The sequence below is a fragment of the Dulcicalothrix desertica PCC 7102 genome (genome assembly GCF_003991905.1).
In the GTDB taxonomy this organism is placed as follows: Bacteria; Cyanobacteriota; Cyanobacteriia; order Cyanobacteriales; family Nostocaceae; genus Dulcicalothrix; species Dulcicalothrix desertica.
Genome location: NZ_RSCL01000001.1, coordinates 461,373 through 519,043, shown reverse-complemented (window position 1 = coordinate 519,043; position 57,671 = coordinate 461,373). Strand labels below are relative to the sequence as shown.

General features: G+C 38.7%; 53 protein-coding genes, 2 pseudogenes and 1 CRISPR repeat array (2 of these 56 cut by a window edge). Of the genes and pseudogenes, 21 read left to right on the top strand and 34 right to left on the bottom strand.

The window, feature by feature from the left end:
• Positions 1–371, bottom strand: the start of a protein-coding gene (ychF, locus tag DSM106972_RS02280) for a redox-regulated ATPase YchF (protein ID WP_127078423.1). The gene continues 721 nt to the left of window position 1, outside the view; the window shows 371 of its 1,092 coding nt (coding positions 1–371); the start codon lies at positions 369–371; the stop codon falls past the left edge of the window.
• A gap of 282 nt (positions 372–653) precedes the next feature.
• Between ychF and DSM106972_RS02275 the strand changes: the two genes are divergently transcribed.
• On the top strand, positions 654–1,019 hold the full coding sequence (locus tag DSM106972_RS02275) for a hypothetical protein (RefSeq protein ID WP_127078421.1): 366 nt from the start codon (positions 654–656) through the stop codon (positions 1,017–1,019).
• Between the two features lie 66 nt (positions 1,020–1,085).
• Here the strand turns inward: DSM106972_RS02275 and DSM106972_RS02270 are convergent, their stop codons facing one another.
• Entirely contained in the window at positions 1,086–1,295 is a 210-nt protein-coding gene (locus tag DSM106972_RS02270) for a hypothetical protein (protein WP_127078419.1), read from the bottom strand.
• Between the two features lie 29 nt (positions 1,296–1,324).
• On the opposite strand from DSM106972_RS02270, the gene DSM106972_RS02265 reads away from it, so the two are divergent.
• Positions 1,325–2,812 (top strand): aminotransferase class I/II-fold pyridoxal phosphate-dependent enzyme, encoded by a 1,488-nt coding sequence (locus DSM106972_RS02265; RefSeq protein WP_127078417.1) that lies wholly within the window; start codon positions 1,325–1,327, stop codon positions 2,810–2,812.
• Between the two features lie 722 nt (positions 2,813–3,534).
• Here the strand turns inward: DSM106972_RS02265 and DSM106972_RS02260 are convergent.
• From DSM106972_RS02260 to DSM106972_RS02225, 9 genes and pseudogenes are all read right to left on the bottom strand, one after another.
• Positions 3,535–3,723, bottom strand: a complete 189-nt coding sequence (locus DSM106972_RS02260; protein ID WP_127078415.1) for a peptidoglycan-binding domain-containing protein — start codon at positions 3,721–3,723, stop codon at positions 3,535–3,537.
• Between the two features lie 2 nt (positions 3,724–3,725).
• Positions 3,726–3,827, bottom strand: a pseudogene (locus tag DSM106972_RS55635) (DUF2809 domain-containing protein); the annotation flags it as partial.
• Between the two features lie 10 nt (positions 3,828–3,837).
• A CRISPR array of direct repeats spans positions 3,838–4,530; the repeat unit is 37 nt; unit sequence GTTTCAATCCCTGATAGGGATTAATAATAATATCAAG.
• Positions 4,531–4,783: 253 nt separating this feature from the next.
• On the bottom strand, positions 4,784–5,524 hold the full coding sequence (locus DSM106972_RS02250; protein WP_127078413.1) for a carbonic anhydrase: 741 nt from the start codon (positions 5,522–5,524) through the stop codon (positions 4,784–4,786).
• 415 nt (positions 5,525–5,939) lie between these two features.
• Positions 5,940–6,560 carry a TenA family protein gene (locus DSM106972_RS02245; protein WP_127078411.1) on the bottom strand — a complete coding sequence of 207 codons (621 nt, stop codon included), beginning with the start codon at positions 6,558–6,560 and terminating at the stop codon, positions 5,940–5,942.
• Between the two features lie 66 nt (positions 6,561–6,626).
• Complete coding sequence (locus DSM106972_RS02240; RefSeq protein WP_127078409.1) at positions 6,627–7,397, bottom strand: pentapeptide repeat-containing protein; 771 nt, start codon at positions 7,395–7,397, stop codon at positions 6,627–6,629.
• A 77-nt stretch (positions 7,398–7,474) separates the two neighbouring features.
• Positions 7,475–7,633 (bottom strand): QAALIT motif small membrane protein, encoded by a 159-nt coding sequence (locus DSM106972_RS51115; RefSeq protein WP_158632750.1) that lies wholly within the window; start codon positions 7,631–7,633, stop codon positions 7,475–7,477.
• A 149-nt stretch (positions 7,634–7,782) separates the two neighbouring features.
• Positions 7,783–8,361: a pentapeptide repeat-containing protein gene (locus tag DSM106972_RS02235; RefSeq protein ID WP_127078407.1), complete on the bottom strand. Its 579-nt coding sequence runs from the start codon at positions 8,359–8,361 to the stop codon at positions 7,783–7,785.
• Positions 8,362–8,417: 56 nt separating this feature from the next.
• Positions 8,418–8,870 carry a YidH family protein gene (locus tag DSM106972_RS02230; protein ID WP_127078405.1) on the bottom strand — a complete coding sequence of 151 codons (453 nt, stop codon included), beginning with the start codon at positions 8,868–8,870 and terminating at the stop codon, positions 8,418–8,420.
• 46 nt (positions 8,871–8,916) lie between these two features.
• Complete coding sequence (locus tag DSM106972_RS02225; RefSeq protein ID WP_127078403.1) at positions 8,917–9,567, bottom strand: hypothetical protein; 651 nt, start codon at positions 9,565–9,567, stop codon at positions 8,917–8,919.
• Positions 9,568–9,820: 253 nt separating this feature from the next.
• On the opposite strand from DSM106972_RS02225, the gene DSM106972_RS02220 reads away from it, so the two are divergent.
• Entirely contained in the window at positions 9,821–10,063 is a 243-nt protein-coding gene (locus tag DSM106972_RS02220) for a CTB family bacteriocin (RefSeq protein WP_127079111.1), read from the top strand.
• A gap of 339 nt (positions 10,064–10,402) precedes the next feature.
• Here DSM106972_RS02220 and DSM106972_RS51110 read toward each other — a convergent pair whose 3' ends face one another.
• Together DSM106972_RS51110 and DSM106972_RS02215 are read right to left on the bottom strand one after the other, a co-directional pair.
• A complete protein-coding gene (locus tag DSM106972_RS51110; protein WP_158632749.1) occupies positions 10,403–10,567 on the bottom strand; it encodes a hypothetical protein in 165 nt (54 codons plus the stop codon).
• The gene (locus tag DSM106972_RS02215) at positions 10,564–10,908 is read right to left on the bottom strand and encodes a hypothetical protein (protein WP_127078401.1); all 345 of its coding nucleotides are present in this window, start codon (positions 10,906–10,908) and stop codon (positions 10,564–10,566) included. The genes DSM106972_RS51110 and DSM106972_RS02215 overlap by 4 nt, the downstream gene beginning before the upstream one ends.
• Positions 10,909–11,111: 203 nt before the next feature.
• Here DSM106972_RS02215 and DSM106972_RS02210 point away from each other — a divergent pair, with 203 nt between their 5' ends.
• Positions 11,112–11,312: a hypothetical protein gene (locus DSM106972_RS02210; RefSeq protein WP_127078399.1), complete on the top strand. Its 201-nt coding sequence runs from the start codon at positions 11,112–11,114 to the stop codon at positions 11,310–11,312.
• 239 nt (positions 11,313–11,551) lie between these two features.
• Here DSM106972_RS02210 and DSM106972_RS51105 read toward each other — a convergent pair whose 3' ends face one another.
• Positions 11,552–11,716, bottom strand: coding sequence for a hypothetical protein (locus tag DSM106972_RS51105; RefSeq protein WP_158632748.1), 165 nt, complete (start codon positions 11,714–11,716; stop codon positions 11,552–11,554).
• 274 nt (positions 11,717–11,990) lie between these two features.
• Entirely contained in the window at positions 11,991–15,155 is a 3,165-nt protein-coding gene (locus DSM106972_RS02205) for an MFS transporter (protein WP_127078397.1), read from the bottom strand.
• Positions 15,156–15,614: 459 nt separating this feature from the next.
• Between DSM106972_RS02205 and DSM106972_RS02200 the strand changes: the two genes are divergently transcribed.
• On the top strand, positions 15,615–16,931 hold the full coding sequence (locus DSM106972_RS02200) for a general stress protein (protein WP_127078395.1): 1,317 nt from the start codon (positions 15,615–15,617) through the stop codon (positions 16,929–16,931).
• Positions 16,932–17,020: 89 nt separating this feature from the next.
• Positions 17,021–17,485: a BON domain-containing protein gene (locus DSM106972_RS02195; RefSeq protein ID WP_127078393.1), complete on the top strand. Its 465-nt coding sequence runs from the start codon at positions 17,021–17,023 to the stop codon at positions 17,483–17,485.
• Positions 17,486–17,967: 482 nt separating this feature from the next.
• Here DSM106972_RS02195 and tnpA read toward each other — a convergent pair.
• Positions 17,968–18,384 (bottom strand): annotated as a pseudogene (gene tnpA / locus DSM106972_RS02190) (IS200/IS605 family transposase).
• 79 nt (positions 18,385–18,463) lie between these two features.
• Here tnpA and DSM106972_RS02185 point away from each other — a divergent pair.
• The 3 genes from DSM106972_RS02185 (at position 18,464) to DSM106972_RS02175 (ending at position 21,238) form a co-directional block, all read left to right on the top strand.
• Positions 18,464–19,996 (top strand): RNA-guided endonuclease InsQ/TnpB family protein, encoded by a 1,533-nt coding sequence (locus DSM106972_RS02185; RefSeq protein ID WP_201800664.1) that lies wholly within the window; start codon positions 18,464–18,466, stop codon positions 19,994–19,996.
• Between the two features lie 140 nt (positions 19,997–20,136).
• The gene (locus DSM106972_RS02180; RefSeq protein WP_127078391.1) at positions 20,137–20,598 is read left to right on the top strand and encodes a CAAD domain-containing protein; all 462 of its coding nucleotides are present in this window, start codon (positions 20,137–20,139) and stop codon (positions 20,596–20,598) included.
• A 238-nt stretch (positions 20,599–20,836) separates the two neighbouring features.
• The gene (locus DSM106972_RS02175; RefSeq protein ID WP_127078389.1) at positions 20,837–21,238 is read left to right on the top strand and encodes a hypothetical protein; all 402 of its coding nucleotides are present in this window, start codon (positions 20,837–20,839) and stop codon (positions 21,236–21,238) included.
• A 92-nt stretch (positions 21,239–21,330) separates the two neighbouring features.
• Here DSM106972_RS02175 and DSM106972_RS02170 read toward each other — a convergent pair whose 3' ends face one another.
• Positions 21,331–22,896, bottom strand: coding sequence for a metallophosphoesterase family protein (locus DSM106972_RS02170; RefSeq protein ID WP_127078387.1), 1,566 nt, complete (start codon positions 22,894–22,896; stop codon positions 21,331–21,333).
• Between the two features lie 73 nt (positions 22,897–22,969).
• Positions 22,970–23,926, bottom strand: coding sequence for a YegS/Rv2252/BmrU family lipid kinase (locus DSM106972_RS02165; protein ID WP_127078385.1), 957 nt, complete (start codon positions 23,924–23,926; stop codon positions 22,970–22,972).
• A gap of 493 nt (positions 23,927–24,419) precedes the next feature.
• Between DSM106972_RS02165 and hemC the strand changes: the two genes are divergently transcribed.
• A complete protein-coding gene (hemC, locus tag DSM106972_RS02160; protein WP_127078383.1) occupies positions 24,420–25,391 on the top strand; it encodes a hydroxymethylbilane synthase in 972 nt (323 codons plus the stop codon).
• 63 nt (positions 25,392–25,454) lie between these two features.
• Positions 25,455–26,906, top strand: a complete 1,452-nt coding sequence (glgA, locus tag DSM106972_RS02155) for a glycogen synthase GlgA (protein WP_127078381.1) — start codon at positions 25,455–25,457, stop codon at positions 26,904–26,906.
• A 67-nt stretch (positions 26,907–26,973) separates the two neighbouring features.
• Here glgA and DSM106972_RS02150 read toward each other — a convergent pair whose 3' ends face one another.
• Positions 26,974–29,427, bottom strand: coding sequence for a two-partner secretion domain-containing protein (locus DSM106972_RS02150; RefSeq protein WP_127078379.1), 2,454 nt, complete (start codon positions 29,425–29,427; stop codon positions 26,974–26,976).
• 227 nt (positions 29,428–29,654) lie between these two features.
• Here DSM106972_RS02150 and DSM106972_RS02145 point away from each other — a divergent pair, with 227 nt between their 5' ends.
• The 5 genes from DSM106972_RS02145 (at position 29,655) to DSM106972_RS02125 (ending at position 36,140) form a co-directional block, all read left to right on the top strand.
• Positions 29,655–30,110, top strand: a complete 456-nt coding sequence (locus tag DSM106972_RS02145) for a tellurite resistance TerB family protein (RefSeq protein WP_127078377.1) — start codon at positions 29,655–29,657, stop codon at positions 30,108–30,110.
• 134 nt (positions 30,111–30,244) lie between these two features.
• Positions 30,245–32,998 (top strand): hybrid sensor histidine kinase/response regulator, encoded by a 2,754-nt coding sequence (locus DSM106972_RS02140; RefSeq protein ID WP_127078374.1) that lies wholly within the window; start codon positions 30,245–30,247, stop codon positions 32,996–32,998.
• A gap of 90 nt (positions 32,999–33,088) precedes the next feature.
• Positions 33,089–34,369: a sensor histidine kinase gene (locus DSM106972_RS02135; protein WP_127078372.1), complete on the top strand. Its 1,281-nt coding sequence runs from the start codon at positions 33,089–33,091 to the stop codon at positions 34,367–34,369.
• A 171-nt stretch (positions 34,370–34,540) separates the two neighbouring features.
• Positions 34,541–35,308, top strand: a complete 768-nt coding sequence (locus DSM106972_RS02130; protein ID WP_186538591.1) for a M23 family metallopeptidase — start codon at positions 34,541–34,543, stop codon at positions 35,306–35,308.
• Between the two features lie 241 nt (positions 35,309–35,549).
• Positions 35,550–36,140: a peptidoglycan-binding protein gene (locus DSM106972_RS02125; RefSeq protein ID WP_127078370.1), complete on the top strand. Its 591-nt coding sequence runs from the start codon at positions 35,550–35,552 to the stop codon at positions 36,138–36,140.
• Between the two features lie 253 nt (positions 36,141–36,393).
• Here the strand turns inward: DSM106972_RS02125 and DSM106972_RS02115 are convergent, their stop codons facing one another.
• A complete protein-coding gene (locus DSM106972_RS02115) occupies positions 36,394–37,899 on the bottom strand; it encodes a flavin-containing monooxygenase (RefSeq protein ID WP_127078366.1) in 1,506 nt (501 codons plus the stop codon).
• 154 nt (positions 37,900–38,053) lie between these two features.
• Here DSM106972_RS02115 and DSM106972_RS02110 point away from each other — a divergent pair, with 154 nt between their 5' ends.
• Positions 38,054–39,052 carry a carbon-nitrogen hydrolase family protein gene (locus DSM106972_RS02110; RefSeq protein WP_127078364.1) on the top strand — a complete coding sequence of 333 codons (999 nt, stop codon included), beginning with the start codon at positions 38,054–38,056 and terminating at the stop codon, positions 39,050–39,052.
• A 160-nt stretch (positions 39,053–39,212) separates the two neighbouring features.
• Here the strand turns inward: DSM106972_RS02110 and DSM106972_RS02105 are convergent, their stop codons facing one another.
• From DSM106972_RS02105 to DSM106972_RS02080, 6 genes are all read right to left on the bottom strand, one after another.
• The gene (locus DSM106972_RS02105; protein ID WP_127078362.1) at positions 39,213–39,953 is read right to left on the bottom strand and encodes a hypothetical protein; all 741 of its coding nucleotides are present in this window, start codon (positions 39,951–39,953) and stop codon (positions 39,213–39,215) included.
• Positions 39,954–40,684: 731 nt separating this feature from the next.
• Positions 40,685–44,161: a PAS domain S-box protein gene (locus tag DSM106972_RS02100; RefSeq protein ID WP_127078360.1), complete on the bottom strand. Its 3,477-nt coding sequence runs from the start codon at positions 44,159–44,161 to the stop codon at positions 40,685–40,687.
• Positions 44,162–44,362: 201 nt separating this feature from the next.
• The gene (locus tag DSM106972_RS02095) at positions 44,363–44,560 is read right to left on the bottom strand and encodes a hypothetical protein (protein ID WP_186538589.1); all 198 of its coding nucleotides are present in this window, start codon (positions 44,558–44,560) and stop codon (positions 44,363–44,365) included.
• Between the two features lie 73 nt (positions 44,561–44,633).
• Positions 44,634–44,981 (bottom strand): hypothetical protein, encoded by a 348-nt coding sequence (locus DSM106972_RS02090; protein WP_127078358.1) that lies wholly within the window; start codon positions 44,979–44,981, stop codon positions 44,634–44,636.
• A 114-nt stretch (positions 44,982–45,095) separates the two neighbouring features.
• Entirely contained in the window at positions 45,096–46,208 is a 1,113-nt protein-coding gene (gene wecB / locus DSM106972_RS02085) for a non-hydrolyzing UDP-N-acetylglucosamine 2-epimerase (RefSeq protein ID WP_127078356.1), read from the bottom strand.
• Positions 46,209–46,413: 205 nt separating this feature from the next.
• Positions 46,414–46,788 (bottom strand): hypothetical protein, encoded by a 375-nt coding sequence (locus DSM106972_RS02080; protein ID WP_019493152.1) that lies wholly within the window; start codon positions 46,786–46,788, stop codon positions 46,414–46,416.
• A gap of 731 nt (positions 46,789–47,519) precedes the next feature.
• On the opposite strand from DSM106972_RS02080, the gene DSM106972_RS02075 reads away from it, so the two are divergent.
• The 3 genes from DSM106972_RS02075 (at position 47,520) to DSM106972_RS02065 (ending at position 50,388) form a co-directional block, all read left to right on the top strand.
• On the top strand, positions 47,520–48,836 hold the full coding sequence (locus tag DSM106972_RS02075) for a type IV pilus twitching motility protein PilT (protein WP_127078354.1): 1,317 nt from the start codon (positions 47,520–47,522) through the stop codon (positions 48,834–48,836).
• Positions 48,837–48,995: 159 nt separating this feature from the next.
• Positions 48,996–49,754: a circadian clock KaiB family protein gene (locus tag DSM106972_RS02070; RefSeq protein ID WP_127078352.1), complete on the top strand. Its 759-nt coding sequence runs from the start codon at positions 48,996–48,998 to the stop codon at positions 49,752–49,754.
• 49 nt (positions 49,755–49,803) lie between these two features.
• Positions 49,804–50,388 (top strand): Uma2 family endonuclease, encoded by a 585-nt coding sequence (locus DSM106972_RS02065; RefSeq protein WP_127078350.1) that lies wholly within the window; start codon positions 49,804–49,806, stop codon positions 50,386–50,388.
• A gap of 25 nt (positions 50,389–50,413) precedes the next feature.
• On the opposite strand, the gene DSM106972_RS02060 is transcribed toward DSM106972_RS02065, so the two are convergent.
• The 5 genes from DSM106972_RS02060 to DSM106972_RS02040 all read right to left on the bottom strand — a co-directional run bounded on the left by DSM106972_RS02060 (position 50,414) and on the right by DSM106972_RS02040 (position 55,912).
• Positions 50,414–51,193, bottom strand: coding sequence for a class I SAM-dependent methyltransferase (locus DSM106972_RS02060; protein ID WP_127078348.1), 780 nt, complete (start codon positions 51,191–51,193; stop codon positions 50,414–50,416).
• Positions 51,194–51,409: 216 nt separating this feature from the next.
• Entirely contained in the window at positions 51,410–51,913 is a 504-nt protein-coding gene (locus tag DSM106972_RS02055) for a putative signal transducing protein (protein WP_127078346.1), read from the bottom strand.
• A 35-nt stretch (positions 51,914–51,948) separates the two neighbouring features.
• The gene (locus DSM106972_RS02050) at positions 51,949–52,725 is read right to left on the bottom strand and encodes a class I SAM-dependent methyltransferase (RefSeq protein ID WP_127078344.1); all 777 of its coding nucleotides are present in this window, start codon (positions 52,723–52,725) and stop codon (positions 51,949–51,951) included.
• Positions 52,726–52,842: 117 nt separating this feature from the next.
• Positions 52,843–54,072 carry an amidohydrolase/deacetylase family metallohydrolase gene (locus DSM106972_RS02045; protein WP_127078342.1) on the bottom strand — a complete coding sequence of 410 codons (1,230 nt, stop codon included), beginning with the start codon at positions 54,070–54,072 and terminating at the stop codon, positions 52,843–52,845.
• A gap of 367 nt (positions 54,073–54,439) precedes the next feature.
• Positions 54,440–55,912 carry an FAD-binding protein gene (locus DSM106972_RS02040; RefSeq protein WP_127078340.1) on the bottom strand — a complete coding sequence of 491 codons (1,473 nt, stop codon included), beginning with the start codon at positions 55,910–55,912 and terminating at the stop codon, positions 54,440–54,442.
• A gap of 479 nt (positions 55,913–56,391) precedes the next feature.
• On the opposite strand from DSM106972_RS02040, the gene DSM106972_RS02035 reads away from it, so the two are divergent.
• The gene (locus DSM106972_RS02035; RefSeq protein ID WP_127078338.1) at positions 56,392–56,592 is read left to right on the top strand and encodes a hypothetical protein; all 201 of its coding nucleotides are present in this window, start codon (positions 56,392–56,394) and stop codon (positions 56,590–56,592) included.
• A gap of 59 nt (positions 56,593–56,651) precedes the next feature.
• On the opposite strand, the gene DSM106972_RS02030 is transcribed toward DSM106972_RS02035, so the two are convergent.
• The 3 genes from DSM106972_RS02030 to DSM106972_RS02020 all read right to left on the bottom strand — a co-directional run.
• The gene (locus DSM106972_RS02030) at positions 56,652–57,074 is read right to left on the bottom strand and encodes a type II toxin-antitoxin system VapC family toxin (protein WP_127078336.1); all 423 of its coding nucleotides are present in this window, start codon (positions 57,072–57,074) and stop codon (positions 56,652–56,654) included.
• Positions 57,075–57,079: 5 nt separating this feature from the next.
• Complete coding sequence (locus tag DSM106972_RS02025; protein WP_127078334.1) at positions 57,080–57,265, bottom strand: hypothetical protein; 186 nt, start codon at positions 57,263–57,265, stop codon at positions 57,080–57,082.
• 254 nt (positions 57,266–57,519) lie between these two features.
• Positions 57,520–57,671: the end of a 1-acyl-sn-glycerol-3-phosphate acyltransferase gene (locus DSM106972_RS02020; protein ID WP_127079107.1), read on the bottom strand. It continues 1,258 nt past the right edge of the window; the window shows 152 of its 1,410 coding nt (coding positions 1,259–1,410); the start codon falls outside the window, past its right edge; the stop codon is at positions 57,520–57,522.

Below are 57,671 nucleotides of genomic sequence, written 5' to 3'. Positions count from 1 at the left end.
TCCCGTACTGGGTCAACCGAACCAGAAACGTGAATAATATCATCATCATCGAAGCAGCGCACCATGTGAACGATAGCATCTACCTCACGGATGTTCGACAAGAAAGCATTACCCATTCCCTCACCCTTACTCGCACCCTTAATCAAACCAGCAATATCGACAAACTCAACCTGTGCTGGAACAATTTGCTTCGATGAGGAAAGTTTTGACAAAACGTTTAACCGTTCGTCAGGAACCGAAACAATACCGACGTTTGGGTCTTTGGTACAAAAAGGGAAGTTAGCAGCTTCAGCTTTGGCATTTTCGACCAAAGCGTTGAATAAAGTTGATTTTCCTACGTTGGGCAGTCCAACAATCCCAGCTCTGAGCATATAAATAGTTTTACAAGCGTCTCTTACTGTTGCAAGGATATCAAATGTAACGCACTAGTGGAGAACGAAGAACCGTAAAGAAACCGGGTTTCTACGCAAAATCTTTGTTTCTATTAAAATCTATCGATAAAGAAACCCGGTTTCTAATATTTTTTCTGTATCTATTATACCAATAACGCGCGTTAATTATTTTCATCAAAAATTAATTTCACGTTTCTACAAATTTTAGATAAAGTATATTTATCCCAAGACAATAACGTCTTACTAACACATCGGGTAATTATGGGGAAACCAATCCTTTATAAATCTGTTCGCATTTTGTTCTCAATATTCACCCTGCCAGTTATAGCACTCTCTTCACAAGCTGTACTAGCAGAAGCATGTAATATCCAGCTTCACAACAGCAGTAGCTTTAAAATTCGTGAAGTCAAGATGTCACATGTCGATAAAGACAATTGGGGAGAAAATCTTGTTGATAATCTTGAAGATAAAGTTGTTTGGCAAGATCAATCAGTTAACCTACAATTTGACCGTGACCGCGATGAGTGTTTATATGATATGAAAATTATCAACGAACACAACCAAGAAGAAAAACTTCACGGTGTCAACTTATGCGAAAACTCTGATTTTGAAATCTCAGATGAGTAAATAAAATATTCACTGTTATATAACTCTTCTCTTGTGGAACGGGCATCCCTGCCCGTCTATTTTCTATTAAGGCACAGTTTGCGGAATAGGCGCCGGCACAGGTTGAGGAATAGGCAAAGGAACTGGTTCAGGCACAGGTTGCGGTGCAGGGTCAGGCACAGTTCCAGGGCCTGGGCTAGGTAACGGGTTTGGGCCAGGTGTAGGAATTTGTGGTTCGGGTATAGATATTAAGCTGGGAATCATAATTAAATAAATAAACGTACTTTCTACTTTCATCTTTTAATTACTCATTGCCATCTATCAAAATGACGAATCATGTCTCGCAAGCGCAAACACCCTTACTAACTGCAATAAAGGAATGTATCAAATCATCACATGCGCCTTTTTATACCCCTGGTCATAAACGGGGTGTAGGAATTTCGCCTTCTCTAATAGATATATTTGGTAAATCTGTATTTACTGCTGACCTACCAGAATTAACTGAGTTGGATAATTTATTTGCACCCGAAGGTGTAATTAACCAAGCACAAGAGTTAGCAGCACAAGCATTCGGCGCCACACGTACTTGGTTTTTAGTAAATGGTTCGACATGCGGCATCGAAGCGGCGATTATGGCAACCTGTGGCGCCAAAGATAAAATTATTCTGCCGCGCAATGTTCATTCATCGGTAATTGCTGGGTTAATACTATCTGGCGCCATACCTATTTTTATCAATCCTGAATACGATGCAGTTTTAGATATTGCCCATAGTATTACACCCGAAAGTATTGCACTAGCACTGCATCAGCATCCCGATGCCAAAGCAGTATTAATGGTGTATCCAACTTATTACGGTGTTTGTGGTGATGTAGTTTCTATCGCAAATATTGTACATCAATATAACATCCCATTAATTTTAGACGAAGCACACGGCGCCCATTTTGCCTTCCATCCAGACCTACCCATATCAGGGTTAGCAGCAGGTGCCGATATTTGTGTCCAATCTATACATAAAACCTTGGGCGCCATGACACAAGCATCAATGTTGCACGCTCAAGGAAACATAGTAAACTACGACCGAATCAGTAAAGCACTGCAACTAGTCCAATCAACAAGCCCAAGTTACATACTAATGGCTTCACTTGATGCAGCACGCGCACAAATGGCATTACAAGGACACTCATTAATCACCCAAACCCTACATCTAGCAAACACCGCACACCAAAACCTAAAAAAAATCCCATGTCTATCATTACTCCATCAAAGCCCCCCTTATCAAGCTCTGTTGGGGGGATTCAAATTAGACCCAACCCGTCTAACAATAAACGTCTCCAACCTAGGAATTACAGGATTTGAAGCAGACGAAATTCTAGAAACTCAACTAGAAATCAGAAGCGAACTAGCATCACTACAAAACATCACATTTATAATTAGCATCGGCAACACCCAAGAAGACATCGATAAATTAATACAAGCATTCAATACCCTAGCTGCAATGGCGCCTATAAATAAAAACAATACAAAACTAGATAGTACAGACTTATTTAATAATCTTACAGAACTAAACAATACATTATATATCTCTCCGCGCGAAGCTTACTTTGCAGCAACCGAAACCTTACCAGTTGACCAAACTTATGCACGTATTGGCGCCGAAACAATATGTCCTTATCCACCTGGTATCCCTGTATTAATACCTGGAGAAATCATAACCAAAGAAGCTGTAGAATACCTTCAAAAAGTCAAAACATTAGGAGGTTTTTTAAGTGGTTGTAGCGACACTACATTTAAAACCATAAAAGTAATAGCTTAATAGTAATTTCGATATTATACTGCAAACTAAATTATACTGCTAACGGATAAAATTTAGACTTATGTCATGCTGAGGAACGTTAACGCAGTTTTCCCGCAGGGTAGCATCTTCAAGATTTTCACATAATTTCAGTTCAAATGGTAACGATGAATGAATTGTTACCTAGTATGATTTTACTGATTAGAGAAAGTAAAGATGCACAGAAGCAAGCGTCGATTGAAGATTTTACCTAGAGTTCGCGGCAACTATAAGGTTAGAAACCAAAGTTATCCTCGCTTGAATTTAGGTGCCGTTTAGGATTTTCCTAGAGGATATATTTACATCACACTTATCCTCTAGGAATTTTGGCACTTTTTTGATTATTATGCCTTGTAAGGTTAATTACAAAGAATCATTACAATTATCCCTAGAGCGATGCTTCCCGTGTTTGGATTGGCAGATGTGTAGACTTATATGGCACTGTAAGATTCCCGACAACTTCTGCTCTCGTTGGGAATCTTAACTCCAATTGTTGTTTTTATTACATGATATAAAGGTATATTCCAGGTTTCTAGAAGGCGCCCATACTTCTTTTTTAAGTGCAGCTTGCGTTTTATAAGGGACTTCCAAAAATTTAATTCTCCATCTTGTGGGGTGGGCATCCTTGCCCGCCTTCTTTAAATAAACGGGCTTTCCTGCCCATTCCACAAGAAGATATTGGAGATTTTTTTATTTGGAAGTCCCTAATCAACAATGCCATCAACATTTAAATTAAATTGCTTTTGAAACTGAACAACAGCCTTCTTCGTTTTGGTGCCAAATACACCATCAATGGCGCCTGCATAATACTCGATAGTTGTTAAATCTTGCTGTAAATCACTAATAGTGGCGCCTGTAAAACCTAGTTGTAATATCACGAACGCATCAGACATAACTATTTTATTTTATTTTCTAAACGTATAATTATTATAGTGCCCATAGCATAAGCAATTATATCTTTCCAGTTAAAGGTACTACCCAAGACAATGGCTACTAGATGAGTTTGGGTTTCAATCCCTAAAAGGAATTAATAATAATATCAAGTTTGATTATTTCGCCTTTTTTTCTAATATTTTCCCTGTTTCAATCCCTGATAGGGATTAATAATAATATCAAGGATTTTCTATCTCATACTCAATCCCTAGCTCATTCGTTTCAATCCCTGATAGGGATTAATAATAATATCAAGATACGAATCTTCTAGTTTAGATTCGTCATTTTCTAGTTTCAATCCCTGATAGGGATTAATAATAATATCAAGGTTTCTACAAATTGTGCGACGCGACGAAACGATACGTTTCAATCCCTGATAGGGATTAGTAATAATATCAAGCTAGATTTTTTAAATCGATACCAGAGTCTTTCGATGTTTCAATCCCTGATAGGGATTAATAATAATATCAAGTTTAGAATGTCTCAGGTGTAGTCTTAATCATTTTGGTTTCAATCCCTGATAGGGATTAATAATAATATCAAGTGTATACTGTGTAAGCGTTATCATCATTTAATTGAATGTTTCAATCCCTGATAGGGATTAATAATAATATCAAGCTTATTACATGACTTGGAAGATACCAAGCTACTTGGTGTTTCAATCCCTGATAGGGATTAATAATAATATCAAGCGTACATACAACATCACAAGCTACTAATTCACCTAAATGTTTCAATCCCTGATAGGGATTAATAATAATATCAAGTTACAGAGATTTTGACCAAATCCTATTTTTCTACACCTACCCTTTCGCGGTGGATACATAGACTGAGGACTATATACGTAGGTTTAAATACTCATGGTTAAATATGCTAGATGCAGGTTGTAACTTGACTTTTTTCTAAGCGTAACAATCTGCAAGAAAGATGCTTCGTTCCTCAGCATGACAGTTTTGGAGATGCTTTGTTTCTCATCATGACATATTTTAGCCTGTGCATTTCATGCACAGGCGCCTAAAATCAGGTTACTAATGTAACTTTTCCGCTAGCTAGGTCGTAGACACCACCAACAATTTTTAGTTTGCCTTCCTTGACTAAGTTACCTAATATTGTTGAAGTTTCGGGTAATTTTTTGACTTGGTATTGAATATTGGCAATAATCGAATTCTTTTCTAAGTCACCTGTTTTTTGCCTTACAGACTCTACAGCAGGTTTTATTTCCTCAACAAATATACCAATTCTTCCAGGTAATGGGTCTCCTTTGACTGCTGCTATTACGGCGCCACATTTAGCGTGTCCGAGTACTATAATCAGTTGCGACCCTAACACCGCACTCGAAAATTCTAAACTACCAATAGCTGTCTGACTGGCAACGTTTCCTGCAACTCGAACTACAAACAAGTCTCCTAAACCTTGGTCAAAAACAATTTCTGCTGGAACACGTGAATCTGCACATCCTAAAATCGATGCATATGGATACTGTGCTACAGAAGTTTCGAGCAAGCGTAATTGAGATTGATTTGGATTCGCACGCTTACCTGCTACAAAACGCTCATTTCCTCGCAGTAATTTTTTTAACGCTTCATCAGGTGATACTGGTCTTGGTCTTTTTTCAGTTTTTGTAGGAGTTGTCTGTGCTTTTGCTTCTTCACCATTGAGTAGCAATCCGCTCTTCACTGCACTTGCTGCTATACCCGCACCTCCAATACCTGCGAGTTTCAATAAGTTACGACGCCCTACAAAACCATTAATTCGAGTCATGAAGTTATCCTAAAGTATGATTAAACAGAATTAAACAAATTCATCTACATATGTATGCAAAATAAATACACAGAAATTGCACTTTTAACCAATAAAAATGGCCAGCGCTGACTTATCGAAATGTAAAACATTCGATATGAATATGTAACTTAAGATAGATGAATTATCTTGTTGTATGTAAAAATATACCAGAATATTGCAACACCATGACAATATATCTCAATTCTTTATATTTGTTAAAATTCAAAATTCATTGCCTGGTTCTTTAACGCGCAATTCACAAGTTACTCTATATCAGCCATACAAGCAATATTTCTATTAATTACGATAACCATTATCAAGGTTTTGAAGTTATTATTAAAACTTTATTAGTATTATAAGTTATTAATCATGGTAATCATAAATAAAAATAATTCTAAATTGTCCAAGCAGCTTGAAAGAAGTCTAATTCGCATTGCATAGCGTAGCGATAAGTTGAATGAACTGTATCAGTTTCAGTAGTGTAAGTATCAACTAATTCATCTAATTCTTGAGCTATTTGATGAAAATCGGCGCCGCTATACACGCGAATCCATTCACTATAATCATGTTCCGGAATTCCATTCTGTGCTAATTCTTGACCTAAAAACTCGTATAAACGCATACATGGTGACATGGCAGTGGCCGTTAAGCCGATATTCTCACCCCAAGCGGTTGCAACTAAAAAATCAGTATAACGACGAGTGGTGGCGCCTGGAGTAACAGACTGTATATCGATTCCCCATGTTTTGGCGTAACTTTGGTGTAGTTGTAATTCTTCTAACACACCCCCAGCTAAAGCATGAAATGTTCTAAACCCTTTAAAATCAGGCGCCTTTGCTGCTGCAATACTATAAGCGCGTGCGAAAGCTTCTAAAAAAAACGCATCTTGACCGACATAATAAGCAAATTTGTGTCGCGGTAAACTACCATCCCCAATACCACGAACAAAAGGATTCTTTAAACAAGCTTGTGCTAAATCTTGATTGCGGCGCCAAAGCGTAGATGATATGGACATCAGGATTTTAGATTGGGCAAAGGAAGTAATATATATTCTACTAATACTCCTGTTGCCCTTCATGTTCTAAAACGGTAAAAACTGAAGTAACACAGATGCTACTCCGCTTACAAAGTCCATAAAGTTGGGTTTGCCTGCACTGACTTTAGTATCCTGGGGTGCTTTTAACTCCATGATAAAAGCTTGTGCGGTTTGAGTACCGTTAAGATTATTTTGAGCTTTGAACATTTTCTCTGCTATTTGGGCATCTTGGAAGGCGCCAGTACGGTCAAATAACTGGTAACGGGCAATACCGCGTGCTAAAAATGCTCCTGCATAATCGGGTTTAATAGCAATTGCCTGATTAAAATAATCTATAGCTTGCTGCTGGTTGCCTTTTTCACCAGCTGCTACTCCTAAAGCATAAAACTCGTCGGGTGTGGCTATTTGTGAAGGAATACCCGCTGCACCCTGTAAGTTGGCGCCGTTAAATGTTACGTTCGTCAATTCAATGTTGTACAGATAGGCATTTCTTAAATCTGTACCCGCTATTGTGGCGCCACCTAATTTTGCCCCATTCAAATTGGCGCCAAATAAACTCGCACTCGTTAAATTTGCACCCCGCAAATCTGCTCCTGCCAAATTAGCACGGCTAAGATTAGCAAGGGCAAGATTGGCGCCCGATAAATCAGCACCCGATAAATCCGCCATGACTAATCCGGCGCCGCTGAGGTCGCAGTTTTGACATTGTTTTGTCGCAAGTAATTGTCTAAGATGTTCAGGGTTTGCCGCCTGAACTGCGGTTGTAAGGGTAACGGTTGTTACAAATGCAACTGTTGCTATAATCTGGTTTTTCATAGAGCCTACGGCAATATGTGTTGGTTGATACCCAACCTTAACCTATGAAAATTGAGAATGGTAAGAACGTTGTGCGATTAATCTAACAACCCTTCTCCAACTTCATGAGACAGTATCAAATGAGGGTTCACCGATTCTAATTGCTGGTTTGTATGCTTTTGAGACGGTGCGTTGATTTTTGTGAATACACTCAAGCTAAAGGTTAAACCGATAGCGAGCAAAAGTTTTTCTAACATAGCTACACTCCACTATCACACGACGGTTAATTACACTTTTATTTACTGAGATAATATTGTATGGTTGTTTTCTTTTAACCTACGTGATAGCTCTATGTCAAGATAGTGATTGATATCACTTTTTGTTGTGATTTCAATCACTAGTATTTTTAACGCAAAGCACCATTCAAATTCGCTCCATCAGTTTTGGCGCCATCTAAATTTGCCCCTCTAAGGTTTGCACCACTGAGATTGGCTCCTCTCAAATCGGTATTATTCAAATTCGCGTTTGTTAAATTCGCTCTCGCAAGGTTTGCTCCACCCATATTGGCGCCACTTAAATCGACCCCACTTAAATTTGAATTTGCTAAGTTTGCTCCACCCATTTGCGCTTGTCGGAAACTTTTCCCCCGTAAATCTTCACCCTGGAAGTTTGCACCTCCATAATTTTTACGTGTATTGCTGGTTACTATAGTGCTTCTTGCCTGCAAGGGTTGTGTTGCTGTTGTAGGTTTTTCTGCTGGAGATGGCGCCACGGGTATAGAGGTATCTACAGGCGCCTCTGATACGTTACTGTTTGGCACAGAATTAGACGATACGCGCGTTTCTAAATTAGAAGGTTCGGTTGATACTGGCTTTTCTACAGATTTTAGTAGTAAATATATACCTGCTCCTGTAACTAACACAGCACCTGTTAGTACAGCAGTCAAGATAATAAGCAAACCTTGGCGCTGATTTTGCTTATGCATAGTAATTTTATATATATGAATATGGATAGCTCTAATTTATTTATACACGACTCATTTCACTCATGCGGAATGCTTTTTGAGGCGCCTTCCTTACGTGGTGCAGGTTGTGTACGAATTGAGTTAGCAGCATCTCGCAGTAGAAGTAGAGGAATAGTAAAGCTGCCAAGAATCGCAATAACTATAGCTAACACCCAAACCATAATACGGTTTGGCTTGTAGTCTTCGCGCTGAATTTGCTGAAATATCTGGTCGTATCGCCATACGGCAAATGCTATCGTCGCAATACCAAGTACTACTAAACTTATACCCAAATTTTCAGAGTTAAAAACAGGATGTGGTATTGGAGTTTGCTGAGTTGTTGCTGCATTTAGCTGACGCAGGAATAATCCAAAGCGCGCAATGGCAAATCCAAACCCAATCAAGGCAATCGAAGTTCGCATCCAAGCCAAGAATGTACGTTCGTTTGCTTGATGTTCACGGATGCGGTCAATTTTACGTAATCTAGTCACACGTACTCAAAACCAAATAAAAGGCGACAAGAAGTATAATAAGCTTTTATTGGATATTTGGCATATGGATAAAGTAATATTTTAAGGCGCCTTTAAAATAAGCATAATTCCAAATAAGTGAAACTGTATTGCCATACTTTCCAACTTCTCCAGAGCAATAAGGTTTATCAGAATGTTTAAAAAACTTTATAATATTACTTTCAACTTTATAAATTCCTTTCCCTATAAATCTATGCTCTCTATTAAACCATTTGGCAACTGCTTCAATATCTGGTTTAAAATAAAGAGTTATACTTAAAACTGTTCCGTCTTGATAAAACCTCAGAAACTCGTAATCACCAGGTAAACTATAATTACAGTACAAACCATCATAACGAAGATAACAATGCTGGATATACTCGCTTAATGCAGCTTTAACATTTATTTCTTTTCTATCTTTTAACAAATCATAAGCTAATTGATAAACTTCCTCTTCTGGGTCATTTAATGCTTGTATCACGAGCAATAAACCTTCTTTATCATAATTTAAGGCTCTTGATAAAGCATGTACCCTATTTTTAACAACCTGACTTAGCAATCGTTCTTTAAGTTGTTTAATTCCTTGTATTTCTCCCAAAACAGCAGCATTTATAGGATAAGGATTATTACCCCCTAAGACAGCATCATAACTTCTAGGATTATGTAAATCGTTTGACATAAGATTACAACTACTTAGGCTTCACATATATTTATATCTAAGGCGCCTTAATTTATGCATTTTTTATCTAATTAAAGGACAACGGCGCCCAACTGTAAGTAGCTCCACATTTGGTACATACGCTCTCAACAAAAAGTATGGCTTGCAATTCAAGCTTTTTTCCGATGTACGACAGCGCTTGAAATTCCTATTATTTACTCATGAAGCAAAGAAAACAGCTTCAAATCTAAACAATATATTTGAGGATAAGATGATGAATAACGAAATTAATGCAATTGAACTATCTAACGATGAGCTTGATACAGTAGCTGGTGGTTTAGCAATTACTTTAGGTGATGTTGGCGGTTTTGCTTCTGATGCATCGAATACCTACTCACTCAAACAACTGCAAGTCGGGCAACAAACTTTCGCAGGTCCCACTGGTAGCGGTACAGCTTCTGTAACTAACCTTACAGATATCTTTAGCAAGGCAGGTCAAGCTATCGCTGTCAAATAACCTGTCTCTCAATCCACATTCTTAAATAACTTTGTACGGCGCCTGTATATTGGGCGCCGTTTTTTATGTATCTAATATGATTAGCAATTAATTATTATTTTTTTATTGCTGTGTAAAAAAGTAGCAATCCTGTTTTAGATTGTTCGCAAGTCTATCATAAAATAAAATTCCCGACTTCTTTAATAGAAGTTGAGAATTTTATGTTACAACTTTACTTTCTTTACAAGCTGCTACGGCGCCAGCAAATGCTGAGACTGCGAGTAATGTAACAACAGTACCGAGAAGCTAGCAAGCTGCCTCTGCAACTGTTTTTTGGGTTTTCTTTAAGTTGTTTGAGACTTAAGATTTCCTTACTGGTTTATGAGCTTGTGCCTCTGCTTCTAATTGAAGTAGCGCTTGTTCAAGCTCTTCTCCAGCTTGTTTCATCTCCAAACAAGCTTTTTTTGCTCTTTCCGCAGTAAGTCTAACTTTTGCTATGTCAGGCTGTACATTTGAACTACTCATGATAACCTCCAATCGTTTGTAATTTCTTCAATGCTGCGTAAAATAGCTGGAATTCTATTTTGAATGTTTACGATTCTATTACTAATTATAGTAAGTGAATCATCAGTTGCTCTAGGTTGAATCGATGCTATTCTTAACATTGCATTTGTTAACTGCGAGTATCTGTCCGAAACTTCCTGTCTAATGTCAGTGAGTGTCTCTAAAGCATCAGTCGTCATTTCTGTTTCATTGAATCGCTGCAATATTTCGTACTCAACTGACGAAGATTCATTTGCAATTAAGAGCAATTGCGGCAATATTTCCAAGAAACTAGCTAATAACTCTTCAGGTATTTGTGCCATAATTTTGTAGCAAATTTTACTTATTTTGTGTTTCAATTAGAGCTTCTTCATGCGCTTTTACTTAATTAATTAATTTTTTATCAGACAGTTGATATCAATGGATGTCAATGGATAATATGGATGTCATTGTGACTAGGGCAACAGTCAGCAATGCTTTTATGTTGCTAAGGTAGTATTGTGGAAATTGTAAGACTGGTAGTAATATGCACGTAAGAGATAAAGCTGGACGTTTTTCGGAATCTCCTGATAGCTTGCAAGCAAAGGCAATTGGTTTGCGTTTGCCTAAAAAGTATTACCCGCATTTTGAAGCTTTAGCTAAAGCTCGTGGACTTTCGCTAGCTGAGTTAGCTCGGTTAGCTTGTTTAGATTATTTAGAACGTAATATTGGAGAAATTAATCAATAAAAATGCATTCAGTTATCACAACTGAATGCAAAGTTAATAATTTACGTATTTAATGCAAGATGGTTCACAGCTAAACTTTTATCCTAGAAACCATAGACCTCGTACTGAAGAAGGCGCCAGCAAATGCTGAGACTGCGAGTAATGTAATAGCAGTACCGAGAAGCTAGCAAGCTGCGTCTGCAACTCCTTTTTTAATGTCGCACGCTTTTTTTTTGCGTTTTCTTTAAGTTGTTTGATACTTAATACTTTTTTACTGGTTTATGAGCTTGCGCCTCCGCTTCTAATTGAAGTATTGCTTGTTCAAGCTCATCGAACGCTTGTTCCATCTCCAAACAAGCTTTTTTTGCTTTTTCTGACGAAAGTCTAAATTTTACCATGTCAGGTGGTATTTTAGAACTACTCATGATAAAAACTAATTATTTTTAATGCTGTGTAAAAAGTAGGAATCCTGTTTTAGATTGTTCGCAAGTCTATCATAAAATAAAATTCCCAACTTCTTTAATAGAAGTTGGGAATTTTATGTTACAACTTTACTTTCTTTACAAGCTGATAAGAGATGCTTCGTGCCTCAGCATGACATAGGGGAGAGATGCTTCGTGCCTCAGCATGACATAGGGGAAAGATGCTTCGTGCCTCAGCATGACATAGGGGAGAGATGCTTCGTGCCTCAGCATGACATTAAGCTAGGAACCATAGACCACGTACTGCTACGGCGCCAGCAAATGCTGAGACTGCGAGTGATGTAATAGCGGTACCGAAAAGCCACCATGCTGCGTCTGCGACTGCTTTTTTGGTGTCGCGTGCTTGTTTTTTGGCGTTTTCTTTAATTTGGCTGAGGCGTTTTTGGGTTTCCGTTTGAATTAGTTCTGCGCGTTGTAATACACTGTCGCGTGTAGATTCAATCCGGTTAATAATTTGGTTTGCTTGCTCCTCAGAAATATCTTCGCGTGAGGATAGCACTGCTACAAGTGTGTTGCGGTCGAATTGACTTAGACGTGAGCGCAATGCATCAAAACCTGCTTGTGGGTCGTCGAATAACTTGGAAAAGTCTTGTTGAATACTTTCGTAGTTAAGTTCGGGACGGTCGAGCGAGTTGAGGTAGCTGCGAATTTGTCCAAATACATTATCAAGTACTGATTGAACTCGCTGTTGAATTTGACGGTATTGTTCGACGAGTGAGTCACGTACTGATTCGATTTGACCGACAATTCGATTTGCTTCTTCTTCGGAAATATCTTCGCGTTGTGAAAGCAGTGCTATTAATGTTGAACGGTCGATTTTTGAAATTCGGTCGCTCAAACTGCCTGCTCCAGCACGAGGGTCTTGTAGTAATAATGCGAGGTCGCGCTTAATTGCGTCTGGGTTGAGTTCTTCTTTGTTGGTGTTTCGCAGATAGTTTTCTAGGTTTGCTTCAAAGTCTGCTACTCGTTTTGTTGCACGTCTTGCTAAACGCTGCGGCGCCTTAATAATATTGTTGATATTAGCTTGGAACGAGTCGATTACTTGGTTGATTTGCTCTTCGCTTAAATCACCACGCTGAGTTAATAATGTCACCAATGTTTCGCGGTCGAAGTTAGAAAATCTTTCGCGTAATGCTGCTGCACCTTCAGATGGGTCGTTGAGCAGTTTTTGCAAGTCGCGTTGAATACCTTCAGGGTTAAGTTCTTCTTTGTTGGTGCTGCGGAGATACTCAGTGATGGTATTAAGCGTTTGGTCGTACTGTTCTTTCGCTTTTGCTGCTGCTTTTTGCGGCGCGGTCAGAATACTGTCGCGTACCGATTCTAAATTGTTTAGAATTTCGTTGACTCGTTCTTCACTCAAATCTTGACGCTGTGACAGTAATTTTACTAATGTCTCACGGTCAAACTGTGATAAACGTCCACGTAAAGCGCTGGCGCCTGCTTGCGGGTCATCGAGTAAAGTTCTAAAATCGCGTTGGATACCTTCTGGATTTAATTCATCCAGGTTGGTATTGCGTAGATAATCTTCGACTCGTTGACGTAGTTCTTGTGCTTGGGTTGTAATTTGCGATTGTAATTCGCGCGCTTTGTTAAGAACTCGGTCCTTGACTCCTTCGAGTTGACCCACTATATTATTGGCTTCTTCTTCACTCAAATCTTGACGTGAGGCAAGCACTTGTACTAAGGTGTCGCGATTCAAGTTACCAAAACGTTTACCCAACTCGTCAGCATTTGCTTGTGCGTCTTCGATTAAATTGCTAAAGTTATTTTCGATAGCTTCAGGGTTAAGTTCATCTTTGCCAGTCGAACGCAAATAATTTTCTACCCGACTGCCAAGTGATTGTGAATCTTCATTAGTATCGGAATTTTGAACCGTTTCAAAGACTTCTTTACGAACGCTTTCCAACTGTTCAGAAATCTCTTTTATACGTGGTTCGCTAATGTCACCACGTTGTTTGAGTAAGTTGGCAAAGTATTCTTGGTTTAACCCTTCGAGTTCTCTTTTAATAGCTCCTGGCGCCGCATTGGGGTCAAAGATAACTTCGTGGAATTCTTCTTTTATGGTTATGCGGTTAAAGTGCCAAGGCAATGAATACAGAATGTACTCTTCAATATCATCTTTAATGGTATTGTCTTCTGTCTTCTGTACAGTTTCAGCTACTACAGGTATAGTATCTGCTACTTTTGCTGTGGCTTTATCACGTAGTTGCTTCAGTTGTTGAGTGATATTTTCAACATCTACATCTTGAACTTTACCTTTGATTTCTTGTAATTGACTTGTTACTTTATCAAGGTCAACATTCGAGAAATCAACTTTATTAAGTACGGCGCCTGCTACTGCACCCATACCAGATTGTAAAGCTCTTTGAGTTAAACCTTTTGAAGAACCGTTACCATTACCATTACCGTTACCAACTGCTACCAACTCCTGTAAGCGGGCGCCTATTTTTTCTGGTTTTAGGTCATCGGGACTTGCCGACTTGAGTAAACTAATAACCTGTTCAGTGGGATTTTTACGATTAGTCGCAGAATTCCAAGCTGCTTCTAACTGGTCAGCAATGCGGTTAACATCACTTTTAGAGAAGTCAGTACGACTACTAATTAAATCTACAAGTGTTTCGCGATTAACATTTTTTAGTAAATCACTATCACCAAGAGATTCAAAATCAACATCTTTCAAGAGTTTATCAAATTGACCGCGAATCTCGTTTAAATTTAAATTCGGTAATTGCAACGAGCTTAAAGAACTTTGCAGAGTATTTTTAATGCTGTCTGCGTCAAAACCATAAGTTAATTCTTTACGTACAGCAGCAGCAATATCTTCAGCAGTTGATACCGCTTGGTTTTTAGTAACATTGGCACCAATAGCAGCAGAAGCGGTACCCATTAACCCTTTTAAACCAGAGTTAGCGGTATTGACAATTGCACCAATTAATGAACCAACTGCATTAGAACCTAACCACGTAATCAGCGAAAAGAATGCAGCCCAAATTACTATACCAATGATGGAACCAAGTAATGTGCTTTCGATTAAGCTGAGTTTAACAGCCAGAAAACAAGCAGCTCCCAAAGCTAAACTAACAGTAAAAAGCGCCCAGATGCCTACTTTCGCTTCAACTGCACGAATTTGATTACCAACGGTATCAGCGTCATCATCACTAACATCTCCTCCTCCAGCAGAAATACCTACTGCAACAGAAAAGTTAGTTAACAGCAATTGGAATGCAACTGCCATTAGCAAACCAGCAAACAAAGCTACTAAAAATTTAGGACCAGAAAACATAAGAGATGCTTGTTCTGGTGTAATTTGTTCTGTCACTACAACAGAGAACAATCCTAACTGCCAACAGTAGGATTGAAGTAAATCTCCGAATTGATACATGTTATAACCTCAATCTAGCTCAACTTCTAGATATAAACCGGGTTTCTTCGTTGAAATATCGTAATCAAAACGGAGATTTTGCTCCCGAAACCCGGTTTCTTTACGTAAGTTTTAAATTCTATAGAATGATACTTACTCAACTAACGTAGCGACTGTAATTAATATTGATTACATCCTAAAGGAATAAATTTTGGCTCTATACCAGCATCGAAAGTTAGATTTAATAATGATTATAATTAAAACTTGGTAACGATTAATAAACAATATTAATTTAATTTGTTCAATCTACAAAGAAAGAATTAACAAAACAAAAAATATAACTTTAGATAGAGATAAAAACTCTAGCAATCGATTGATGAAAAATAAACCAGAGCAAAGTACAACTTAATTAGTGAGTCAAAAAGTTAAATAAGACTTCATTAAACCCAGTAAAACACAATTAAGAGTGGGGGAGCTAGCATGGTAGTCGGTTTACATAGAAGAGCCGTAGGTGTATTTTCTCATCGTCGTGATGCTGAAGATGCGCTACACGAGTTAAGAAATTCGGGTTTTGCAATGGATCGTGTCTCGGTTATTGCCCAAGATGTTAATGGTAATGGTAATATTGCAGGCGCCGAAGTTCACGACCAAGTAGGTAATAAAGCAGATGAAGGTGCATCACTCGGTGCTGTATCTGGTGGAACATTAGGTGGTTTGACTGGTTTGTTAGTTGGTTTAGGAACCCTAGCAATACCAGGTGTAGGACCCATCATGCTTGCAGGCGCCACAGCAACAGCAATTGCAACTACACTAGCTGGAGCAGGTATTGGAGCAGCAGCAGGTTCTTTGCTCGGAGGTTTGGTAGGTTTAGGAATCCCCGAAGAAGAAGCACGTGGTTATAATTCACGAGTAGAACGTGGACATTATTTAGTAATTGTAGATGGCACCGCTTCAGAAATTGCTAAAGCTGAAGCAATTATGCGCCGTCGTGGTATTGAAGATTTTCAAATTTACGACCAACCCGGACGTGATTATAATTCTTCAGATATTATACCACCAGCACCATCTGCAGTACCTGTAGTTGCTCCCGTTTATAATACTAACGTTCGTTCATCGAGCGCATTGCATCGCAGTAGACGTATAGTTGGTGTATTTGAACACCGTCGTAATGCTGAAGCCGCTTTGACTGAACTGCGTGATGCTGGTTTTTCAATGGATGAAGTTTCCATCATTGGTAAAGATGCAGGTGGCAATATTAATGCTCCTGGTACAGATTTACATGGTAATAAGGCCGATGATGGTGCCAAAGCAGGTGCAGCAACAGGCGCCGCTTTAGGTGGTTTGGGTGGTTTACTGGTAGGTCTAGGTGCGCTAGCAATTCCTGGAGTTGGACCAGTACTATTAGGTGGAGCAGCAGCAACTGCACTCGCAACCGCAGTAACAGGTGCAGGTATTGGCGCCGCAGCTGGTGGTATCACTGGTGGACTTGTTGGTTTGGGAATTCCTGAATACAAAGCGCAGGCCTATAACGACAAACTCAACCGAGGCGACTATATAGTTATGGTTGACGCCACCGATGATGAAGTTCGTCGTGCAGAAGTAATCCTCAAGCGTCACAACATTCAAGACTATGATGTTTTCGATGCCACCGATGTTAGTTCATCGCGTCGTGAAAGACCAGCTATGGACACCTCGCGTGTAAACTACGCTGCTGATACTAGTACCACAACTAGAACTATCAATAGTGATGGTGATGCAGATGTAATCATCATTGACCGTCGCGACGAAACAATTTAAAGAGAAATCTCCCTCTTCAACAAAAGTAAGGTGGGGCTATGCCCTACCTACCGAAGCAAAAATCATTACCAACCATAAACAATAAAAAAATGAAAAAGCTAACTTTACTCTTTATTAGTAGTGTTCTTGCTTTAGGTACTGCTGCGTGCCAACAACCTGCTAAGACCAGTGCAGATGCTCCTAATCCTGCAACAGATGTCAATCAAGTTCAAGCACCAAACGCTGGGTCAACCCAAGCAGCGAAAGAAGATGCTCAAAGCGAAATTCGACGCAACCAGCTAGATGCTGATATTCGTGCCCGTGAACAACGAAACAACATCGTGAACGATGGCGCTGCTACAAACCGAGCAGCAGGTGACCTTGCAAGTCAAGTACGCTCGAAGCTGGAAGCAAATATCCCTAACGGCGCCCTTGCAGTGAAAGGCGAAGAAAACGGTACAGTAACAGTAACAGGAACCGTGCCCAAAAAAGCCCAATTAGAAAAGATTGAACCTTTAGCTAAAGAAATTAAAGGTGTTACAAACGTAGTTGTGAATGCAAAAGCTACCGAGTAAATGTATCAAAACATTAAGAAACCTGGTTTCTACCCAAAATCGTTGTTGTTATTACAATATCTCACCAAAGAAACCCGGTTTCTAAGTTAAATAGTTAATATACCGAATGGAGGAAAGGCAATATACCTATCTTCCGGTCGGTTTTTATTTTATAAAAGAAATGCTTTCATCCCCGCCTAAATATTATGTCTTATTAAATTATGAATAACAACAACAACAACAGCGTTTGATATTCTGAGCGTTTTAGCATGTTGTTGATTTTTTATATCTTATTAGTAAACAACGTAAACAAAGATATGCTTTTTACAACGTAGAGCGTTCTGAGGGCTAAAAACATCGTTGTAGAATATTGCTCTGTTTTAGTACGTTGTGGAAAGTATCAACAACGTAAAAAGCTTTGTTTGTAAAGGTTATAGGCGTTGTAGACGACATAATAAATAGGCGGGGATGAAAGCTATTTGAAAAGTTTACTTTCACTAACATTAACTATTCACGCTTCTCGTGGCAATATACCTTTTAACTGCCTCAGTACTTATATTTACAGCAGTGCTAATAAAGTAACGCTTGTGTCCACATTGTTGGTAGCTTTAAAATTTGAGGAAACTCAATTCTTACGATGGTGTGATGCACGTCCTTTAACGCGGTTCATAATAGTTGACGGACAATCAGTCGGTTTTACGTTTAGAAATAAGTGAACATGGTCGAGCATTATTTCCATCGCAATAATTTAAAGCGCGATGCTCCGAGGCAAACGTCGCATATAATCTGCTGCAATCTTTCTGCTATAGTACTGTCGAAGTACTTTCTTTCTACGCTTGGGTATCCAAACAAAGTGATAGTTAATTAGAGAAACTGCGTTCACGAGCGTGTCTATACTCGTCGGGGTCAAATTTTGCCATACGCCTTAAGATAGCTTGATTTGTTGTATTTGCTAGTTGTAGTATAAAACAAGTTAGCAAACACGGGAGGTGATGTAAAGTGCTGGCAGGATACGTTTACAAGCTACGTCCAGATGATGAGCAAGCTACCAAGATGGATAATTGGTTAGATATGTTACGTTCATCTTACAATTGGTGCTTGAATGACAGAATTGAGCAATATTACCAACAATATATTTGCGGTGATTACTGCGATTTAAGAACCAAGGCTGAAGCTTGTGCTTTGACGTGCTTTGTCAGTAAAAACGGAGCGTCTGGGGAACCTTGGAAGCTAGATAATTCTGAAGTAGAAATTATTGGTGAGTGCTGTTTATTACCCTACGACTTAAATAATTTACCTTACAGTGGTAAAACACCACGTCGTAGCGCGGGCGATATACAAATCACAACTCTACCAGTTTTAAAGAAAGCTAGACCTTGGTTTAAAGATATAGATTCGACCGTATTACAGCAAAATATAAAACGTTTAGATACGGCATATAAAAACTTTTTTGAAGGTAAGGGATTCGCAAACTTCAAGAATAAAAGCAACTTTAGAAGTTTTACGTATGCAAGTGGTGTAAGGGTTGAAGGAAATAAAATCTATCTTCCTAAATTAGGATGGATGAGATTTTACAACTCACGCCCTATTCCAGACGGGTTTACGATTAAATCTGTAACAGTTAGAAAAAAGAGTAACGGTTACTACGTTTCTATTAGGATTGAAGATAAAAGTGTACCAGACTATATACCTTTACCAATCGAACAAGTAAACACTGCGGTTGGTTGTGATGTAGGTATTAAGAAGCTTGTAAGTCTAAGCGATGGCTCGCAAGTTAAAAATCCAAAGTTTTCTACTAACAAAAAAATGCGTCGCCGTATGAAAATAAGGCAACGCCGTTTAGCTAGAAAAAAGAAGAGAAGTAAAAACCGTAAAAAAGCAGCCAACGTTGTAGGTAGATTGCATCAAAAAATATCTAACCAACGCACTGATTATCAATGGAAAGTAGCTCATCAAATTGTAAACAAGGCTGACTTAGTAGTGTTTGAAGATTTAAAAGTCTCTAACATGAAAAAACGTTGTAAGCCTAAATTTGATTCGGATACAGGAAAATATTTAAATAATGGTCAATCCCGCAAAGTGGGGTTGAATCGTTCAATATCTGATGCTGCATGGTTTGAACTTCGATTAAAAACTGAGTACGTGGCTGCAAAGTCAGGAAAGCGTTTTGAAGTTGTACCACCACATCATACATCTCAGTTGTGTCCAGAGTGCCATCATGTTGATAGCTCAAACCGAGACGAAGAGAAATTTTTGTGTTCTGTTTGTGGCTATGCTGCGGATGCAGATAACAACGCCGCTCGTAATATCAAGCAACGTTGTTTGGACAAGTTTAATATTAAGCTGACACTCAAGCCACATATTAAAAAAGAGAAAGCGGTACGGAGGGACTTGCCGGAACCGGAACAGTTAACCCTTGGGTTAATATTGTTTGAAACGCCCACCTGCGAAGTAACGCGGGTTCAAAGGAGCTATGTGAGAGCTAGAAATAGCAAACGCTCACAGCGAACGGAACCTCTCGAAGCAGCTTAGTCTGTTTGAGGATATTGAGAGCGCATCGAGTTCTGCCTCTTGAGAATCCTCCCACTTCATGGGAGGGAGCCGTCAACTATTTACTCTCATTTGAATTAACATCTAGAATAGAAAAAGTTGTAACCATTAGGGAAATTACTATGGAAACTCAAGAACAGCCACAATATATTAACCCTGACATCACTCCCGAAACAAATCCTACCACCGTAAATGGTGTAGGAACAGTTGAAGTTGCTGTAAAAGATGAATTGCCAAAATTGCCACCAGCATCAATGTCAACTACATCTACTCAATTACAGCAAATTAGTGATAAAATAGCAGTCTTTCTCGCGCGCTTACCCGATTATATCGGTAACTTCTTCAACGACTACAAGCAGCAAATTACCACTGTAGCCTTAATATTAGCAGCATTTATTTCAGTCAAGCTGGTATTTGCAGTACTCGATGCAGTTAATGACATTCCATTGTTTGCGACCATATTTGAGTTAGTAGGTATTGGTTACGCAACTTGGTTTGTTTCTCGTTACTTGCTCAAAGCTTCCACACGTCAGGAATTATTATCTGAAATTAACAATTTCAAAAACCAAATTTCCGGTAGATAAGTATAAATTGCTTCGATAACAATTTACGTAACGAAACAGAATATCGACACAATGTAGAGACAGAATTAATTCGGTCTCTACGTTTTGTTTTACATATGATATTTTATATACCTTTTGGTTGATAACTTTAACCAAAAGCATGAATATAATTCCCCTCTCTAGATAGTGTATTTTACGCTACGAAAACTTTACTCTAATTTTATACATAAAAAAATTGTATCAATCAGGAGAGGTTGAGATGGGTAACGCTAATCAAGGCATTGATTCGCACGACCGTGCAGAAAGAGACCAATACGATAGAGGTATTATCCCAGCAGAAACAGCAGCACGCAAAGAACGTGAAGGTACACTCTACAAAACAAAACCAACCGAAGAACGTGAAGCTGCTGCTCTTACTGATGACCAAACTGAATCAGATAGTATTCGGACAACAGATGGTTATACAGTAGACAATGAAGGTTTATTAAATAACTACGCAGTTGAACCAGAAATGTACTACGAAACACCTGGTGATGCCCGTCAAGTAATTGAAGAAGATAAACAGGCACGTCTTGAAGAATTGGCGGCAATTAAAGACCATAGCGAAGGCGAACTAACTATGGATGATGATAAGCGCGGTAGAGGTACTGGCGCCGTCTAATTACAGTAGTATAAATTAGACTCTCTTGTGGAACAGGCATCCCTGCCTGTCCCATATACTCATATCTAGAGCAGGTAAAAATATCTAGATGCCTACCCCACAACAAACGGCGCCATCTCATACTTATTCCACTGTCGCTGGTGCCATTCTGTAATCATCGGACGCACTACAAATTTAGGCGTTTCTCCTGCTAAAACATCTATACGTAAACAAGAATATGGGCGCCGTTTTTGCGAAGCTTGCCCGTTGCGACCAACAAACAAGCGGGAACTAGCAACTAAGCGCTGTTGACCGTCAAATTTTTCCATCAAATCATTACCTTCTGGACGCTGACGACGCAAGCTAAAACCACTACCTCCACAAACAATCCAATTAATACCCGAATCACCGTATCCAGTATCTTGGGTTTGTAAATATTCTAAACAATGGGCGTGACCGTTTAATACTAAATCAACGATGGGACGGTCTTTCCTTAATGAATTTACTTGAACTCCTACTTTATTAAATACTTCACGTAACCGCTTACGAACAGCTAAAGTTTGTGCTTGCTGCCACTTTGTTGCCTCGGTTACATAAGGTGGATGGTGAAAAAATACTACTCTGCCCCTAACTTCTTTATTTTGCCAAGACTCAACTAACTTAGAAGCAAACCATTCGAGTTGTTCGGTGTCGGTGGCACTTCGATGTTTTGGCGCCAGTTGCTTTTCAATATCAAAAGCCATTTCATCTATTTGTGTAAGTCGTCCATGCAAATCATCAAGTTCTTCAGCTTCGTTTGCATTCGACGGGTCAAGCTGAGATATTCTAGCGACAATTTGCTCTTTTTGCTGTTCCAACTCTTGAAGATGCTGTTCAAGGTCTTGACGTTGTATCACACCTTCACTTGTTTTTGGTATTGGTAACGGGTCGTTGAATGTATTAGAATCAAGAGCAAAAAAATCTATATTGCCGTAGCGAAACGTATAATACCGATTAGGCAAACGAGTAAATTTACCTGGTTCATACCTTAAACAATAACCACTATCCGTTTTCGCGTCGTAGTGGTTATCAAGGTGCTGTATCAATTGTTCTTCAGAGTTAAAAGCTTTGAGATAATCTATAAATGCTTTTGCATATGCGTCACCTGCCCTCGAACCATGCCAACCAACATCTAAGTCAAGCTTTGATTTAAGTAAACGCCGAATTGGCATTGTCCCTAAAGATACAATACTCCAAAATATAGGCAAATCATAATAATCGTGGTTTCCAGGTACAGGGAGTATTGGTAGCTTGAAGGTCATTTTGTCGTAAGCAATATTTTTATAACGTTCGCAAGAGACAAGAAACTCACGATAAGGTTGAATAAAGTTTTGTGGGTAGTATTCGCTTGACCCGACCAAATATATAACATCCCCTGTGTGAAGCATAAACCGACATTCGTCATGGTGAGGAAGCATTAATTCAGCGACTTGACGCTGCGGGTTGTGCGAAGTGTGCGAACCCGAACCGCTATCACCGACTACAAGAAACGAGAATTCTTGTTCCGAAGCCTTTCCATCATCGAATACAAACTTTGTTTGGTCAATATTTTTATTAACCAATAACGGGTCTTGCCAGCGTACCCGTTGATTCATTCTACGAATTTTTTCGGCAATTCCGACTTCAGAGGCTAGTTTCATAATTACAAGTAGCTACTTTAAGAATAAAATGGGGTTATGAGCGAACCAGCAAAAATTCCCCATTATTATTTTCCTACTTTTCTTCAATTACCAAATTAGGTAATCCTTCCAGTTTTTCCATTGGTTCTGGCTCATCGACGGTAGGAACAAAGATTTGTATAGCTTTAGGAAGACACCTAATCTCAGCTGGTCCTGCTTCCATGACTTCCCCATCAATAACTACTTTTTGAGGAGGATTAGTTGTAATTTTAAATTGCTTCGCACGCATGTAACCTACATCATCGCGTTCGGCGCCATTACCAGAAGATGCAGTTTGAAACAGATGAATGGCTGTTGCGATGGCGGCGGTTTTTGTTGCAGGCGCCACAATTGTCATATCAAGCAAGCCATCATCTACAATAATACCAGCTGAACCTTGAGCAAGTATAGACGTTGGGGGTGCGGCATTAGCAACGGTAACTGCTGATGCAGTTGTCTTAACTATCTTATCGTCAGTCTCAATTTCAACGTCAAAACTTTCTAACTGTCGCAACTCCTTTAACCCTGCGAGTATATACGCCATTACACCCAAACGATTTTTAGATTCCCGGTCAGCAGCTTCAACTGCGTCAGCTTCAAACCCAATACCTGCTAGCAACACCATTGGGCGCCCATTACAATTAGCTGCATCAATTGTCCGAGTTAATCCTTGTAAAATAACTTCGCAGGCGCCTGGAATTGTGTCAGGAATTCCCAATGCATTGGCAAAAGCATTTGCAGTACCGCGCGATATTATCCCAAATTTAATATCAGTACCAATAACAGCTTCAGCAGCAGCACTAAGCGTCCCATCTCCTCCAGACGCAATAATTGCTTCAACTCCACGCTTTACTGCTTCTGCTGCAAGTTCATCGGCACCAACTTCTTTTGTAGTTAATTGAATATCAAGATTTATTTCAGGTTCTAAAATCGAACGAATCTGTGCTAGTTCAGACTCTGGGTTTCCTTGACCCGCAACCGGGTTAAATATAAGACAAGCTGAACGGCTCATAGGATATTTTAAGAATATAATTACTTAATTAAATATAAAAACATTATTTACCTATATAGAGCGCTTAGTCTTCCTTCTACCGATAGGTTTGATGTTCATCCTTATTGCTGAACTAATTGATCCCCCCAACCCCCTTATTAAGGGGGGCTAAGAATTATCTCTTATTCCCCCCTTATCAAGGGGGGCTAGGGGGGATCATCATGAGTTAACTTTTATAAACATTGGTTAAGTGTAGCAGCGAAAGCCTTATCTCTAGCTTTTATAGCCAGAATTCATTACCTAACTTGGTTTTCAGCCAAATTATGCCAGACATATTACTTTACAATGTATACATTTTTGAAGCACTAAGTGCGGTTATTTAACGTTACTTCGTAAAGATATATTAAAACGTCAAAAACAAACTTGTCTCAAATCCACAAGGCATAGCTCAAATGGGGCATTCACTGCGGTAGTCTAGATCAGTAACTAGTCTCCTGTTTTGATAAACTGCTTTATGACATCTGTTGTTTCCAGTCCCCAACGTACAATTCGCATTGGTTCTCGTAAAAGTCAACTAGCCCTGGTGCAAACGTACTGGGTACAAGAACAACTCCAGAAGAGCTTTCCAGAAATAAAGTTTGAAGTTCACACAATGGCAACTCAAGGAGACAAAATTCTTGATGTAGCTTTAGCAAAAATTGGTGACAAAGGACTTTTTACGAAAGAACTCGAACTGGGGATGATAAATCAGGAGATTGACTTTGCGGTTCACTCGCTCAAAGATTTGCCAACTCGTTTACCCGAAGGTTTGGCACTAGCAGCAATAACCGAGCGAGAAAATCCTGCTGATGCTTTGGTTGTTCACGAAAAATATAAAGATAAACAAATTGATACACTACCAGAAGGCGCCATAATTGGTTCTTCATCGCTGCGACGGTTAGCACAATTGCGTCATCATTTCCCGCATTTAGAATTTAAAGACGTGCGTGGTAATTTGAATACTCGTTTAGCAAAATTAGACGCAGGTGAGTACGACGCGCTAATTTTAGCTGTAGCGGGTTTAGAGCGCTTAGGGATGGGTGACCGTGTACACCAAGTATTACCCAAAGAAATATCACTTCACGCAGTAGGTCAAGGTGCATTAGGTATCGAGTGTCGAGCTTCGGATACTGATTTAATATCGATGCTCAAAGCAATCGAACATCCGAAAACAAGAGACCGTTGTCTTGCCGAACGTGCGTTTTTACGTGATTTAGAAGGTGGTTGTCAAGTTCCTATCGGTGTAAACACTGAAATAACTGGTAACACACTTACCCTTTCTGGAATTGTCGCCAGCGTTGATGGTCAAAGATTTGTAAAAGATAGCGTCTCCGGTGCTTGTGAAGATGCCGAAAAATTAGGAACACAATTGGCAGACCTTTTACGTAGTCAAGGCGCCCAACCAATTCTCGAAGAAATCTTCCAAACCGTTCAACGTGGATCATAATCACCAAATTTGTTCACGTAGAGACCGAATTAATTCGGTCTCTACATTCATGGCGAAATAAACATGCGGATTTTATTTGTAGCAGCAGAAGCGGCGCCAGTAGCCAAAATCGGCGGAATGGGCGATGTCGTCGGGGCATTACCAAAAATTTTGAGAAAGATGGGGCATGATGTCAGGATATTTTTGCCTTATTACGGCTTTTTAGCTGACAAAATGGAAATTCCCTCTGAACCAGTTTGGCAAGGTAACGCCATGTTTCAAGACTTTCATGTTTACGAAAGTGTGTTACCTGGTACTGATGTTCCGTTATATTTATTTGGACATCCAGCTTTTGACCCTCGTCGTGTTTATGGGGGTGAAGATGAAGCTTGGCGGTTTACTTTCTTTTCTAACGGCGCCGCAGAATTTTGTTGGAACTATTGGAAACCTGAAATTGTCCACTGTCACGATTGGCATACAGGCATGATACCCGTGTGGATGCACCAATCACCAGATATTAGTACTGTATTTACAATTCATAACCTAGCTTATCAAGGGCCGTGGCGTGGTTACTTAGAAAAAGTAACTTGGTGTCCGTGGTATATGCAAGGACATAACGTCATGGCAGCAGCAGTGCAATTTGCAGATAGAGTAAATACTGTATCTCCAACTTATGCCGAGCAAATAAAAACAGCAGCTTACGGCGAAAAGATAGAAGGATTGTTATCATTCATAAGCGGCAGATTATCTGGTATTTTAAACGGTATAGATACTGAAGTATTTGACCCCAAAACAGATAAATATATACCTGAAAACTTCACTCCCGAAACTTTAAAGAAGCGCAACAAAAATAAAGTCGCATTGCAAGAAGAAGTTGGCTTAGAAGTTAACAAAAATGCCTTTTTAATTGGTATGGTAACACGCCTAGTCGAGCAAAAAGGAATAGATATAGTATTACAAATCCTTGAAAAACTATTATCTTATACCGATTCTCAAATAGTACTATTAGGCACAGGCGATAGAAATTATGAAAGCCAAATGTGGCAAATGGCATCGCGTTTTCCAGGAAGGGTAGCCACCTACTTACTTTACAACGATGCATTAGCACGACGCATTTATGCAGGTAGTGATGGATTTTTGATGCCAAGTCGTTTTGAACCCTGCGGTATTAGTCAAATGATGGCATTACGCTACGGTTCGATTCCTATTGTGCGTCGTACAGGAGGACTAGTAGACACAGTAAAACATCATGAGCCAATGAATCAAACTGGTACAGGTTACTGTTTCGACCGCTACGAACCATTAGACTTATATACTTGTTTAATACGTGCGTGGGAAGGTTTCCGCTACAAACCCCAATGGCAAGCATTACAGCAACGTGCAATGCAGCAAGACTTTAGTTGGTATCAATCAGCAAAGCAATACATAAAATTGTACCGCTCCATACTAGGTTTACCCGAAGAAGAAATTATAGAGGAGCAAACACAGCAACAAGAAGTAACCGAGGTACAAGAAGCAGTTGCCAGCCCCAGCTAATAAATACAAATATATTACAATCATCTTGTGGAGCAGGCATCCCTGCCTGCCCCTACACAATTTACCCTTACATCTGGCAAATCAAATTCTGCTGCAAACCAATATCAGGCGCCACACTTGCCGATTGTAATAACACCTTACCAGAAGTTGTACGAACTAATAACGTTGCTTCTGTGATAGGGTCGCCAACTTTCCATTTTGAATTAGTTGATATTGTTGGTACAACTGATGAACTATTTGCAAAAGGTATTGTAGACTCAACTTGTATTAATTGATAAGGTAAATCAGAATCGTTGGGATTTTCGGCAATACCACCATTACCTGAAACAACAAAACGTCCCTGTTGTTGATTACGATTCGCCAAGCAACTAGACGAAACAATATTGTCTGTATTTACAAAATTTGATGCTTGCTCTCGAAGCGAACTATCTTGTTTAACATCTAAGGTGGTGATATTGATTTCCCCATTAATTCCAAGTTCACTAGTAGCATTAATATCACTATCGTTGGAACGGAAAATGCCTTGGGTATTAATATTAATATTGCCACCTCGACCTTGAATAGCATTTGCAGTAATATCACTGTTTTCAAGTTGCGTTATCGCTTTAACATTCAAATAGATGTTTCCACCATCACCCGTACCCCCAGCACTAGTGGTCATAGTACTATTGCGACGCATAATCAAAGTATTTGCATCTAAAAATATATTGCCACCCTCACCCAATCTAGTCGTAGCAGACAAGCTTCCTTTATTATCAAGCAGCACCGATCTAGCATTTATTTCCAAGACGCCAGCATTAGTTGGTCCATTATTAGTAACAGTGACTATTCCCCCATCTCGAACCAATAAACGGTCAGAATTAATTTTTATTCCTCCAGCTTTTCCAGTGGGAATTGATTCATAACCATTTATAACTGTACGAACATCACCAAAAACTGCTGATGAGGTGATAGTGCCTCCACGGACATCAACAAGTTTAGATGCATTAATTGTTACACTTCCAGCATTTCCACTTCCTGTTGTAGCAGCATTAATTCTTGCTCCTTCCTGTAAAGTTAATTGCTGAGTATTGACAATTAAACTGCCACCATCACCTACACCAGAACTACCAACCCTTAAATCAGTTGGCCCATCAAAAACAGGGTCTTTACCAGAAAGTTTTATATCCTCTGCATTGAGTACGAAATTTCCCCCGGCGCCACCACCAAAAGATGCTGTCGAGAAAAGGGTGCCATTTGAAGCGGTAAATTGTTTGGTTGATATAGTCAAATCTCCAGCACCACCTGTAGCAGTTCTACCATTCACAGTCAAAAAGGCGCCACTAAAGAAACGAGGATTGGAAACTGCAGAACCATCAGCGATTATAGAATTTGAGGCATTAATAACCGCATCGCCACCTTTCCCAGTTGCAAAAGTTCTTGTGGAAACTTGCCCACCTCCTTGAAATATCAAATCCTTAGTAGAAACTTGAATCTTCCCACTAGCTGCTGATGTTGTTGTTTCCGAGGTTAGTTGAGTACGAATTCTTCCATCTGTAGTTGCACCTGTAAGCTTGATTAATTCTGAGGCATTCACAGCAATGATACCTGCCGACGCCTGTGAAGTTCCTGTTTGAATCAAACCTAAAGACCCATCAGTCAAACTTATTTGCCTTCCAGAAATATAAATACCACCATCACCACTAGATTCGCTGGCATCTATCAATGATTTTTGCGATAATGCAATATCCCGAAACTCAGAAACTCCAGCATAACTAAGCCCAAACCCTGTCGAAGTCGAACCTAAATCTACATTTCCCCCAGCAACACTTCCCAACTCTACACGTCCCATTTCAGCAAGGAGTTGACCACCTTCTAAAGAAATATCCCCTCCAACTAACGCCAATGTTTTTCCAGGTTTTACAGCTAACCCATTTGCATTAGTTTCTCGTTGAAAAGGTGGAAAAGCTTGGCCAGGTAACTGTTGATAAGTGAGATTATGACCTGCACCATTAACTCTAATTGCCACAGGATTACTGCCAAACCCTAATCCCACAGGTACACTTACGGTTAACACAGGGTTCAGTTGGCTGCTAGTAGCGCTATACTGTGTGCCATCAGCAAAATTAATACTAGTTGCCGTTGTGCCTAAAAACGACCCCTTCACATCTAACTTTCCACTCGCACCAAATACAATGCCATTAGGATTCATCAAAAACAAATTCGCATCACCCAGAACACCAAGAGTACCGTTAATACTAGAAGCGTTATTTCCTGTAACTCGTGTAAAGATGTTTGTTACATCTATTGGATTAGAAAAGTAAACGCTTCTTCCTGCTCCCGTATTAAACTCGCTAAAACTGTGGAATAAATTACTACTACTCTTTGCTCCACCATCTATCCGTTCACTTAAAATCCCATTAATTAGCTGATTTGGCGTTACGATACTACCGACACTAGCATCAGGAATAACTTGCGCGATTGACATTGCAGGAAAAAGCAAAACAAGGAAAGTGGGAATTAAATGTGTTATTTTATACATCAATCTGATTTTAAGTACATATGTTTAACTATATATTTCCCATAAAAGATATAAAAATTTACAAATTATTTTAGATATTGCTTTAGCATCACTTCTCGGCGGCGCCAGTCGCAAAAAAGTTTAAGATGAGTGTGATTTTGGTGTGTTTTTTGGGAATCCTAAGTCCAGCAAGAGGTTTTAACAAAACTAATTGCCAACCACAGTAAACACATATCGAGAAGAAAATCATGCCTAAGCCAAGTTTTTCCGGTGGTCGCAGCGTAAACCAAGTTGCACTTGAGACAGATGTAGCTATAGCAATAATTGGTATTTTTTCAGCGTTTGCAGATGAAGAAGGTTTGAGCGCAGAAGAAAGCGAAGCTCTATGCGAAATGCTTTGTAGCACATCAGAATTTGAAGAATACTCAGAAGAAGAATTACAAAGCTTAGTAGACTCAGCAATGGAAGTTTACGAGCACTCAGGTGTAGCAGGTGCAATAGAACTAGCAATTGCATCGTTAGATAGCAAAGAAGATAGAGAAGTTGCTTATATCACCGCAGTTTGTGTTGTTGCAGTTGATGGTGAAGTTCCTTCAAATGAAGAAGAATATATCAACGACCTTCAAAAAGCCTTAAAAATCTCTGACTCACGCTCATCTGAGATTTTAGACGAATTGTTCGGAGAAGACGAAGAAGAAGAGTAAAAATTCTTTATAGACCTCTATCAAATTTGATGGTGGTGTGGCGCCTCTTTTAACTATAGAACAGGTGTTACATCACCTCAAATTTATATATTTGGTTTTGAATAGTCTAGTAGCAAAAAACATTCTCCTGAGTTATGGAATCCCTACCCAACCGAGCGAATAACCGCAGTAAATCAAAAAAATTACCTTTACGCCTTATACTTGTAGTTCCTTTCATCCTACAAATCTTTGCAGCAGTAGGATTAACGGGGTATTTATCGTTGCGTAACGGGCAGAAAGCAGTAAATGAGCTTGCGACAAGACTAAGTGGAGAAGTTAGTTCACGTATTAACCAACATTTAGATAATTATTTAGATACTGCTCGTCATCTAGCCAAGATCAATGGAGATGCAATGGACTTGGGGTTGTTGGAACCACAGAATCAGGAAAAGATGGGGCATTACTTCTGGAAGCAAGTAAATTTGTATAATGTTGGCTATGTTAGTTTTGGAACTCCAACATATGAATTTACAGGCGCCGGATATTATCTAGACCCAACTAAACCAGTAATTAGCTCTATATCTCCAAAGGAACAGGGTAACAGAGATCTGAATGTTTACGAGACTAACTCTAATGGGAATCGGATTAAGGTTTTTGACATTTATAAGAATTATGAGTTTGATAAAGAAGCTTGGTTCGCACAGACAGTGCAAGCTGGTAAACCAATGTGGAGTCCAGTTTATCAGTGGGAAACAACTCCCTTTCCTCTAGCAGTTTCTGCTAACCGTCCTGTCTACGATAAAAATAACAACCTAATTGGAGTAATGAATGTTGACCAACGCTTGACACAAATAAGAGATTTTCTACGTCAAGTCAAAGTCAGCTTATCAGGAAAAAGTTTTATTTTGGAAAGTAGTGGTTTACTTATAGCATCATCGAGTCAAGAAGAACCGTTTAAGATTATTGAAGGCAAACCAAAAAGACTTTTAGCGACAGATAGTAGTGATAAATTAATTCAATCTACAGCTAAATATTTACAACAGAATTTTGGTAATTTTAATAAAATCAAAGATGCACAAAATCTTGAGTTTATGCAAAATGGTCAGCGGCAGTTCGTTCAAGTGACCCCTTGGCGTGATGAGTGGGGGTTAGATTGGCTTGTAGTGGTTGCCGTTCCGGAATCTGATTTTATGGCACAAATCAACGCCAATACTCGCACTACAATTATGCTGTGTCTTGGCGCCTTAGTTCTAGCAACAATTTTAGGTATTTATACATCACGTTGGATTGCCCGTCCCATATTAGTTTTGAATCAAGCATCAGAAGCTATAGCGTCAGGAAAACTTGACCAACAAGTTTTAGAGTCAAATGTAAATGAACTTGGCATGTTGGGACAATCATTTAACCGCATGGCACAGCAGTTACGCGATTCTTTTGCAGTCCTAGAAACAAGGGTAGAAGAACGTACACAACAACTACAAGCAGCCAAAGAAGTTGCAGACAATGCTAATAAAGCTAAAAGTGAGTTCCTAGCGAATATGAGTCATGAGTTGCGAACTCCTCTCAATGGTATTCTTGGTTATTCTCAAATTCTGCGACGTTCAGAACCTTTAACAGACAGTGGAAGTAAAGGTGTTGAAATTATCCATCAATGTGCTTCACATTTATTGACTTTAATTAATGATATTCTCGACCTTTCCAAAATTGAAGCGCGCAAAATGGAATTGCACCCAGTAGATTTTCACTTTCTTTCTTTTTTGGAAGGAGTTTCTGAAATTTGTCGTGTTCGGGCAGAACAAAAAGGTATTGCTTTTATTTATCAACCAGATGCACAATTGCCAAGTGGTTTGCGTGCAGATGAAAAACGATTACGTCAAGTATTAATTAACCTGCTTGGCAATGCAATTAAATTTACCGACACTGGAGGAGTTACTTTTAAAATAGATGTTATCAACCAATCACCTGCAAGTAAAGGACTAACTAAATTTCGTTTTGAAATTAAAGATACAGGTGTAGGGATGACTCCCGAACAGTTGGAAAAGATATTTTTACCGTTTGAGCAAGTCGGTGATACTAAAAAACAATCTGAAGGTACAGGTTTAGGGTTAGCGATTAGCTTAAAAATTATCTCGTTGATGAATAGTAAAATTGAAGTTGAGAGTACACCCTCGCAAGGAAGTACTTTTTGGTTTGAAGTGGAATTACCAGAAGCACCTAATTGGGCAGAAAGTAATAGAGTGGCGCCGCAAGGTAGAATTATTGGATATAAAGGAGAAAAGCAAAAAATTCTCGTTGTTGATGACAAGTGGGAAAATCGTTCGGTAATTGTAAATTTGCTGCAACCAATTGGTTTTGAAGTAGCAGAAGCAGATAACGGTAAAGAAGGATTAGAAAAAGCTTTCTCATTGGCGCCTGACTTAATTATTACCGATTTGGTAATGCCCGTAATGCATGGCTTTGACTTAATACAAAATATACGTCAATCAGAAGATTTTGCCAACGTAATAATTATAGCTTCTTCTGCAAGTGTTTTTGAAATCGATCAATATAAGAGTTTAGATGCTGGTGCTAATGCGTTTTTACCCAAACCAGTACAAATAGAGACTTTGCTTGAACTCATTGGTAAATATTTATTAATTGAGTGGGTATATCAAGACACTAACGATAATAAAAAGTCTCTAAATCAGCCAATTCAATCTGACACCATCATTTTACCATCAGAGGAGATATTAACAAACTTATACAATATTGCCAAACAAGGTGATGTATATAAAATAATAGACGAAGCAAATCAATTAAAAGAAACTGATGTGAATTTGGCGCCTTTTGCCCAAAAAATAATAGTCTTAGCAGAAAACTTCCAAATAAAACCTTTGTGGGAATATATTGGCGGATTTATAAATCAATAGAAACCTGGTTTCTTTGTCAATAAATTGTAATAAAAGCAAAGATTTTACATAGAAACCAGGTTTCTTTATACAAATAATTAATAAAAAACTATGTCACATACAAGCTTTATTTTAATTGTCGATGATAACCCCACTAACCTCTCAGTACTAGCGCAAACGCTGAGAAGTGAAGGTTTTGCAATTCGTATAGCACCCGATGGAGTCAGCGCACTACAGCAACTCGAAGAAGTTTATAGCAGTGTGGCATTAATCTTGCTTGATGTTCAAATGCCAGGAATCGATGGTTTTGAAACTTGTCGGCGCCTTAAAGCAAATCCGCAAACCCATGATATACCAGTAATTTTTATGACTGCGCTTGCAGATACCGAAAGTAAAGTCAAAGGATTATCATTAGGCGCCGTAGACTATATAACAAAACCCTTTGAAGGAGAAGAAGTACTGGCACGCATCCGCATTCACTTACAAATGCGAGAGTTAACAAAACAACTTCAAAAATCAAGTACACTACTTGAACAAAGAGTAACAGAGCGAACATCAGCGCTACAATCAGCACAAGTACAGTTAGTCCAACAAGAAAAATTTGCCACAATTGGACAATTAATAGCAGGGGTTGCCCATGAAATCAATAACCCTGTTGGCTGTATCGTTAATAATGTGGCGCCTGCACATGAGTATTTAAACTCACTTATAAACATTTTTCATCTTTATCAAAAACATTATCCAGACCCAGCACCTGAAATTGAACAAGCACTAATAAACGAAGATATAGACTTTGTGCTTAAAGATTTAGCCAAACTTATTGAGTCAGTACAGGTTAGTGCTTTGCGAATTAAAGATATATCAGTCACACTACGCTCATTTTCTAGAAATGATTCTACAACCAAAGTACTTGCTGATATACATGAAGGAATCGACAGCACATTGTTAATATTGCAACACCGTCTAAAAGCATCCGGTAAACGTCCAGCAATTCAAGTAATTAAACAATATGGTGACTTGCCACAAATAAAATGCTATCCAGGGTTACTTAACCAAGTACTTATGAACTTATTAGCAAATGCGATTGAAGCATTAGAAGAGGGAATGGAAAATCAACAAGAATTTATTCCTCAAATTAATATTCACACTCAAGTAAGTAATACTTCTACTCCCTGCATAACCATCCAAATTGCCGATAACGGAATTGGAATGAGTGAACAAATCAAACAACGACTATTTGAACCACTATTTACAACCAAACCAGCAGATAAAGGAACAGGGTTAGGACTATCCATAGCGCGTCAAATTATCGAAGACAAACATAACGGGCGCCTTACTTGTTCTTCACAGCTTGGACGTGGTACAGAATTTATAATCAGCTTGCCCATATAATTTATAAAAATTAAATTAATTATCTTGTGGAATGGGCATTGTCTTGTGGAATGGGCATTGTCTTGTGGAATGGGCATCCTTGCCCGTTCCAAATATAGAGGGCCTACAAGAAACAGTAAGTATCTATATATAGTCAATCTAGTATCACCTTTAAACTCTTACATTGGATTCATGAAAAAAGGCGCCTTACTCCCTATTTATGGCTTGGTTGGATTAATTTTGGCAGTTATGCTAAGTATTAGTACTCCTGCAAAAACGCAAACCGTTAATTCTACTTCAAGTTTTATTTATCCTGCACAAGGAATATTATCGCGTGGTTTTCGTAAATATCAGCACGAAGGAATTGATATAGCAGGCGCCAGTGGCACACCAATTTATGCAGCAGCAGCAGGTAAAGTAATAAAATCAGGTTGGGATGATTGGGGATTAGGTAACGCAATCACAATTCAACATCCAGATGGTCGAGTCACTGTGTATGGTCATAATCGGCGCCTGTTAGTAAAGCTTGGGCAACAAATTAACCAAGGTCAAATAATAGCAGAGATGGGGTCTACAGGTAACAGTTCTGGACCCCATCTTCATTTTGAAATCCATACTAACAAGCGTACAGCAGTTGATCCTATTGCTTTTCTACCATCACAAAACACAGCGACTGTAAATACAACACAAATTGCGACATGCAAAGGTACAACATTAATTGCAGGTGAAACCAAAAACGCGCGCGTCAAAGTCTGCCAAGAGAAAGGTCAATTGTTCTATATTGGCGAACTAAAACAAAACCCTAATCAACCAGTTAAATTACCCGCTTGGAGCATTAGCAATTCCAAATACCGCGCAGAAAACGGTACCTTTTCTTACTTTGTCACCCCAGAGGGAGTTGAAATTTGGCGAAACGGGCGCCGCTTCCGTAACGATATATTTTACACCAATCAAAGTTGATCAGAACTAGTCCCCCGAATTTATGGGGGATTTCCCATCCGGAAGAATGTAACAAATTTTATATTTTCTTAATTTCACTCTCAGTAAGAACGTTTTAAGATAAACAGTAACCAAAGATACATTCAAGCAAATCGGCTTTCTGAATGAGAAATCAGGAGAAAGCTAAAGCATTTCTAGATTTCTCATGTCTTAGAAACCCTATTTGTGACTTCAAATAACTATTAATATTAGGAGATTCAACATGGAATATCTAGCTTATTCTTCAATGTTTGATGCGAACGAGACAGTAGAACCAGAATTAGGACTCCCCGAAATACAATTTAATTTCAAAACACTTTTTAACCAAAACCTATTTAAATCAACAAGCTTGGCACTAGCAAGTCTTGGTCTTGTGTTTGCAACATTCTCTGAAGCACAAGCAGCAGTTACAGGATTTGTTCGCACGAGTGGCAGTTGTTTACGAGTGCGTACTCAACCAAGTTTGAATTCACGAGTCGTTGGATGTTTACCAAACGGTTTGCGAGTATCAGCTATTGTAGATACCGAAAACGGTTTTACTCGACTAAGTTCAGGTTACTACGTAGCAACTCGATTTATAAATGCTCGTGCAGGAGGAGGAAACGTTGCTGGACCTGGTGTTGGTGGACCAGTTACTCTGGGTGTAGGTTCAGCAGGCGCCCCAGTTTCACAAGTTCAGCGTCGTCTCGGAATAGCACAAACTGGATATTACGGTACAATAACACAACGCGCAGTGCGTAACTTCCAAATTAATAACGGCTTACTCGCTGATGGTCGAGTTGGACCACAAACCAGAATTGCAATGGGACTGTAGTTGTAAGGTCGCCATTGGCAACCCTACTAGTCCATGTCATAAGTTTTGGCTGGTTGGTTTGCAACAGATGTAACGGATGTAACGGATGATTTATTTGTTACTAACAAGATTTTCAAACTTTCGGCGCCTCCTTTAAACGAATCAACTATCCGTTACATCCGTTTCACATCCGTTGTTAAAATATACATCCATGTAGAGACGCGATTAAATGGCGTCTCTACAACGCACAATTTTTTATAAGTGGTTTAGCTGATTAAACTTCGAGCAAGTTAGAGGAAAAATTTCTGGAACACTGCAAATCTTGTAATTGTGTTCGTACATTACTATATGCTTGTGGGTTTAATGGCTGCATAACTGCTCCAATAGAACCAATTTGACGAGCGGGAAGTCCCATATCATGCAACAAAGTGTCTAAATAGTAAAAATTTGAGCCAAAGATACAAGTGCCCCCATACCCATCATATCCGTGGATTTTACGCCATTCTAAATCTGCTTTAATTTCAGCAACCAATTTCTCTTTTGATGGTAAACAGAGATTTCCTTTTACAAATTCTACTAACCAACGGGCGCTGATATCGCTAGTTAAGCTTGTAGAATATCCAACAGTGTAACCCACAAAGCCAAGATTTGGAACGTTTGGGTTAATTAAATTGCGGTATAAATGAAAATATCCCTCTTCATCAAGACACTGGCGCCGATATTTATCTTCAAGGAAGGGTAGAGCTTGCCGAAACCCAGTACCAAACACTACAACATCAGCGTTTAATTTCTCACCCGACGCTAATTTAACACCATTTTCTACAAATCGTGTAATTGATGTTTTGTGCTTATGTATTTTTTGACTACGGATATGGTTGTAAAAATTTTTAGGCGCCAGGTTAACAGTCGCGTTAATAGAGTTGATTAGGGGTTTTTCTGGCACCAGTCCCAAAGCATCTAACTTAAAACTGTTGCGTAGAATAGCTTCATTGAGGCGCCAGAATAATTTTACTAGTGGTTTTCCCTTGGAATGTAGCCATGTTTGTATAGAATTTGCCTTGTATTTCGGAGTCATCGCTTCTGTAAAGCGTGTAAATAGCAAAAATTTAAAGTTAATTAGTCCAAAGAAAAAGATTGGTATTTTCCAGTTGGTTTTGCGGAAAACCATATGGCACTTGGAGGCATGTTCTGCTGCTAGCATCGCGATATCACACGCCGACTTTCCAAAACCTACGACTACAACAGGTTTATCTTTTAGTTGAGCAATTGAGTTGACTTGTGTAGTATGTAATACTGTACCACCACTTTCTTTAAAGGTATCAATCCCTGGTACTTGTGGAATATTGGGAATGTGATAAATACCGTTACAAATGACTACGAAATTAAAATTTTGTGTTATTGTATTACCCTCGGATGTACGAAGCGTTACCACCCATCCTTTATACCCATCATCTATTGCATTTAGTCCTATGACTTCCGTGTTAAATTGAATTCGTTCTGACACACCGAAGTGATTGGCATATGATTCAAGGTAAGCATTTACTTGTTCACCGCTAGGCCATTCTGGGTAAGAATTTGGCATCGGATAATCAGGGTATGAATATATTCTGCCTTGTGTTTGAGTTGTAACACCAGGATAACGTCGTGATTTTTCCCAAACTCCTCCAATGGAAGCTTGCTTTTCATAAACTTGTACTTCGTAACCTTCTTCTATGAAAGTCTTAGCTGCTGCTAAACCGCTAATTCCTGCCCCTATCACGCAAATTTTTTCTATCAACATATACTAATATTCAAATTTGATAGCCGTTGGCTTATTTAATTTTGCTTACTTCAACCGTAACATTGCTGCGATTAGTATGCAATATTAGATACAGTGTATATGCAGAAGGACAGCCCAGCAGTTATAAATGTGTAGATAGAGTCGTAAAATATACATGTCCAAACATCATGCTTTTAAAGCAGCAGTTGTACAAGCTGCACCAGTGTTTTTTGACCTTCAAGGGACAGTAGATAAAGCTGTTGCATTAATAGACGAAGCTGGAGCAAGTGGCGCCAAGCTAATTGCATTTCCCGAAACTTGGATACCTGGCTATCCTTTCTGGATTTGGCTTGGTTCACCTGCTTGGGGTATGCAATTTGTTCGGCGATATCATGAGAATTCATTGCAAAGCGGCAGTTTCCAAGAACAGCAATTATGTTCTGCCGCCAAACGTAATAGTATTTATATATTGATGGGACATAGTGAGAAAATAGGCGGCAGTCTCTACATGGCTCAATGGCTTATTAGTCCTGAAGGTGAAGTGATTACTCGGCGCCGTAAACTTAAACCAACTCATGTTGAGCGTGCAATGTTTGGTGATGGTGATGGAAGTGACCTTTTAGTTCAGAATACAGACATAGGGAGTATTGGAGCATTGTGTTGTTGGGAGCATTTGCAACCATTAACTAAATACGCTATGTATTCGATGCACGAACAAATCCATATCGCTTCATGGCCCAGTTTTAGCCTGTACAATAATATCGCCTACGCTCTTGGCTCAGAATTAAACATGGCAGCCAGTCAGATATATGCTGCGGAAGGGCAATGCTTTGTATTAGCAGCTTGTGGAGTAGTATCTCAGGAAATGGTTGATTTACTTGTTGATACACCTGAAAAGGCTCAACTTTTTCGTACTGGTGGTGGTTACTCAATGATTTTTGCACCTGATGGTTCACCACTCTGTAAGCATTTACCTGAACATGAGGAAGGAATACTTTACGCTGATATTGATTTAAGCCTTATTTCCATTGCTAAATCTGTTGCAGACCCAGTTGGACATTACGCGCGTCCTGATGTCACACGCTTAATGCTTAATAAAAATGGCGCCAGTTGTGTTGAAACTTTCTCTACACCAATGATAGTAGGAGATTCATTAGTTGAAGTAGTGGAATAAAGTTTAATCTATAGTTTTAGGATGGACAAAGACACCCCTAACTTTGCTGGAATAGGAATACTGTTCCAGCAAATTCTCTCAGTTCTACAGGGATGCATTAATTGATGATGTCATTGACTCAACAATAAATATTATTATTGTTGTAGGATAATGAAGTACTTTACCTACACATAACTAGTGTGGTGTTGAGTTTTTCTTCCAATGCCAACTCTATAGGATGATTATGAGCATAAGCAAGTAGTTCATACGTCCATTTTGAGAAAATATTAAAAATTTGCTCGACAGCTTCTAGAGCTTCCCGATACTGTATTTCTGTCAAATCAATACTGTTTAATTGCTCCTTTGCTTTTTTTGCATTCATTGAATGTTCACTTTCTACACCTAAGTGCAAATTGCCAAAATAAAAGTATTCTTTTTTAGTAGTTGCCTGAAGTTCAGATGTGATTTTAGATGATATAGAAAAGAATACATCTGCCATTGCTTCAAGAGACTGAATCATCGCTATCTTAATTGGCGCATCTGCTTTTAGGCAATATCCAGCAACTTGATAAGCTATTTGTCGTGTAATCTTGGTTTCTTCACCCCATATAAATCTTAACATGTCACTAAAGAGTAAGGAATTATTAAATCCTAAACTGTCTATATCAGTTAGAAACCAGGGCCAATGCTCGTCATCTTCATAAGTATACTTATTAACAATTTCCTGGATTTTATTATTTGAGTTTTCTTGACGTAAAACATATTTATTTAAGTCACTAAAACTCATTACAAAGTGAGTCATGCATGGTGCAAAACTTAATCTATGCTCAGGTTTTAGACTTCTATCTTGCATAAAATAAAATAAATCTAATTGTGCAAACTGTTGCTTTTTTGCTTCAATTATAGTTAATATTCTTTCCATTGTATTTCCCTATGTGTTTACTATTATCAAGCCCAAGTACACTTTACAAAGCAACCATGATTATTTGCATTTGGGTAAAATGTACTTCAAATGGTAGAGCAACCTGATAAAGCCACAACATATTTCATACACAATGAGATTAAAGCTCTAACTTTATCAAAACGCTTATAATCAGAGTTAAGTCTTCATTGTAAATTGAAATTTACACAACCATTTATTTTTAAGAGTCGTCCTTAGACTACTGCTTATAAATTAAATTTAATTCATTTTGCTTTTTTTGTCACTCGTAAATATTCGGAAATCTATTATTAACTCCGATAGTTAAATTGCCTTAATTGAATTTTAGCACAACAGTATTTATATTTATTTTAAACTAGCTTCATAAAAAAAATATTAAAAATTTAACCTTTCATCAAGCAATTTTATTATTATGTGAAGAATAAACTAATAGTTTCTCAAAGAGACAGAGGTATATAAAGATATAATTGGCTATGATTTAAACCTAAATTTTACGTTGACGAAACAACATGGATTTTTCCACAAGTGAGTTATTAATAGTTATAAGTCAAAATTAATGGCTAACTGAAAAACTAGACTTATAGAAAGTTCAACTGGAACAAATTAATTTTACGAAATTTACATAACACACCTACTGTGTACTTATAATACATTAGCTATAGCTTAAGCATTTTAAGAAGTATGCTTATTCATTGCTAACAATTTTTAAGCTATTAAGTATCGCCGGCTTGAGTAGTAGGAATTTCAACTATGAATTTCGTACCTCTACCTAATTCACTAATACAGTGCAATTGACCATTATGTCTGTCAACAACTATTTGATAGCTTATTGATAGTCCTAATCCTGTACCAACTCCAACAGGCTTAGTAGTAAAAAATGGATCAAATAGCCGCTGTTGAATCTCAGGTTTAATTCCAATGCCATTATCAGCTATGTGAATAGCAATATTCTGATTCTCTTGCATTTCAGTGGTAATACGTATAGTTGGAGTTGTAAGCAAACCCTTATCCATCCCTTCCTCTAAGGCATCAATTGCGTTCGCAAGTAGATTCATAAAAACTTGGTTCAACTGTCCGGCATAGCACACAACCTTTGGTAAGGGTGCATAAACTTTAATCACTTCAATGGCTTGGTGAAATTGTTTTGGTTTGAGTCGGTGTTGCAAAATCATCAAGGTACTTTCAATTCCCTCATGAATGTCAACCTTTTTCATTTCTGCTTCGTCAAGACGAGAAAAAGTTCTTAATGATTGGACAATTTCTCGAATTCGTTCGGAACCAACCTTCATTGATGACATAATTTTTGGTAGGTCTGAAACAAGAAAATTTAAATCAATGGCATCTATTTTCTCACTTATTGCGTCTGTAGCTTGAGGGTATTCTTGCTGATATAATTTAATTAATTTTAGTAAATCTTCAGTGTAATTACTCGCATGGGCTAAATTACCATAGATGAAATTAACTGGGTTATTAATTTCATGTGCAACACCAGCGACTAGCTGTCCCAAACTTGACATTTTTTCACTTTGTACAAGTTGGGTTTGAGTACGCTTGAGTTCTTTAAGGGTATTTTCTATTTTTTGCGCTTGTTGCGTAGCTGTTTGCGCCACTTCCTTACTGTGGGCATAAAGTTCTGCTTGGTTAATAGCTATAGCTAACTGGTCTACAACCGCTTGCAAAAGTTCAACTTCACTATCTGTCCAAGGACGAGTTTCAGTCCAATGACCGCAAACAATAACACCAATTTGACCTGAACGAGTTTTTATTGGCAGAACTATTTCTGATTTAATTCCCAGTGATTCTAAGAATTGTCTGTGTATCGGTTCATGAAACTGTTCTACATCATCTATTTGAAGGATTTTTTGCTTCAAGAACATCTCAGTAGCTGGTCCAATCTTGTTTGCAGGATGACAACCCAGTAAACTAGGAAAATCTTTATGTTTTGCTTCTTTAAGAGTTTCCCAGGAAGGAGGAGTAGTGTCAGGTTTAAACCAGGAAAAGCTACATCGGTCAATCTGCAATAAATCCCGAATTTCTTGTATTGCAGTTTCTAAAACTTGGTCAAGATTTAAAGATTGGCGAATTTGGCTTGCTAATCTGTTGATAAGCTGTTCTCTAAGTCCTAACTCACGATATTTTGTTTCAGATTGACGTAGAGCTTCTTCTGCTTGTTTGCGCTCAGATATATCTCTTGTAACGTTAGCTAAAGCTATAGGTTTACCTGTCTTCTGGTCGTTTATCAAGAAAACATTATACTCAATTGGTATTAATTTACCACTTTTGAAATGACGAAATTGAAATTCTCCTTGCCAACGTCCATGTTCTGTGACTGCTGGTGCTATATGATCTTGAAAGTAAGCCCAGTCTTCAGGCGTGTGATAATCCGAAACATGTGTCTGTCTAAATTGTTCGAGGTTGTCAAGACCAACAAGGTTTAATCCAGCTTCATTCAAGTACCATGCTTGGGCATCAAGAGTTGCTATACCAATAAAATCAGTGCTATTTTCAACTAAAGAAACAAACTTTTGCCTTTCTTCCTCAGCAAGTTTTCGGTCTGTAATATCGCGCGTGATTGTAGCTAAAGCTATCGGTTGACCATTTTTATGGTCTTTAATTGTAAAAATATTATACTCAATAGGGATGAGGGTGCCCGTTTGAAAGTGTTTAAAGTTAAATTCTCCTTGCCAACTCCCTTGTTTAATAACTTGAGGCAAGACTTCTTTCGTAAAAAACTCTGAATCTTCAGGTGTGTGATAATCCATCAGAGAGCTTTGTCGAACTTGATCTATGTTTTCAATTCCTACAAGCTTTTGACCTGCTTTGTTAACAAATAACCCACGGCCTTCAAGTGTTGCCATAGCAATAAAATCCGGGCTATTTTCAATCAATGCCACCAATTTTTGCCGTTCTTCTTCGGTAAACCTTCGTTCAGTAATATCCATTATTAAGCCATCCCAAACAATGTCACCGTTGGGTTGCAATTCGGGGCGTGATGAACCTTGCAACCATTTCAGGCGCCCTGACGGCGTTACAATCCTCCATTCATGGTTCCAAGATTTGAGAGTTTCGACTGAAGTTTGTATTGATTTATAAAAATTAGCTAAATCTTCTGGGTGTATTAATTTAAACAAGACTTCGCTGTCATCGAGAATTTGTTCGGGTTCTAGTTCATAGATTTGACGGCACGCAGCGTTGATATATGAGAAGTAATTGGCGCCATCAGGACATAGAACATATTGATACAACACACCTGGTATATTCGCTGATAATTTATGAAAGCGGGTTTCGCTTTTTCGTAGTGCTGCTTCGGCTTTTTGTCTTTCTACAATTTCTGCTTGTAGCTGTGTGTTTGTTATATTTAATTGACTAGTACGCTTTTCTACTAAGCTTTCTAGTAGCTCTTTATATTGATATAGCTGTGCTTCTGCTAGCTTTTTATCGCTAACGTCAATTATTAACCCATCCCAAATGATATCACCGTTTGGTTGCTTTTCTGGGCGCCCGCTTTGACGCACCCACTTTAATTTACCTGTAGATGTAATAATTCTACCTTCCCATAACCAAGGCAAAAGCGTATCTGCCGAAATTGACATTGACTCAATAAATGCTGAATAATCTTCTGGATAAATTCGCTCAGAAAATTTTGCACTGTTTTGCTGAAGTATTTCTGGCTCTACTTCCAGCAGGTGCCTACAACCATGACTAACATACGGTAATTCGATACTCCCGGAGGAATGTAACAGATATTGATATATCATTCCTGGAACGTTAGCAGCTAGCTTAGTCACGCGCGCTTGACTTTTTTTGAGCGCTTGTTGTGTTTGAAGAAGTTCGGTAATTAATTCAGTACAAAAAATAGTACCGCCAATTTCAGCGTTTGTGTCATACCAAGGACGACACTCCCACTTTAACCATTCGCATGAACCATCTGCCTGAGTAATTTTTTCTGCTTCACACTGATGTGACTCACCCGTTAAACAACGGTCATGAATTTCTCTCCACCTTTGGGCAATGCTTGGCAAAACTTGGCAATTACAGAGACCAATTAAACTATGCTCACTACAGTTATGGTCTATTAACCATTTGCGACTAACTGCAATGTAACGCATCTCCCGGTCGAACATCGCAACGGCGACAGGTGTGTATTCCAGTAAAATTTGTGTCAGTTCTGGGATGTTTTGCGTATACATAGCGTTGCGGTAGAGTCCAGTAGGTACATAACTAGCTAACTTATAGTTACCGAGTCAGAGAATCGTTACACTACTATAACTAGACTGTTACTTATTTCACTTCCGAGTTTTCTGGTAATTTTCTATGAATTTAGAAAAATAATGCTTAATATTCCGTAATATTGCCCGTGACGCATTGTAGAGACGCGATTAATCGCGTCTCTACAATGCGTAATATCGCAATGCAATACGTTCAAATACGCACTTCCAAATCGGCAATTGCTTGTTTAGCGATGTCTCGCACATCTTCACTCGAATCGTTAATGCTTTTTTCCAAACTTCTAGCAATCTAGCACGATTTAGTTCAAGTAGCGACTCCGCAGCTTCATCCCTTACAAAAACGTCTTCATCTTCAAGCAAAATAATTAAAGCATCAACAGCTACTTCATCATTATAATTTTGAAGCTGTTTTGCAACTTCTTGCCTTGGGCGCCTAGAAACTTTTTAGAAGACGTGGATAGGTTGTGTTTTGATTCATGTGTACTTTAATCTCAGCAGGGTTTGAAGGATTACCAATCTGAACCCAATTTCCTTCGTTCAAACGAACACCTTGCTTTTGTCTAGCCCAACTTTCAGCAGAGCCAAACAGTAGGCGTTGTTCGTCATTAGGTAAAAACCCTACTTCCTCGTAAAGAGTAATTTTTTGTTGAGCTTCTCCCAATCTTGCTGCGATTGATGCGTTACTCTGTAATTTATTCAAATAGTTTTGCTCCGCAGCTTTTATGATTGGCTCAAGTATACGCCCAAGTTCGCTCGGTTTCGGTTCTTTCCCGTTAGCCACAACTTTATCAAGATTAACAGTTTTTCAATTTTCCCACTTGATGTACTGATTTGACAGATAGATGTGTAATATAGCTCTAATATTAGGGCAGGCAGGGATGCCTGCTCCACAAGATTATTGCTCTAAAAATTTTTGTGCTATGTCTAAGATTCTGGCGGATGCTTGTCCATCACCAAATGGGTTAATTGCATTTGCCATTGTTTCATACGCAGTTGCATTTGCCAATAGCTCGGCGCCATTAGTAACAATAGAATTTACGTTTGTACCTATAAGCTTGGCTGTTCCTGCTGTAACTGCTTCCGGACGTTCGGTTGTTTCGCGTAATACTAATACTGGCTTCCCAAGACTTGGCGCCTCTTCTTGTAACCCACCTGAGTCTGTTAATAATAGATACGAGCGCATTATTGCTCCGACAAGTTCGGCGTAGTCGAGTGGTTCGGTTAAAAATATACGTGGATGATTGCCGAGTATAGCTTGTAATGGCTCGCGAACTGTAGGGTTACGATGTAATGGAAGTAACAATACAGTATCAGGGAATTTATCTAATAATTGTAAAAATCCTTGGGCTATATGTTGTAATGGTTCTCCCCAATTTTCGCGACGATGAACTGTTGATAAGAGTACCCGGTATTTATCCCACTCTAAACCTGGTATGTTACATGGGGGTTGTTTGGCTGCCACGTCTAATAAGGCATCAATTACTGTATTCCCAGTTAAATGTATTTCACCTAATACACCTGAACGCTGTAAGTTTTCTACTGCTAAACTTGTTGGTGCAAAGTGTAACTGCGTAATTTGCGATATCAGGCGCCGATTTGCTTCTTCTGGATAAGGGTCATATAATTCATCAGTCCTTAAACCAGCTTCAACATGTCCAACTGGAATTTTTTGATAAAAAGCTGCTAAAGAAGCGGCAAACGCGGTAGTTGTATCTCCCTGAACAATCACTAAATCAGGCTTTTCTTGTTGAAATAATGTCTCTAACCCTTGCAAACTCCGAATTGTAATATCACTCAAAGATTGCTTAGGCTGCATAATCTCTAAGTCATTATCTGCTTTGATATCAAACAACTGCATCACTTGCTCTACCATTTCCCGATGCTGTCCTGTCAATATCACCTTTAACTTAATACCTGCAACATTTTGAAACATTTTAATCACAGGCGCCAGCTTTATCGCTTCTGGACGAGTACCTAATACAATGTAAACACATTTATCAATAGTCATGTCAATAGTCAATAGTTTTAATTATCGTTAACAGATAAATAGTTAATGCTTAATTCTAAATAGTCAACAGTCATCCATCACATTAATATTTGGGCGCCCGTAGAGACGCGATTAATCGCGTCTCTACAATATATATACGCATGAAAAAACCCGGGTGAACCGGGCAGATACACTGTTTATCGAGTAAAAAGCAGTAATTATACAACTATTTGTTGAGTTCGCAAGTCAAAGGACAAGCAGCATAAACAGTGGTCTGCATTTGTTCAGCTTCACCATGTAACCAGCTTAACCATTTCATATCGCTAGGATGAACGCCTTTAGCTGTCAATACACCTGCCGCAATCATAACCGCCATTACATTAAACAGAATTAATCCACCCGCAACTAGTAAAACAGCACTAACTGGCATTACTGATTGCAAAACAATCGACAACAGACATCCAACCGTTGCCATCAAAACAACCAACGGAAAACCAACTACCAACAAGCATACAGCCAATGTAAAAGTCCAAATTAGGAAGCTTTTAATCATTTGCAATGAGTCGGTTTGTCTTAAATCAGATGCAGTAGCTAAAGTCATGACCTTTCCTCCCAAATACACAGCGATAAATCAAAAGTGAGCGCAGAAATCAAACAATTAACTGATAGCAATTTCGTCGGGGATCGCTCTCCGATAGAAATTAAGTATATAAAACCCGCCTTAAAAGATGAGCATTTGTTTAATAAACTTTACATTTAATCTTTCGTAATTATGAAAATAAACCCCAAATTCGGCGCCGTCAATCTTTCCTTGGGGATATCTTATATGGTCAACAAAACCTTAAACAACGTTGATTTTATAGTTCAGGCTCCAAATTTGATTACTGAGAGCCTTAACATTTCTTATCAAAACTCCTACCCATTCTCATAATTTCCAAATTGTCTGAAGCAATTATCTAGTAAACGGTTTGGACTCACTTTAGTAAACAGTCGTAGCTGAAAATTTCAAAAACCTTCTAATTTAACTTAATGAGGATTATACAGTCAAAATCACAATATTTAATACATGTAAACTCTAGTGTATGTACTGAGAATGGTTATTCAGGTAGATATGTTAAACAAGTAATCAGAAGCAAGTGAGAATTATATCGGCTCACGGCAGAAGTTACAAGTGCAATATTTGATACTGGTAGAGAAGATGTTCAATTACATCTTCTCAACATTTGTTCAAACATGTGTTGTTACTTTCTGCTTGAGGTGGGGGCGCTTTTTCCGCTCCTTCGTTTTAGAGGTAAATCTCAAGATTGAATATTGTTTAAAAAGTAAAGATATATGACAGACACAATTCGTGCATCCAGCCCAGCTCCATCTGTACCTCGTGGTGTTCCTCCGGCGCCACCACCACCACCAATGAGTACACAACGGCAGGCAACACAAACATTAGATATGTCAGCTGAGAGAAGCACAAGGGTTGCTCCTCCTGGGGCGCCTCCAGTACCAACGGCGCCACCACCAGTTTCGGCGGTTGCAGCTAGACCGGGTACACCAGCAGCAGCACAGGGTAATGCACGCGCACAAAGTAATCCCAGCAGATTGACGATGGCGCAAATAATTAAAGAAGCATACGATAAAGGATTTTCGGATGTCCATTTAGGTGTAGGGGAAGTACCGCGTTTCCGTAACCGAGGCGAAATTGAGAAAACCGATTATCCTGTAACCGATAATGAAACCTTCATGTGTTGGTTACGCGAAATAATGACCGAAGAAGAAATTCGTCGCTTTAAAGAACACCTCGAATTTGATGGCGCCACACAATATGATTTTGCCCGCGTGCGGATTAACGTTTTTGATTCAATGCTTGGCAACGCGATGGTGCTTCGATTGATTCCATTAAAAATCTTAACAATGGAACAATTGCGTCTTCCCCCCATATTCCGCGATGTTTGTCATTATCATAAAGGTTTGATATTGGTGACAGGCCCCACAGGTTCAGGTAAATCGACGACAATGGCGGCAATGATGGACTATATGAATCATGAAATGCCTCGTCACATTATCACCATCGAAGACCCAATTGAATTTGTTCACCAAAGTAAAAAAGCTTTAATTAAGCAGCGCGAAGTGGGAATGCACACCCGCAAATTCGATAATGCCTTAAAAGCAGCATTACGGGAAGACCCAGATGTAATACTCGTGGGTGAAATGCGCGATAAAGAAACCGTAAACACAGCACTCAAAGCTGCTCAAACAGGTCACTTAGTAATGGGAACCCTGCACACCAACAGTGCAGTCAAAACAATTGAACGTATTTTGAACCTTTACTCAGCAGAAGAGCAAGATGCAATGCGTGTTGCGGTTGCAGAATCATTAGTTGCAGTAATTGCCCAAGGATTGTGTAGAACAACCGATGGTAAACGTGCCGCATTCCACGATATCCTAATTAACACAGATGCTGTTAAAGAATGGATAAAAGATGGTAAATACGATGAAATCAGCGAATTGATGAAGCAAGCCAGCTTTGACGGTATGATAACCATGAACCAAGCACTGCTCAATCTCTATCAAGAAGGACGAATCACCGAAGAAACCGCCTTAGAAATGTCGCCAACACCTAACGAAATGGCACAATTCCTCAGAGGCAGAGTTTAAATAAGTTAAAAGTGCTGAGTGCTGAGATAAGTTAAAAGTGCTGAGTGCTGAGTGCTGAGTTAAGAGTTAATTTCTAACTCCTCACTCCTAACTCCTCACTCTTCACTCCTAACTCCTGTTTCCTCACTCAGCACTCAGCACTCATCACTCATCACTAAATTGACACAACCACCGTTACCAAAATTGTTTAAAGGCATTGCCTTGTTTACACCTGGAGGAGATATGCTTTATTGTATTGACCCCAGCAAACAGGGTAGATGGCATTCGCATTTGTGTAGTACTTTACAGAGAATCTTAGATTTATCAGAACCGCCACATTTCTTAGTTCCTTGTTATACAGCTACAATTGACCATTGGTTAGACCCAAAAACTCAGCAAATACGAACATTCGCAGAAGCACATCCAGCAGTAATTCGATATCAAGCTTTATTAAATGTACTTTTTGATACTCATGGTTTAGTTTGGCAAAAGGCGCCGTGGAAAGAGGGGTTATGTGATAGCGTAGTATTATCTACATATCGTTCAACATTTCCTCAACTATGGGAAGACCATGATTTAATAGTTCGTACAGACTTAGCAGAAAAAGAATTTAAGGTGCCGAATTTAACAATACCTGTACAGGAAGATAATACACAAGCTTACGTACTCAGATTATTTGTAGCAGGTCGAAGCCCAAATACCGAACGTATATTGAAATTACTCTACGAATTATTAGAAAAACACCTTGTGCATCCTTATACACTCAAGGTAATTGATGTTTTGAGTCATCCTGAACTAGCAGAAGCAAATCAAATATCAGCCACACCCACATTATTAAAAGTTTACCCACAACCAATTCGACGTGTTATAGGTGATTTAGATAACGCCGAACGCATTTTACATATGTTGGGCACCAAAGAACAACCGTGGGATATTTAACCGTCTGTCCTAATATATATATATACCCAACATCCCCACATAATCTAAAATGACCATAAGTACTATTACTGCTAAACGTTTTACGATAGAAGAATACGAGCGTTTAGCTCAACTCGGATTTTTTCAAGAAAATGACCGAGTTGAGCTAATTAAGGGAGAAATAATTTCAATGGCAGCAAAAGGTACACCTCATGCAGTTTGTGAAACACGGTTAGAACGAGAATTAAATAAACTTATTGGAGAACGTGCAACCTTACGCAGTCAACTACCAATCATTATTCCCGACTCTAGCGAACCCGAACCTGATAGAGTCATCGCCAAAAATAGAAATGATGATTATCTTAATTCTCATCCAACTTCAGAAGATATACTATTATTAATTGAAATTTCTGATTCAACTTTAAAATTTGACCAAGATGTAAAATTACCTCTTTATGCAGAAGCTGGTATTAAATATTACTGGGTATTTAATTTAGCCGACAATCATTTAGAAATGTATAGCGACGCAATACAACACCTTCAAGGTAAATTTACATATCGCCGTAAAGAGATTTTATTACCGAATGAAACAGTAATTATTCCTTGTTTTCCAGATTTGACGCTCGATTTATCTAAAGTATTTCCAAATATATAAAATATCAAACATCAAACATCAAACATTAAACTAATATATGAATGCTTGTTTGATACACCATTTCAACAAAACCCCTTTCTGAACGAAACTTTTGGTATAAGTCTTGTAAACCAGAAATAAGATTTTTATGACTTTCCCCTTCAGTCGGAAGATAAGAAATACTCTGAGTGCGTCCTATCAAAGCATCTAAATCTAATTCTTGGCAATATTTTGTTGTACATTGATGTTCACAATAATTCGCGAAATATTGAGTTTGCTCTAATATTTCTGCATAGGTATCTGGTTGTTCACAGGGATGGTCATTAGATACTGCACGAATAAAACTGCTGTACTCCCCAGTAAAACCATCACTTTGATCACGGTTATTCCATACGAGAGCTAAACGACCATTCGGTTTTAAAATACGGCGAAATTCCATTAAAGTTGGTTCTGGGTCAAACCAGTGAAATGCTTGAAATGCTGTTACTAAATCAATTGATGCATCTGGTAAATTAGTCGCTTCTGCACTACCATGACGATATTCGACATTAGGGTGAGTTTGTGCAACTTTCCGCATTGCTGCATTTGGTTCAACTGCAATAACCTTTACTCCACGAAGAGCTAATAACCGTGACGCTATTCCTGTACCTGCACCAATGTCTGCTGCTAAAATTTGAGAAGCAGGCGCCAGTCCTTCCAAGACAAAATCAATCGCTTCTGCTGGATAACTGGGACGATATTTTACGTAATCATCCGCGCGTTGTGTAAATCGATTTAGCGGGTCTAGTGTGTGTAAATCTGTAGCTGCACTTTGATTGTTTTGCATGGGTTTGGGTTTAGTGGCGCCTTGCTTATTTTATAGCTAAAGGGAAAGGACTTGTATAAAAATATCGCTAATCACACAAATCATCCTGTAAAATAGCGCCTTTTTTGCGTTAACGCAGTTTGCCCGGAGGAGAATAATACGTAAAAAAATAAAATTTAAGTAACAATATTAACATTTTTAAATCACAGCGCCAACTCAGTCGTGAATCTGAAATAGCTAACTGACCAATGCAGTAAATATCATCCATGTGATGCCAAGGATTAATACATTCAATAAAAACGTCAGTACAGCTTTTAGTTGTTGATTTGAACTAACCCAACCAGTAAATAATAGATAAATTAGTAACGAAAGCGAATAAAGCTGCAATACGCAAAGTGGGAAAACAAACAACCCAATGATTGCAGCATTAAATGCATCGTTTAAAATCTTATCATTTTTACTAGTAGAACTGGAATGGCGCCTTGAAGCTTCCTCATTCTCAGGTCTTTGTAAATTTTCATGTAAATCAACAGCAGTCAAAATATCAATAGCATTATCAACATCAGCTTGCATAACCTTAAGTTTAATCCAACCTAAAGCAATAGTTAAATGCCAAGCCACACCAGCAGTATTATCATCCATCAAAAACGCAGGAATTCCTTCAGCTTCGAGTACCTGCTGTGCTAGCGAAGCTTCGACAGAGTTCCCAAAAGTTGCGATTGTTACAAGTTTATTATTCATAGCATCTCTTGTGGAACGGGCATCCCTGCCCGTCTCTAACTCAACACATAAACATTAGTCTGATAAACTATATACACCAACCCCTCCCTATCACAAAACCTTTCATACAAATCTCGCAACCCAGAAACAAGTAGCTGATAACCCTTCCCTTCACGTGGAACATAAGAAGTACTCATCGCACGTCCTATCAAACCATCAAAATCTAACTCTTGACGATATGGAATTGGTTCGTGTTCGTAATAACTCGTAAAATGTTGAGTTTGCCGTAATGGTTCTACTAACTCTAACCTTGACTTACTTGGATGATTATTAGATAGCGCACGCACAAAACTATTATATTCTTCAGTAAAAGCATCATTTTTATCACGATTATTCCACACAACAGCCAAACGTCCATCCGGTTTTAAAATACGACGAAATTCCAATAAAGTTGGCTCAGGGTTAAACCAGTGAAAAGCTTGAAATGCCGTTACCAAATCAACCGATGCATCTGGTAAATTAGTCGCTTCCGCACCCCCTGAGCGATATTCGACATTCTTGTGTGTTTGTGCAGCTTCTCGCATTGCTGCATTTGGTTCAACTGCAATTACCTTAACTCCACGAAGAGCTAATAACCGTGATGCAATTCCTGTACCTGCACCAATATCTGCTGCTAAAATTTGAGAAGCAGGCGCCAGTCCTTCAAGAATAAAATCAATTGCCTGTGGTGGATAACTGGGACGATGCTTTACATAATCATCCGCACGTTCTGTAAATCGTTCACGTGGATTTAAAGTATACAACGGTGTAGCTGCATTTAGATTGTCTTGCATGAGTTTAAATGGTGGCGCCGTGCTTATTTTAAACTGAAGGTGCCTCACGAGTGAACAATTCCTGTAAAGTATGATGTTTAAGCTATACAAAGGTTTTGATTACTAACATCTATCTCATTACACCGATATTCGTTCATCTCGTAGAAGACGGAGATGTGGTTGAATTAACTCTCCTGAACGTACAACCCAAACAGGCACCAGTTTTTGTTTTGCTATCACTTGTTTGCCCATCGAGTCAAAAAGCAACCAACACCCTTCTATTAAATTTAATACGCTAATATCCGCGCGCGAACCAATCTTTAACGTACCAATCTCAGATTCTGCTTTTAAAATGCAAGCTGGGTTAATGGTGACAGAAGCAATCGCACTTACTAAATCCAAGCCTAAAGCCATTAATTTCGATATAGTACCGCACAAACTATAGTTCAAATGAGAATCATCGTGAAGAGTAAAAAAGTCACCGTGGACATCACTACTTATGGTGTAAGGTAAGACTCCTTGCTCTATCATTAGTCGAGCGATGTCAAAGCTAAATTTCAATCCGTGCCCTAAATCTAATAAGACCCCACGCTCGATAGCTTGAAGCAGCCAATCTGGAACTTTAGTACGCCTTCCCATCACTCCATCTGGTTGGCAACTGTAGCAATGACCTAATATATCACCTGCTTTCATGTAGGACACCACTTTTTCTACTACCTGTTCTGGTGATGGTCGTGAGGTTTCAACTACAGGGAATAATTCTCCTGTGTGAACATACAACGGCAAACCAGTCCTTAAACCTATTTCACGCGCTAATTCCATTACACCCATACCCCATCGAGATATAGAGCCTGAATCAGCAAAAACCTTAAAGCCACGTATAATGTCAGGATATTCTTCAGCTAAATGCACAATTGCATCTATATTGATGTTTTTAGGACTATCAAAACAAGCACCTGTAATATCTAGTGCTTTATTGGCGCCTACATTAACTGAAAGAAAGCAACGTACATCTGTTTTAACTTTGTCTACAACATTAGACTTAAAGCCTGGAAAATTAAAATGACTGCTGCTACCCTGATCTACAACTGTGGTAGAACCTGAATTAATACCCGCATCATCAGCAGGCAGACCAAAATTAGTTACCCACTCATACACATGAGTATGTAAATCAATTAAGCCAGGACACACTATATAATCAGACGCTACAACAGTTTGCTTGGCTTTGTAGTTCGTTAATTGCTTGGCAACTGCAACAATTTTACCATTAGACACTGCAACATCAAAATATCCGTTCAGCGATTGACTAGGGTCAATTACCCAACCATCTTTAATAACTAAATCGTAATAAGTTAAGTTAGTATCCATATATACTTGCCTTTAGTTAACAGTAGGCTGATAACTGTTAACTGAATATTTGAATTGATAAATTTATATAGACAGAAAGCAACAGAATTTAAAAAATCTGAAAGTAACTCGCTTCCAAATCAGATATAGATTAAGTTTTATTAAATGCTAGAAACTCTATATTTCTCATTATAACTTTAAATGAAACTAATGCCAGAAGATATCACTTTGGATAGATTTACTGTTATCCGTAAACGCAGTTTTCCCGCAGGGTAGGATATTCACTTATGGTAGGCGAAAAGCTTATCCCAAGCGTAGGGTGGCAAAAGCCACCTTACTATCCCAATCGAAGGTGCATTCCGGTCAGATTACTAAAAATTAGTAATAATCATGACTTTTTAAGAAGACTGAAAATACTTTGACCGGGAGTAAGAATGCGAGCAGGGTCATAACGTCGCTTGGCATTGACTAATTTGCTCCAGGTTCGACCAAAATGTTGTTGCCAATCTTCTTGAGAGAACGCGATGGCATCAACGGGATAACGAGTACCATTCAAATCGCGGTTACGCTCAAACAATTTTCGGTTGTCATTGAGCATACGTACTTTCGTAGTATCATCATTTGGCGGTGCAGTTCGTAAAATCGTAAAGAGAAACGCGATTTGCTCGTTGGGTACTCTAAACAATGGCAGTGTGAAACGGTTTGTTTTCACAGGATATAGCAGAACTGGACTATTTCCTGTGTCAGCTAAAGTCAAAGTGGAAACAACCTCACTAATATATTGGTCTACAGCAGTTGCTGGTACAAACAAGTTAATCCAAGGATGAGGGTTAGACCAAACATCAATCGATTTAAGGAAAGCAACAGTCGGAGCTAAACGATTGAGAAAGTCGAAATAACTTTTATCTTCAATTTTTTCGGAACCTTTAGTATAGCTTAAGGAGGCGAGCAGCCTGGTATTGTCTGGCTCTAGTGGTGGTGTATAAAAGCTAGCTGCCTCTAACAGATAGCGCCATCCACCGTCTTGTTTGCTTACAATTTGACCTTCTACATAATTAAATCGTTCCGAATCAATAAGTAAGCGTTGGTCACGAGTAAAAGTAGCTAAATCGTCATAATCTAGGAGAAATACACGGGCATTAGCAAAGGCTTTGATTAATCGGACAGTTGCCCTGACTATAATTGCACACTGCCCCAAACCTGCTAACACCGCTTCAAATAAATCTCGATTTTTATAAAACGAACAAGTTAAAAGCTCACCCTCACCAGTCACAACCTGAAGTTCTAAAACATTATCAACTTGCACACCATAGCGGTGAGCTGCACCACCTATACCACCATTTGATAATGTGCCTCCAATCGACAGTTCTAAGTAATCGGTAAGAACAGGTGGTGTCAATTGTTGTGGCAATGTTGCTTGCAATAGCTCACTCCACCGCACCCCAGCATCAACAACCACTTGAAGAGTATTAATATTATGAATTTTATTCAGCGTACTTGTATCAATGACCACACCATTTTCTACTTGTGCCTGACCGTAGCAAGTATGACCCTGACCGCGCGCGGCAACTTTGAGATTGTAATTACGAGCAAATCTGATTATCTTGACAATATCATTAATCGAACCTGGTTTAAGTACAGCTTTCGGATAATGACGTACTAAATGTCCAAAATCATCAGCAGCCTTTTCGCGCGTAGCATCATCAGTGTAAAGTACTCCATCTAAATCTGGTAAATTGACAAATAATTCTGCTGCATTCGCATGTGTCACCCATGAACGACAAACTGTATCAAACCCAATGACAACAGTACTCGTAATCAAACCTTGCAAGATATCGCGACGTGATAGACTATTTTTCATAAGAAATAGTTTTAGCAATTGCTAGCGAGAAAATTTTATTGCGCTGTAAAATCTTAAATTAACGATATTATACTAGAAAAGTTAGATATGCTTTCCTCAACTAAAGTTAAGTTTTAAGCAGCAAGTTAAAATTAAAAACTAGCGAGGAAATACATTAAATCTAGTATTATTACGTACAAGGCTTTCTTCAACATCTAATTACTGGATGGCGCCTAAGATTGAAGGGCTTGTGTAATGGAAATTACCAATAATGATTAAGGCACCATAGGAATGAATGTCGCTTACAAAGAGCGCGCAAAACTTAATCGTAGGTTGCGTGGAGGAACGGAACCCAACAATTTTTATTATCTATATTGGGTTACGCACTCGCGCTCCACCCAACCTACAATTCGCAAAGTTTGTACCATTCCACCATCGGAATGGATTCATTTATTATATATACTTGAGTAAGTAGAGTTATTGCGAAAGAAAGCTAATGTATGAAAACCCTTGAAGAAATTAAGCTTGCCATCAGTCAGCTTTCAGAAGAAGAGCTTACAAGTTTCCGTTTATGGTTTGCTTCCTTCGACGCTGCTATATGGGATAAGCAATTTGAGGCAGATGTCGCTGCGGGGAAATTAGATAGACTAGCTAAAAAAGCATTACAACATTTAATAAAAAGAGGTTTTACCCACTTGTAAAACATCGAGTTATACGAAATTTTTGACAAATATAGCGATAATTGAAAATTGATTTAATACTACTGCGTCCAGTCTTCAATTGAAACAATTCCAATTCTCTCAAAATCACCTACATTTGCCGTAACCACAATATATCCCTTTGAGCAAGCAGTTGCAGCAATTCTACAATCTTGGGTTCCTACGCGCTTTACTTTCGGAGATAATGATTGATAAATTTGTTCTGCCTCCGAAGTATAAGGCAAGATTTGAAAGCGATGCAGCGCTTCAAATAATTCTTCAAATTCCTGATACGCATTTATTACAGAGGATTTCTGCCTTGATTTTTGAATTATAGCTAAAAGACCCTGGATTATTTCCTCAACGGTAATAATGCTAACAAATATTGATTCAGGCGGCTTACTCCGAATCTTTTTTCCAATAAGCGGAAAATTACGACGTTTATCTAGATAATTACTAACAATGATTGTATCAAGTATATACACTGGTGTTACTTGTCATCTAAACTACTATCTAAAATTTTATTAATCTCTTCTTTTTCTGCTTCTCTAAAGCGTTTTATTTCTTCAAGAGTCGCTTCCCAGAGTTCACCCCCAAACTTGCCTTCAAGGTCTGCAAGCGGGTGTTCATTCTTCTGAGCTTTCTTCTTTTTCTGAGGTAGTTTATGAGTAGTCATATTCTTATGGCGCCTGTTTAACATTAATTACTATTTTATATGATGCAGCAAAGTAGGTCAATTATAAATTACCATCCAAAGACATAATTACCGTGCTGTTTAATCTTATCCTAATCAATCACAACAACGTAAGTATAACAAAAGCGAAAAATATGTTTAGTCACAATTCAAAGTCGGTGCGTGGCGCCACAAGTTTTATCACTACGCTCAAGTTTTATCAAGGCGCCACACCCTACGTTTGTGTATGTTCAATTTTAAATTAATTTTTCTAAGCTTACTTGTAATTCTTTGGTTAAATCAGCTACTGCAAGTCTGGCGCCACTACGACTTTCTTTATATTCTGAATATCTATCAGAAACAGATATTGGTGTACCTATAATAATATTAGCTTTTTGCTTACCTAAAT

Bases quoted from the DNA above. Each gene is read 5' to 3' on its own strand.
- DSM106972_RS02245 (WP_127078411.1), bottom strand. From the start codon at position 6,560: ATGTCCATATCATCTACGCTTTGGCGCCGCAATCAAGATTTAGCACAA.
- DSM106972_RS02175 (WP_127078389.1), top strand. From the start codon at position 20,837: ATGGGTAACGCTAATCAAGGCATTGATTCGCACGACCGTGCAGAAAGA.
- DSM106972_RS51110 (WP_158632749.1), bottom strand. From the start codon at position 10,567: ATGAGTAGTTCAAATGTACAGCCTGACATAGCAAAAGTTAGACTTACT.
- DSM106972_RS02195 (WP_127078393.1), top strand. From the start codon at position 17,021: ATGAAAAAGCTAACTTTACTCTTTATTAGTAGTGTTCTTGCTTTAGGT.
- DSM106972_RS02165 (WP_127078385.1), bottom strand. From the start codon at position 23,926: ATGAGCCGTTCAGCTTGTCTTATATTTAACCCGGTTGCGGGTCAAGGA.
- DSM106972_RS02225 (WP_127078403.1), bottom strand. From the start codon at position 9,567: ATGTCAAACGATTTACATAATCCTAGAAGTTATGATGCTGTCTTAGGG.
- DSM106972_RS02145 (WP_127078377.1), top strand. From the start codon at position 29,655: ATGCCTAAGCCAAGTTTTTCCGGTGGTCGCAGCGTAAACCAAGTTGCA.
- DSM106972_RS02035 (WP_127078338.1), top strand. From the start codon at position 56,392: ATGAAAACCCTTGAAGAAATTAAGCTTGCCATCAGTCAGCTTTCAGAA.
- DSM106972_RS02275 (WP_127078421.1), top strand. From the start codon at position 654: ATGGGGAAACCAATCCTTTATAAATCTGTTCGCATTTTGTTCTCAATA.
- hemC (WP_127078383.1), top strand. From the start codon at position 24,420: ATGACATCTGTTGTTTCCAGTCCCCAACGTACAATTCGCATTGGTTCT.
- DSM106972_RS02215 (WP_127078401.1), bottom strand. From the start codon at position 10,908: ATGGCACAAATACCTGAAGAGTTATTAGCTAGTTTCTTGGAAATATTG.
- DSM106972_RS02240 (WP_127078409.1), bottom strand. From the start codon at position 7,397: ATGAAAAACCAGATTATAGCAACAGTTGCATTTGTAACAACCGTTACC.
- DSM106972_RS02150 (WP_127078379.1), bottom strand. From the start codon at position 29,427: ATGTATAAAATAACACATTTAATTCCCACTTTCCTTGTTTTGCTTTTT.
- DSM106972_RS51105 (WP_158632748.1), bottom strand. From the start codon at position 11,716: ATGAGTAGTTCTAAAATACCACCTGACATGGTAAAATTTAGACTTTCG.
- DSM106972_RS02050 (WP_127078344.1), bottom strand. From the start codon at position 52,725: ATGCAAGACAATCTAAATGCAGCTACACCGTTGTATACTTTAAATCCA.
- DSM106972_RS02075 (WP_127078354.1), top strand. From the start codon at position 47,520: ATGACAGACACAATTCGTGCATCCAGCCCAGCTCCATCTGTACCTCGT.
- DSM106972_RS02105 (WP_127078362.1), bottom strand. From the start codon at position 39,953: ATGGAAAGAATATTAACTATAATTGAAGCAAAAAAGCAACAGTTTGCA.
- DSM106972_RS02210 (WP_127078399.1), top strand. From the start codon at position 11,112: ATGCACGTAAGAGATAAAGCTGGACGTTTTTCGGAATCTCCTGATAGC.
- DSM106972_RS02025 (WP_127078334.1), bottom strand. From the start codon at position 57,265: ATGACTACTCATAAACTACCTCAGAAAAAGAAGAAAGCTCAGAAGAAT.
- DSM106972_RS02080 (WP_019493152.1), bottom strand. From the start codon at position 46,788: ATGACTTTAGCTACTGCATCTGATTTAAGACAAACCGACTCATTGCAA.
- DSM106972_RS02060 (WP_127078348.1), bottom strand. From the start codon at position 51,193: ATGCAAAACAATCAAAGTGCAGCTACAGATTTACACACACTAGACCCG.
- DSM106972_RS02250 (WP_127078413.1), bottom strand. From the start codon at position 5,524: ATGACTCGAATTAATGGTTTTGTAGGGCGTCGTAACTTATTGAAACTC.
- DSM106972_RS02270 (WP_127078419.1), bottom strand. From the start codon at position 1,295: ATGAAAGTAGAAAGTACGTTTATTTATTTAATTATGATTCCCAGCTTA.
- DSM106972_RS02265 (WP_127078417.1), top strand. From the start codon at position 1,325: ATGACGAATCATGTCTCGCAAGCGCAAACACCCTTACTAACTGCAATA.
- DSM106972_RS02140 (WP_127078374.1), top strand. From the start codon at position 30,245: ATGGAATCCCTACCCAACCGAGCGAATAACCGCAGTAAATCAAAAAAA.
- DSM106972_RS02130 (WP_186538591.1), top strand. From the start codon at position 34,541: ATGAAAAAAGGCGCCTTACTCCCTATTTATGGCTTGGTTGGATTAATT.
- glgA (WP_127078381.1), top strand. From the start codon at position 25,455: ATGCGGATTTTATTTGTAGCAGCAGAAGCGGCGCCAGTAGCCAAAATC.
- DSM106972_RS51115 (WP_158632750.1), bottom strand. From the start codon at position 7,633: ATGTTAGAAAAACTTTTGCTCGCTATCGGTTTAACCTTTAGCTTGAGT.
- DSM106972_RS02065 (WP_127078350.1), top strand. From the start codon at position 49,804: ATGACCATAAGTACTATTACTGCTAAACGTTTTACGATAGAAGAATAC.
- DSM106972_RS02180 (WP_127078391.1), top strand. From the start codon at position 20,137: ATGGAAACTCAAGAACAGCCACAATATATTAACCCTGACATCACTCCC.
- DSM106972_RS02200 (WP_127078395.1), top strand. From the start codon at position 15,615: ATGGTAGTCGGTTTACATAGAAGAGCCGTAGGTGTATTTTCTCATCGT.
- DSM106972_RS02170 (WP_127078387.1), bottom strand. From the start codon at position 22,896: ATGAAACTAGCCTCTGAAGTCGGAATTGCCGAAAAAATTCGTAGAATG.
- DSM106972_RS02045 (WP_127078342.1), bottom strand. From the start codon at position 54,072: ATGGATACTAACTTAACTTATTACGATTTAGTTATTAAAGATGGTTGG.
- DSM106972_RS02125 (WP_127078370.1), top strand. From the start codon at position 35,550: ATGGAATATCTAGCTTATTCTTCAATGTTTGATGCGAACGAGACAGTA.
- DSM106972_RS02260 (WP_127078415.1), bottom strand. From the start codon at position 3,723: ATGTCTGATGCGTTCGTGATATTACAACTAGGTTTTACAGGCGCCACT.
- DSM106972_RS02205 (WP_127078397.1), bottom strand. From the start codon at position 15,155: ATGTATCAATTCGGAGATTTACTTCAATCCTACTGTTGGCAGTTAGGA.
- DSM106972_RS02235 (WP_127078407.1), bottom strand. From the start codon at position 8,361: ATGCATAAGCAAAATCAGCGCCAAGGTTTGCTTATTATCTTGACTGCT.
- DSM106972_RS02135 (WP_127078372.1), top strand. From the start codon at position 33,089: ATGTCACATACAAGCTTTATTTTAATTGTCGATGATAACCCCACTAAC.
- DSM106972_RS02115 (WP_127078366.1), bottom strand. From the start codon at position 37,899: ATGTTGATAGAAAAAATTTGCGTGATAGGGGCAGGAATTAGCGGTTTA.
- DSM106972_RS02220 (WP_127079111.1), top strand. From the start codon at position 9,821: ATGAATAACGAAATTAATGCAATTGAACTATCTAACGATGAGCTTGAT.
- DSM106972_RS02110 (WP_127078364.1), top strand. From the start codon at position 38,054: ATGTCCAAACATCATGCTTTTAAAGCAGCAGTTGTACAAGCTGCACCA.
- DSM106972_RS02055 (WP_127078346.1), bottom strand. From the start codon at position 51,913: ATGAATAATAAACTTGTAACAATCGCAACTTTTGGGAACTCTGTCGAA.
- wecB (WP_127078356.1), bottom strand. From the start codon at position 46,208: ATGACTATTGATAAATGTGTTTACATTGTATTAGGTACTCGTCCAGAA.
- DSM106972_RS02040 (WP_127078340.1), bottom strand. From the start codon at position 55,912: ATGAAAAATAGTCTATCACGTCGCGATATCTTGCAAGGTTTGATTACG.
- DSM106972_RS02100 (WP_127078360.1), bottom strand. From the start codon at position 44,161: ATGTATACGCAAAACATCCCAGAACTGACACAAATTTTACTGGAATAC.